The organism is Rurimicrobium arvi, assembly GCF_039540495.1.
Classification (GTDB): Bacteria; Bacteroidota; Bacteroidia; order Chitinophagales; family Chitinophagaceae; genus Rurimicrobium; species Rurimicrobium arvi.
Map to the genome: position 1 here is coordinate 230,687 of NZ_BAABEZ010000024.1, position 57,671 is coordinate 288,357.

The following is a 57,671-nucleotide window of genomic DNA, read 5'->3' on the forward strand; positions in this document are numbered from 1 at the left end:
GGTGCAGAAGTACTGGGTATGTGCGGCCTGTTCACTTACGGATTCCCTGCCGCGGATGAGGCGTTTGCAAAAGCAAACCTGCCGCTGCATACAATCAGCAATTACACCGCGCTGATGGAGCTCGCCGAAGACCTGAAAATCGTTAGCCCCGAGCAACGCGAAAAGCTGGCAGAATGGCGTACCAGCCCCTCCACCTGGTCTATTTAATCCTGCTTTATGGCTTGGCTGCGTCTGGTTCGCTGGAACAATTTATTTATCGTAATGCTCACCCAGTTGCTGGTGTGGTGTTGTGTGCTATTGCCGCTCCATGCATGGACCGATACTCCTTTTCTGCTGGGGCCGCTGCATTTTGCACTCGTCTGCACCTCCACCATACTGATTGCGGCAGCGGGGTATATTATCAATGATTACTTTGATATAAAGATCGATGCGATCAACCGTCCCCAGAAAGCCATCCTCGACAGGGTGATCGACAGAAGGCAGGCGATCATTGCGCATTCTGTGCTGAATGTGCTGGCGCTGGTGCTGGCGGGCGCCGTTGCACTGTCCGCCGGTAAATGGTACTGGCTTTTCGTGCAGTTGTTCAGCACTGTACTGCTGTTTTTTTATTCCTCTCATTTCAAACGTTTGTATGTGATCGGTAATGTGGTGGTAGCCCTGCTTACTGCGCTTACTATTTTCACGCTGTTTATATACGAGCCTGGTTTGTGGTATTTTGTAAAACAGCCGCCGATGCTGCGTAAAGGAGACGCGGAGCTGGCCAATCCGATATGGGTGCTGGGTATTTACACCGGTTTTGCATTTGTGCTTACCTGGATGCGCGAGATCGTAAAAGATATGGAAGACCACATCGGGGATGCAGCCGAAGGTTGTGTAACGATGCCCATAAAACTCGGCCTGAAGCGCACTGCACGGTTTATACAGCTGATTTCGCTGGGGGCAATTATTCCGTTGGTTATTGCATCTGTTAAGGTGCAGGGACTATTGGGTATTTATACCTTTTTTGTGCTTACTTTGCCCCTCACCGCCTGGGTCTTGTTGCTGAACAGACGTGCGTCCACACAACATTACCACCGTATGAGCCGTTATTTAAAGGTGATCATGGTATCAGGAATCGGTTCGTTGATCGTTTATTATTTTCAGGCTAATGCGTAATATCATTCTCGCTTCTCAATCTCCCCGCCGTAAGCAGCTTCTGGAGCAGGCAGGTATCAGCTTTACAATCGTGAATCCCGATGTGGACGAAACCGTCACTCCCGGTATGCTGGCCGAAGAGGTGCCGGCAGGTCTCGCACATAAAAAAGCTCAGGTAGTGGCAGCGCAGCATCCGGATGCCGTGATCATAGCGGCCGATACCGTTGTATTGCTGGGCAACGATCTGCTGGGCGATGAGATATTGGGCAAGCCTGTGGATTCCGAAGACGCGATTGCCATGCTGGAGCGTCTTTCCGGCCGTATGCACCGTGTGGTTACCGGCGTGTGTATCTGTATCGACGGTCATTCCCATGTATTCTCTTCCAGTACCGAAGTGTACTTCCGCCAGCTCACACTGCCGCAGATACAGAAGTATATTATGGATTACAAGCCTTTCGATAAAGCCGGCTCCTACGCAATCCAGGAATGGATCGGGCTGATCGGTATCGAAAAGATACACGGTGATTATTACAACGTAATGGGATTGCCTGTAGGTGAATTGTACCGCCACCTTACACGTCTCGGAATACTTTAATTCTTCCTTTACTGCCCGCTCTGTTTTTTGTACTTTTGCCCACAATTTTCGGCAAAGGCTATGGAGTACAATTTCAGACATATCGAAGCGGAGTCCAAAAAGAAATGGGCTGAGGGAAATGTTTACCGGACGGAGAACGATTTCTCGAAACCTAAATTCTACATTCTTGACATGTTCCCTTACCCCAGCGGGGCGGGACTACATGTAGGACATCCTCTCGGATATATCGCTTCCGATATCTACGCGCGTTACAAGCGCATGAAGGGATTCAATGTGCTCCATCCGATGGGCTTCGACGCATTCGGATTGCCTGCCGAACAATATGCGCTGGACACAGGACAGCATCCGGTAAATACAACTAAAAAAAATATTCAGCGTTACAAAGAGCAGCTCGATAACATCGGGTTCTGCTACGACTGGTCGCGGGAAGTAGTTACCGCAGATCCTAAATATTATCGCTGGACACAATGGATATTCCTCCAGTTGTTCAATGCTTATTTCGACAGGACTGCGCAAAAAGCAAAGCCGGTTAAAGAACTCGTCGCCACATTTGCGCAACAGGGAAATGCAGCACACCCGAGTCCGGAAGATGCGTCACTGCGTTTTTCCGCCGCCGAATGGCAGTCCTTCTCTGAAAAACAACAGCAGGATATCCTGATGGGCTATCGCCTTGCATTCTCCGGTTTCGGGGAAGTGAACTGGTGCGAAGCGCTGGGTACCGTACTCGCAAATGATGAGGTGGTAAACGGATTAAGCGAACGCGGGGGGCATCCCGTAGTGAAAAAGAAACTCAGACAATGGTACCTGCGCATTACCGAATATGCAGACCGTCTGCTGGCAGGATTGGATACGGTAGAGTTCAGCGAAGCAATGAAAGAAATGCAGCGCAACTGGATCGGCAAGAGTACCGGCGCGCAGATCCGCTTTGCAGTACAGAACAGCGATCTGACTGTGGAAGTATTTACCACACGGCCCGACACGGTATTTGGCGTGGACTTTATGGTACTGGCACCCGAGCATGAGCTGGTTGCGGCAATCACTACTCCTGAGCAGAAAGCTGAGGTGGATGCTTATGTGGCTTATGTGAAGAGCCGTTCCGAACGCGAGCGCATGGCGGAGAAGAAAATCTCGGGATGCTTTACGGGCGCATATTCGATTCATCCTTTCAGCGGCAAGTCCATCCCGGTATGGATTTCAGAGTATGTACTGGCCGGCTACGGAACCGGTGCTATTATGGCGGTTCCCTGCGGCGACGAGCGCGATCATAAGTTCGCACGCCATTTCGATATTCCGGTTACGAATATCATCGGTGATCAATACTCCGGTGAGGACGCCTATACAGAAAAGGATTTCACGCTTGTCAACAGTGAATTTATCAATGGACTGAATCCTGACGATGCGGCTGCACGCGTAATCGATCAGCTCGTACAGGAAGGTATCGGCGAACGCCGGATCAATTATAAAATGCGGGATGCTGCTTTTTCCCGTCAGCGCTACTGGGGCGAACCGTTCCCGATCCGCTGGATCGATGGGATTGCTTACCCGCTTGAAGAAGGGCAATTGCCGCTGGAACTGCCACATGTGGATCAGTATGGTCCGGGTCCGGACGGACAGGGTCCTCTGGCAAACATCGAAAGCTGGACAAACGAACATTACGAAACAAATACCATGCCGGGCTATGCCGGGTCTTCCTGGTATTTCCTGCGGTACATGGATCCCGGAAACCAGTATGCATTTGCCGACAGGGCTGCCACCGATTACTGGAATCAGGTAGACATTTATATCGGCGGTACCGAACATGCGGTAGGGCATCTGCTCTACAGCCGTATGTGGACAAAAGCTTTATACGACCTGGGTTATATCGGGTTTGACGAACCGTTCAAACGATTGGTGAATCAGGGGATGATACAGGGAAGCAGTCGTTTCGTATATCGTATTGATGAAAATATGTTTGTTTCACATGGTAAAAAGGATGCTTACAATACAACCGCGATTCGCATAGACGTTTCAATGGTGGACGGTGTTGTCCTGGATACTGATGCGTTTAAAAAGTGGAGATCCGAGTATGCAAATGCGCAATTCATTCTCGAGGATAACGGACAATATATCTGCGGTGTTGAAACCGAGAAAATGTCCAAGTCCAAGTACAACGTGGTGAATCCGGACGATATCATCGCGCAGTATGGTGCGGATACCTTCCGTATGTATGAGATGTTCCTCGGGCCATTGGATGTGAGCAAGCCCTGGGATACGAAAGGAATCGAAGGGGTACACCGTTTCCTGAAAAAGTTGTGGCGTTTGTATTTCGATGAGCAGAAAGGCAATATCATTACTGAGGAAACTCCTTCAGACGCGGAACTGAAAGCACTGCACAAATCGATCAGAAAGATCGAGCAGGACACCGTGCGCTTCTCGTTCAATACCGCCGTGAGTCAGTTCATGATTCTCGTGAACGAACTCAGCGATCTGAACTGCCATAAGAAAGCGATCCTGCTGCCATTGGCTCAACTACTGGCACCTTTTGCGCCGCATGCCGCCGAGGCTTTATGGGAACAGATGGGCGGATCCGGTTCTGTGGTTGCAGCTCCGTTCCCGGCCTGGGAAGAAAAGTACACGGTAGAAAATACCAAAGTGTATCCCGTGGCGATCAACGGTAAAACCCGCACCGAGCTGGAGTTTGCGCTGGACGCAGATCAGGCTGCCATAGAACAGGTAGTGCTGGCGGATGAGATCGTACAGAAATGGCTGGATAACGGACAATACAAAAAGATCATCTTCGTGAAAGGGAAGATGATCAATGTGGTTGTTTAAAAGACCGGCTGTCTAAATAGCTTCATCGAAAGCGATACCGACTCTGCGTTGCAGCAACTTTTCTTTTATTTCATTTAATATTTCCGGATCGTCGATGGTGGAGGGTATGGTATACGCTTTGCCATCGGCGATCTCGCTTATCGTCTTACGGAGTATTTTGCCGCTGCGTGTTTTGGGCAGGCGCTTCACCACTACCGCAGTTTTGAATACGGCTATCGGACCGATCGTTTCGCGTACGGTGTGCACCAGTTGATCCTGCAGGTCTGCTTCTGTCTGCGCAATACCGTCTTTCAATACGATGAGCGCCAGGGGACGTTGTCCGCGCAATGCACAGGCAATACCCACTACAGCGCATTCTGCTACGGCAGGGTGGGCGGAAACGATCTCTTCCATTTCTCCTGTGCTCAGCCGGTGACCGCTTACGTTGATCACATCGTCGATACGGCCCATCACAAACACATAACCTTCTTCATTTTTATAACCACCATCGCCGCTCAGGTAATAACCGGGGTACCGCTCCAGGTAACTTTTCCGGAAACGGATCTCATTGTTCCAGAGACCGGGCAGGCAACCGGGAGGCAGTGGTAAGCGGATCGCGATATTACCTTCCTGCTTTGCTTCGACCTCCGCTCCTTGTTCATCGAGGATACGTATATCATATCCGCACACCGGGAACCCGGCTGATCCGGGCAGGCCGGGGCGTTCGTCGATGCGGGTCATGAGCGACAGCATCGGCCATCCGCTTTCTGTCTGCCACCAATGATCGATCACGGGTTTTTGCAGCAGTTGCTGTATCCAGCCGAAAGTGTCGGGATCGCAGCGTTCTCCCGCGAGAAAAAGACTGTGCAGGCTGCCGATATTGTGCTCGCGCAGGAAACTGCCGTTATGGTCCTCCTTCTTGATCGCGCGGATTGAGGTCGGTGCGGTAAACAGTACATTGACTCGGTATTGCTCAATAACGCGCCAGAATGCGCCGGCATCCGGCGTACGCACAGGTTTTCCTTCATACAGTACCGTCGTGCAGCCGTGCAGCAAAGGTGCATACACAATATAGGAATGCCCTACCACCCAGCCGATGTCGCTCGCGGCCCAGAACACATCACCCTGCTGTACATTGTAAATGTACTCCATGCTGAAACGCAGTGCTGTCGCATATCCGCCGGTATCCCTCACAATACCTTTGGGTCTGCCGGTAGTACCTGAAGTATACAAAATGTACAGCGGGTGGGTGGACGCAACCGGTACGCAATCGGTGGTGCCGCAGGATAGTAATGCCTCATAATCCAGTTCTCCCGGACCTCCGAGGTTGTCAAATCCTTCTTCACGACGGTAATAGACCTGGTAGTCGGGCTTATGACGGGCTTCGGCAATCGCTTCATCCACCAATGTTTTGTAAGGGATTTTCTTCCCGAATTCCACACCGTACGATGCAGATATGATCACCCTGGGTTTGGCATCGTCTATGCGTACGGCCAACTCATGCGGCGCAAATCCTCCGAATACCACGGAATGGATAGCGCCTATACGCGCGCAGGCCAGCATAGCCACGAGTGCCTGGGGAATCATGGGCATATAGATGATCACCGTATCTCCTTTACGCACACCCAGGTTCAGTAAACCTTTGGCAAATGCAGCTACGGTGTTTTGTAATTCACGATAGGTGATTTGCTCGCTGGTGCCGAAAGCGGGAGCGTCGTATGCTATGGCCGTCTGTTCTCCGCGCCCTTCCGCTACATGGCGGTCGACACACAGATAGCACATATTGGTAATGCCGTCGGCGAACCATTCGTAAAATCCGTTTAAAGTATTGCTGATGATCTGTTGTGGTTGCCGGTACCAGGGAAGCAGTGCGGCCTGTTCTGCCCAGAATGCTTCCTTCTGGTCGATGCTTTGGCGGTACATGGATTCGTAATTCATCCTGAAATTCTTTCCTGAAAATTAGAACGAATTTTATTTGATACGTCCGTCGGCTATACCAAATAACCAAAACTTACGCCATAAGTTCGTTCACCTGCTTCATCAGGTCCCGTGTGGAGAAGGGCTTGGGAATATATAAGGACGCGCCGCACTCAAGTCCTTTTTTGATGTCGGACTCTTTTGTTTTCGCACTCAGGAATATGACATGTATGTGCTTCAGGTCCTTTTTGGACTTTACATGTTTGCAGATGGAATAGCCGTCCACATCGGGCATCATGATGTCCAGCAGGATCAGGTCGGGCTGATGGGTTTTGATACTGGCAAGCGCTTCCGTTCCGTTACGGGCAATCATCACATTGTAACCGGATTTCTTCATGAGAAATTCGAGTGACATCAGGATATACGGATCATCGTCTACTACCAGTATTTTTTTTGCTTGCATCAGTTGGATGGAAATGTGAACACAAACTTAGCACCTTGCGGGGAAAGACCGTCCACAAAGATCCTTCCGCCGTGCATTTCAACAATTCTTTTACAAATTGCCAGTCCGAGCCCGCTGCCCACCGGCTTTTGTATGGTCTGGTTTTTCGCCTGGAAAAACTTATCAAATACCAGCTCGCGCAATTCTGCAGGAATGCCCTTGCCGTTGTCTTCTACCCACACCTGCAGCTCATCTTCCACCATGCGGCAGGTGACGGTAATACAACCGGTGTCTTCCGGTACAAATTTAATAGCGTTTGAAACAAGATTATAGATCACCTGCCGTATCAGATCCCGGTCGCACTGTTGCAGTGTCATAAAGTTGGGATCGGTAAAAGCAAGCGATATACGTTTTTCCTGCGCCAGCGGTTGCAGGGAAGCGATCACCTCCGCTATGAGCCCGCCGAGTTCCACTGCAGCGTAATTCAGCTTCTGCCGGCCTGATTCGTAGCGCTCCAGGTTCAGTACCTGCGTAATGAGGTGACTCAGACGCTCAATCTCTTTCACAATAGCTTCCAGGTAAAATTGCCGCTGTTCTTCCTCCATGTCCGGGTTGTCGTACAGGATTTCGCTCAATGCGCGTATAGATGTAAGCGGCGTGCGCAATTCGTGCGTAACAGTGTACAGGAATTCGTCTTTTAATACGTCGCTTTTCATCAGCCGTTCGTTCACATCGGTCAGCTGCTGTTTGGCGCGGGATAACTCTGCCGATTTCTTCTTCAGCTCTTTGTTCAGCTCCAGTACCTGTTGCGATTCCTTCACGATATTCATCACCTCGCTGATGCTGATCTCCTCTTCCTGCGCAATATTTGAGATGAGGACGCGTGCAGATGCAGAGCCAATTACGCCGGTCAGTATCTTCTCCGAAAAATCGATAATACGCGGGTCTGCTTCTTCTTTATCGAGTAATATTTTATGTCTTTGTGCATAAGCGCCGAGCAGGTTGGCCGCACGCTCCCTCCCGATAAAATTGGCAAGCAGTCCGCTTACCGATTCCATCCTGGCAGAAAGCTTCCACATGCCGGGGCCGCCGGTTACGCCTATATACTGATCAATATGTACGAACAGTTCCGACTGGTATTCTTCCTGACGGGAGGGGTGGGTGAGCAGGGAGATCACAAACAGGCTGCCGATATTCGCGATCATGCTCCAGAATACACCATGCGCCAGCACACCCATGCGCTGCACACCGAACAGCCCTGTGGGCCGCAGCCAGCTGATGCCGAAGAATCCCTGGTCGAGTATGCTATGGTCCATATAGCCTGCGGTGATGATGGACGGTACGACAATGGTGATGAACCATACGAAAAATCCAAGCGTAATGGCAGTGATCGCCCCTTTACGGGTGAGCCACTTCAGGTAAAGTCCGCCTATTACGGCAGGTGCAAACTGAGCTACAGCGGCCATCGAGATGAGTCCGATGGATACAAGAGAAGACGAGGTTGCAATCCATTTGTCGTAAAGGCAGGCAAGCAGCAAAATAATAACGATACTCGCCCTGCGTGAAAAGATGATACTGCGGATTGTCGCTTTTTCATCGCCTCCGGCGGCCAGGTTCTTTAATATGCCCAAAGGCAGGATCAGGTTATTGCTGACCATTGTCGACAGCGCGATCGTTTCCACGATGATCATACCGCTGGCTGCGGAAAAGCCGCCGATATACACGAGAAGTCCGAGCAGGGGATGACCCGTCCTGAGCGGAAGTGCCAGCACATACGCATCCACACTTACCTGGTTGCCCAGCAGCAATTGTCCGCCCATAGCCACCGGCAGTACGAAGATGTTGATGAGCAGCAGGTACAGCGGAAACAGCCAGGTAGCTTTATGCAGGTGCCGTACGTCTGTATTTTCCACTACAGCCACCTGGAACTGCCTTGGCAGGAAAATAGTGGCAAGACCTGAAACAAAGATCATGGCCAGCCAATCGTTATTCTCAAGTCCGTCATGTAATGTGAAGAAGCGCGTAAAGCCTTTCAGCTGCGCTTCGCTGCTGATTGCCGCAAAGCCATTGAAAAGTACATAGCAGGTGGTGAAACCAAGTGCCAGGAATGCAATTAGCTTGATAATCGACTCAAAAGCAATAGTGGCTACGAGTCCTTCATGCCGTTCCGACGCATCGGCCGAACGCGTTCCGAAGATAATGATAAACACACTGAGGATACCGGCAATCACGAGCGTGTCGTTACTCCAGCTTGCCGGTGAAATTCCTTTGGGAACACCTGTTATGATGTGCAGTGAGGTGGCGATCGCTTTGAGCTGGATCGCTATATAGGGCAATACCCCCACGATACAGAAAAGCGTAACCAATATGCCCAATGTGTAATTCTTTCCGTACCGGTTAGAAATCAGGTCGGCTATCGTGTTGATGCGTTGTGTTTTGCAGATGATTATCAGTTTGCGCAATACCGGAATGAACAGGGCGCACATGACAGAAGGTCCCAGGTAAATTGTGAGAAATTCCGGACCATTGGTAACCGCTCTTCCCACACTGCCGTAAAAAGTCCATGCGGTGCAATACACCGCCAGCGACAGTGCATAGATCCAGCTCTTGTCCAGGAATTTGGATTTGCTTTTCCGCTGCTGCTCTACCAGGTAAGCGATGAGGAACAGCAGCGAAAGGTAGGCAACCGAGCAGATAATTATCAGCAGCTTGTTCATCTAATGCTTCCGTTTGGTTCTGATCAGTGAGTGAAACAATAGCAGCAGGATACAGGAAAGCCAGGCACAGAACAGGTATACAAACAATACCGGTATGCCGCCCAGGAAATCAGGCCGGTTCACCGAGTATAATATCGGCGCATTAAAGATCAGCAGCATAAAAAAGGCCAGCAATACATAGATAGCCTTTTTGCGTTCTTCGAGTTTCATCCCTGGAGTGCTTATGGTTTAAAGATAATAAAAAAGCACAGGCTGTTTAAGGCCTGCGCTTTTTCGGTGCTGATCAGGTGAAATCAGTCTTTGGTATCGTACTCCCCGGAAAGCGCATAGGTGCCGAAACGGAGCAGACCTCCCACGATAATGGGAGTAAGTACGAACAGGATGATAATACCGAATACGGTATCATCACTTCCTTTGGCATGCGCGATCTTAGGCCATCCGAAATCCATGATGCCAAAATAGCCGCAGGCAATGGCGAGGGCGATCCATACAATACCGAGCATTCTTTTTACAGCGTTCATAAAAAAGCGTTTTAAGTGTGAACAGATAATTAGTCTTCGATGTGTTTTATTTTACTGTTGATATACACCAGTCCGATCACAAAGCAGATAGCGCTGACGATGATCGGATACCAGAGACCTTCCAGGTAAGGTTGTGCATACGGCAAAGCCTCATTTGCTTTTTCCGCAACAGTATTCGCGTCTTTTGCTTTGGATGCGAGATAGGTCGCCACAGCAGGCAATAATCCTCCGAACACACCGTTACCGATATGGTAGGGCAGGGACATAGAGGTGTAGCGTATCTTGGTCGGGAACAGCTCCACCAGGAATGCGGCAATCGGACCATATACCATTGTTACGAGCAACACCTGTATAAATACAAGGAAGACCAATGTCCACTTGTCGCCGTCATTAATGGTAATTGTTTTTTTGGTATCCACTTTTGGTTTGCCGTCCACGATCTTCGCCACACCATTTTCAAGCGTGGTTGTTTTCACCTCATTCAGGTGCGTACCATCCGTGTAATATTTGTCAGTCGTCACAACCGAATCAAACCCGGAAGTCTTTGCATTTTCTTTCAGTACTCCGCTTACTGTCGTCTGGTCCACTACCTCCGTTTTGTTTTTCAGGTTTACGGTCTGGTACATTTTTTCGTAGATCGGACGGTAGGCAAAGACTGCGATCAGCATACCTGCGAGCATGATTTTCTTCCTGCCGATGCGATCAGACAGACCGCCAAAAACCAGGAAGAATGGTGTTCCCATCAGCAGCGCAATAGCCATCAGCGTGTCGGACTGCATCTTATCTACCGAACAGATCTTCTCGATGAAGCTCATGGCGTAAAATTGACCGGTATACCAGACAACACCCTGACCCATCGTTGCGCCGAACAGCGCCAGCAGCACAAATTTGAAATTGAGTTTGTTGCCGAAACTCTCTTTCAGCGGGTTGGCTGCAGTCTTACCTTCTGCTTTCACCTTAGCGAACAGGGGCGATTCGTGCATGTTTTTGCGGATGATATAAGATACCAGTACCATCAGGATAGAAACCCAGAACGGTACGCGCCATCCCCATTCGTTGAATGCTTCTTTAGAGATGGAAAGGCGTGTGATCATGATAACCAGCAGTGATACGAACAACCCTACCGTAGCGGTTGTCTGTATCCAGGAAGTCCAGTATCCGCGGCGGTTGGCGGGAGCATGTTCGGCAACATATGTTGCGGCTCCGCCGTATTCGCCACCGAGTGCGAGTCCCTGCAGTAAACGCAGCAGCAGTACCAGCAGCGGCGCGAAAAAGCCGATGGATTCATAAGAGGGGATACAGCCGATAGCAAAGGTCGCACCGCCCATCAGCAGCAGGGTTACCATGAAGGTGTATTTCCGGCCGATCAGGTCACCGAGGCGGCCGAAGAATAATGCCCCGAACGGACGCACCACAAAGCCTGCCGCGAATGTTGCGAGTGTTGCGAGGAACGCTGCGGTAGGGTTGTCGGAGGGGAAGAATTTGGTGGAGATAATAGTGGCCAGGCTTCCGAAAATGTAGAAGTCGTACCATTCGATCAGCGTACCTACCGAAGAGGCCCCGATGATTTTCCACAGTCCTTTTGTATTGCTCATAAAAGAAAATTTAAGTGTGAAAGGATATTACAGGAAAATGTGTGTTTGGATCACGAATTCACCTTTGCTGCCGTCGCGATCGATCGTTCCGTTGCTGCTGTTAAGCTTGTAAATCGGGCGGTTGGTGTATTGCAGAGTGATCTTCGCATTGTGTCCGCTCACGAAATAGTTCAGACCGAGGTCGTACTGAAACGAACTTGCGGCAAGCCGGTTGAAGTCTTTGTAAGTGGTGGTCACATACGGCATAAAGGAGGAACCGTTCTTCATATTCGGGAATTTATAGCCGACCTGTGTGTACCAGATGGAGCCTGTTCCTATTGTCGGTTGCAGGTTGCCGGCACCCGCAAAGCTTTCTGTCGGAGCTACGGTATTCGCGTGCAGGTTCAGTATGCCGATATTGCGCAGGTAGTTAGGTCCGAAATTGTAATTATAATATACACTGTAGATGCTCAACGCAGTTCCTTTCGCTTTGTTCAGCGGTTTATCCCAGAAGAAATCGACACCGATGCAGGTTTGCGTGTGTTTGTCGATCAGCGTGTCAGCACCGGAGACGCGCGCGCTTGCGGTTGCATTTGCCTGCGTATAGAATCCGGCTCCGATATTCAGCACTTCTTTTTTGCCGAGGTAAGTGCCGACAAAATAAGGCAGGATATTGTTCTCTTTGTCTTTAAATGCCCAGTCGAAGTAACCCGAAAATGCTGCTTTTTCGGTAAAGGCATTAACTGCGATACCATCTGGTTTGATATTTGCCTTTGTGGGCGATACGCCATAAACGTAGGGCTTGTTCACCGACACGCGGTAATCGAGTCTGCCGACCTGACCTTTGGCATAGATTCCGAATTGCCGTGCGAACTGATCGGTCGCTTCGATATTGTACCAGTTGAAGATCGGCGCATCCATGGTCATAAAGTTGAGGGTGGATGCCGAACTCAACCGGCTCACACCATTCCAGTAATGCAGCCCGGTTCCGATATGCAGTTTCCCTTTTACCACAGCATATTCCGACCATGCGTCGTGTATATAGAGCTGCGGGCGTTTACCTCCCTGACCCGTAGCGCTTGCCCCGGTGCCCAGTGTACCCGCGCCGCCGCCGTTAATGAAAGACACGTTGTTGATACCCCAATGCGTGAGGATCAGGAAGCGCGGCGAGATTTGCGAATAGGCGAGAAAGCGTGAACGACGGATACCGATATCCATGGTGCTGCTCTGCGGATCTCCGTTCACATCTTTAGTGCCGGGATTATTTTGCGTATACGTTGTCCAGAACTGATGCCACATAATGAACCGTACAAATTTTGTGCCGTCCTGGTTCAGGTCAAGCTTCAGGCCGGATCCATAATTGTCCGGACTTTGTGCGAGGGCAGAAGTACTGAGGCAGGCTGCGAGTAAGGCTGTTGTTAGGTGTTTACCTTTTTTCATCGCTTTGGTTTTTTAGAAGTGAATGAACAGATTTTACATTGCCAAATGTTGGCAGAAATTCATCATTCACACAATCGCATCTATATCGCCGCTAAGGGTATATGCATACATCAGACACGCTTGAAGCGCTCCCACTTGATCACCATAAATTTGTCGCCCAGTTCAGTCACCAAAACACCAGAATGCTTCAGGTCTGTTTTGTCGCCGAAAAATTCGATAAGTTCTTCGTGTGTCAGCACTTTATAGGTGGGGTGATAGTCGAGATTTTCCGGTGCTTTTACGTTGTAGCGCTTCACCCAGTTCATGACCGAAACATGGCTTACACCGAGTATGCGTTCTATCTCGCGTAAGGTCACTCCTTCAATGTACAGTTGCAGCGCTTTGATCACGTAGTACGGATCTATGCTTTTCCCTTGTTTCATTACCGTGAAATTGTAATTGCAGCTACGGCACTTATAACGCTGCTTTCCTTTAGCCATGCCGCTTTTCACGATATCGTGCGATTTGCATTTGGGGCAGTAAATGTCTTTCATGATTTAAAGTTAACCCCGTACCCTATACCTAATTAGCATAAATACACCAAATTAGCAAAGATGAATTAACGACTAATTAAATAAGATAAGCTGTTAATGTTGCCGGAATGCGCTACTGTAAAGGGTTTCGGAATGGTTATAAGTGGGGATAATTCCACATGTATGTGTTGTGGGTAAAAATGACTCCAAATTTGTGTATATTAATTTAGCGCAAATTTCTTTCCAGTGTTTGTGTGAAATGAGTAACTATGTACCTCAAAATGTAAGAAAACATGTCGTACCCGTTTAAGATTAAGAGCCTGGAGGCGTACCAGGCTGCCAGTGAAAAAGCTGTAAAAGATCCTGAAGGTTTCTGGTCAGATGTGGCCGGATCTTTTCTGTGGCGTAAGCGCTGGGATACCGTTCTGAACTGGAATTTTAAAGAGCCGAACATTGAATGGTTCAAAGGCGGGAAACTGAATGTTACCGAAAATTGTCTCGATCGTCATTTGGGCACCCTGGGCAATACACCTGCTATTATCTGGGAACCCAATGATCCGGAAGAACACCATCGCGTGCTTACTTACCGGGAATTATACAACAAGGTAGTGCAGTTCGCAAATGTGCTGAAGAACAATGGTGTAAAGAAAGGCGATCGCGTGTGTATCTATATGGGTATGGTGCCGGAACTGGCGATTGCAACATTGGCCTGCGCGCGTATCGGCGCCATACATTCTGTGATCTTTGGCGGATTCAGCGCCCAGAGCATTGCAGACCGTCTCGAAGACGCACATGCTGAATTTATTGTTACCTGCGACGGTGCATACCGCGGAAACAAAGAGATCCCGTTGAAAAGTGTGATCGACGATGCGCTCGTTCAATGCAGATTTGTAAAGCGTGTGATCGTGCTTACCCGCACCCGTACTCCGATCAGTATGCTGAAAGGAAGAGATGTATGGTGGGAAGATGAGATCAAAAAAGTGGAGACAATGGGCAACCCGGATTGCCCGGCAGAAGAAATGGATGCGGAGGACCCGCTGTTTATTCTGTACACATCCGGCTCAACCGGTAAGCCTAAAGGTGTGGTGCACACTACCGGCGGCTATATGGTGTACGCCACCTATTCTTTCGTGAATGTGTTCCAATACGAGCAGGGTCAGGTGCATTTCTGTACTGCCGATATCGGCTGGATCACCGGCCACAGTTACATCGTATACGGTCCGCTGTGTGCCGGCGCTACTTCTGTGATTTTTGAGGGAGTGCCTACGTGGCCGGATGCCGGACGTTTCTGGGATGTGGTGGATAAGTACAAAGTGAATATCTTGTACACCGCGCCTACTGCTATCCGCAGCCTGATGGGCTTTGGCACCGCACCATTGGTGGGTAAAGACCTTAGCTCTCTGAAAGTGCTGGGATCCGTCGGCGAGCCGATTAATGAAGAGGCCTGGCATTGGTTTGACGAGCACGTAGGCCGGAAGCGTTGCCCGATTGTCGATACCTGGTGGCAAACGGAAACGGGAGGTATCATGATCTCGAATATGGCGGGCGTAACCCCTTCCAAACCTTCTTATGCCACATTACCGCTGCCAGGTGTGCAGCCGGTGCTGGTAGATGAGAACGGCCGCGAGATCGAAGGAAATGATGTAAGCGGTAACCTGTGCATCAGGTTCCCGTGGCCGGGTATTCTGCGTACCACTTACGGTGATCATGAACGCTGCCGTCAGAACTATTTCGCGACCTACGAAAATCTTTATTTTACGGGCGATGGCTGTTACAGGGACGAAAAAGGCAATTATCGTATTACCGGCCGCGTGGATGATGTATTGAATGTCAGCGGACACCGTATCGGTACAGCCGAAGTGGAGAATGCGATCAACATGCATGCCGGGGTAGTGGAAAGCGCTGTGGTTGGCTACCCGCACGATATTAAAGGGCAGGGCATTTACGCCTACGTGATCTTCGATAATACTCATGAAGATGACAACCTAACCAAAATGGATATTATCCAGACGGTGTCCCGTATCATCGGTGCGATCGCAAAACCGGATAAAATACAGTTTGTAAGCGGGCTTCCTAAAACACGCAGCGGAAAGATCATGCGTCGTATTCTCCGGAAGATTGCAGAAGGGGAAACCGGCAGTCTCGGCGATACGAGCACGCTGCTGGACCCATCGGTTGTAGACGAGATCATTAAAGGAAGAGTATAGCTGACAGGGGGCTGTCAGTTCCGGGGATGGCGGTTGCCATCCCTTTTTTATTGCGCAATAAATACCGGGATATTCACTTTATGGCGCAACGTATTTACTGTTTCGCCCAACAGGATATCCATTACCGAATGGTGCCCGTGACTGCCTACAATCAGCAGGTCGGCCTGGTTCGTTTTAGTAAAGTTCTCAATAGCCTGCACGCGGTTTCCGTAGGCGATATTTCCACTTGCGGTGAGCGAACGGGCAGCAAAAGCGGCGAGGTATTCGTCCAGTATCTGCTGGTCTTCCAGAGACTCCATGTCTTTGCTGGCGGCTCCCAGGGTGTTTGCAGGCGCACTCTCCACCACATGCACCAGGAAAAATCGTGTATCCGCGGCCGCAAAGCTCATAGCGTAAGACAGTACATTCGCATCCTGCGCTCCGAAGTCGAGCGCCAGCGCGATATTCCGGAAAGGGCGTGCTGGTTTCAGACCCGTCAGATCGAAGGACCGGTTGTGCATCACGTGGTGCCGCTGTTGCCTGCGTAAGATAAGCGGGTAGCATATGGTGATCGCCAGCAGGGCAACAAAGCCCGCAAGGAACAGCCAGATCAGTATTTTCACCCAGGCATGGTCTGTATGTGTCAGCCATTCCCGGCCACTTTCTGTAAGCTGCCAGAGATTCAGTCCGATGATGATACCCGCGCAGATCCAACTGATAACTTTGGTGGTACGGCCGATCACAAATTCACCCATTCCTTTCCGGTCGCTTACAAAATGGATCAGCGGGATGATCGCAAATGCCAGTTGCATACTCAGGATCACCTGCGAGAAAATCAGCATCGCATTCACCTCCGTTTCACCCATCACCACAATAACGATAATAGCAGGGATCACCGCCAGCAGGCGTGTGATCAGTCTCCGGATAACAGGGTTGATACGCAGACTCAGGTACCCTTCCATTACAATCTGTCCGGCAAGTGTTCCGGTTACTGTAGAGCTCTGGCCGGCGGCAATAAGCGCGATGGCGAATAAATGCGAAGACCAGCGCGTGCCGAGCATAGGCGCCAGCAATTGATGCGCTTCCTCCATAGATGCGACTTCATGCAGTCCGGCTTTATAGAATACCGCAGCTGCGAGGATCAGGATAGCAGCGTTGACCAGGAAGGCCAGGTTCAGCGCAATGGCGCTGTCGGCAATGTTATAGCGTATTGCGCGTTTGATGGACTGCCGGTCGGAGCCGGTGACACGGGTTTGCACCAGTGCCGAATGCAGGTACAGGTTATGCGGCATCACGGTCGCCCCGATAATGCCGATCGCGATATATAATGCTGCTTTATTGGGGATACCCGGTACAAAGCCTTTGATTACCTCAAGGGGTTCCGGTTTCACATACCACATTTCTATCCAGAAGCATAAGCCGATGATCGCAACAAGCGTGATAATGAACGCTTCCAGCTTGCGTATGCCGAGCCGTTGCAGGAACAGCAGCAGGAACGTGTCGAGCACGGATATGGATACCCCCACCAGTAAGGGAATATGCAGCAACAGGTTCAGACCGATAGCCATACCCAGTACTTCTGCCAGATCACAGGCCGCAATCGCGAGTTCGGCCAGTATATACAGGATAAAATTGATAGATCGGGGATAATAGTAACGGTTGCACTGTGCAAGATCCTTTCCCTGTACGATCCCCAGCCGGGCGCTTAGCGATTGGAGCAGCAAGGCCATCAGGTTGCTCATGAGCAGTACCCAGATCAGCGAATAGCCGAAGGCACTCCCGCCTGCGATGTCAGTCGCCCAGTTTCCCGGATCCATATAACCCACACTGATCAGGTAGGCCGGACCCAGGAAGGCAAGTATTCTCCGCCATCCGGCTTTTCGTTTCATGGGGTCCACGGAACCATGTACATCGCTCAGTGACTTGTCGCTATGATGCTGCATACGTACTTTATTCTCCTGGGGAGCAAAGATAGATGAATCTAACAATTGGATTAGAATTCTTTTATCTTATAGTATTTATAAATAACCCGTTTATAAAAAAGTCTAGCAATCGATCTGTTTTGTTCCGATTTTTGCGTTTCATAAATTATCCCTGTTTGAAACTTTTACTCAATTATCTGTCCCGGTATAAAGGTCTGATCTTCGTAGCGCTGCTGATGGCCGCGATCAACCAGGTCTTTTCCCTGCTCAATCCATACATATTAGGTCATTACCTGATCGACCGGTATGCACGCAACCCGAACCAGCCCTGGAGGGAATATCTCTATGGTGTGCTCGGCGCTTTGGGGATGATCATAGCCGTTGCGATGGTGAGCCGTATTGCCAAGGCTTTCCAGGATTATGTGGTGAACGTGGTGATCCAGAAGTTCGGAGCTGCTTTATATACCGATGGTTTACGCCATGCATTGCGCCTGCCTTACCAGGATTTTGAAGACCAGCGCAGCGGCGAAACGCTTTCCATCCTGCAGAAAGTACGTACCGACTGCGAAAAATTCATTTCCAGCTTCGTGAATATTCTTTTCTTCACGCTGGTGGGTATCATTTTCGTAATGGTATATGCATTTTCCCTGCATCCGATGCTCCCAGTTATCTATTTCGCGGGGGCGCTGATATTGTCTGTGCTCACAAGTCTGCTGAGCCGTAAGATCAAAACCATTCAGAAGAGCATTGTGCGCGAAACCAATGCCCTGGCGGGTTCCACCACAGAGTCTCTGCGCAATATCGAACTGGTGAAAAGCCTCGGACTGACGCAGCAGGAGATACGTCGCCTTAACGCAACCACGTACAAGATCCTGCGCCTGGAGCTCAACAAAGTAAAAAGCATCCGTTCCATCAGTTTTGTGCAGGGAACATTCGTAAACTTCCTGCAGCAATGTATCATGTTTACACTGCTGTACTTTGTGTTCCATAAGACGCTGACTGTAGGGCAATTGCTGACGATGCAGTTTTACTCTTTCTTTATTTTCGGTCCGCTTCAGGAACTTGGGAATGTGATCATGTCTTACCGGGAGGCTGAGGCTTCGCTGAACAACATCCAGGAATTATTTGCGCGTCCTGCGGAAGTAAAGCCATCCTCACCCGTTCCGATCCGTTCAATCGAGTCGCTGCGCTTCGACCATGTGGGCTTTCAGCACCGCACGGCAGCACATCCGGCTCTGGAAGCAATCTCATTTGAAATCAAAAAGGGCGAGACGATCGCGTTTGTCGGCCCTTCCGGTTCCGGTAAAACGACGCTTGTGAAACTGCTCGTGGGCCTATACCCTCCGTTGAAAGGAACCATTTACTACAATGACATCAAAGGATCCGATATCGATTTCGATGAATTACGCCACCAGATCGGTTTTGTGACGCAGGATACCCAATTGTTCTCAGGAACCATTAAGGAAAACCTGCTGTTCGTGAATCCGCAGGCTACCGATGCCGAAATTGAAGATGTGCTGCAGCGTTCGGCCTGTAACACGTTATTGCAGCGCGCAGAAAACGGAATCAATACTGTCATCGGTGAAGGCGGACTCAAGCTGAGCGGGGGTGAACGTCAGCGCTTGTCTATCGCACGCGCGCTGTTGCGTCATCCGCGACTCATGATCTTCGACGAGGCAACTTCGGCGCTCGACTCCATTACCGAAGAAGAAATCTCGCAGACGGTCAGAGAGATCACAAGCCGCCGGGAGCATATCACCGTTATGATCGCGCACAGGCTTTCTACTATTATGTACGCCGACAGGATCATCGTGCTGGAAAAAGGAAATGTCGCGGAAATGGGCACGCATGCGCAGCTGCTCGAAGAGAAAGGACTGTATTACGCTATGTGGCGTCAGCAGATCGGGGAGCGTAAATAAGTCCGGTTTCCGTCAGGGTTGATAAATGACACGGTACAGGTATTCATCGTCCTGTACATAACTGAGTCTTCCGTCCGGCGTGGTCAGAATGAAGTCGGGATAATCTACAGATATATACCGGAAATAAACCGGTGACCAATAGCTGTGATCCGGCATGCCATACGATTTACTGCTGTACTCTATCAGTCTACTCCTGTCCCGGAGCACTCTTGTGCGTTTATTCAGCGCAGCAGCATTGCTTAGTTCGAGCGTTCCGCGGGGTATTTCGTTGTAGGTTTCCACAACGCAACCCATGTGCAGGGTCCGTGACGCCCCGATAGAGCCTGGCACGTACCAGCTTGTGTCTTCCTGTTCCGACGGAACATATACTTTATACCATCCGTGGAAATCTCCGATAGAGTCAGCAAACTCCTGTAAGAAAGACAGGTAGGGCGGCTGACCCGGTGGAGGGAGCGAACCGATTGTTTTTCCTTCCGCCGAACAGATAAGCCGTTGTGTTTCCGAACGAACGATCGGCGACGCCAGCACCTTTACGGAATCATAATCGTGTTGGGTCAACCACCGTGCATCTTCGGTCACCGTCATCTCATAGGCGCCGGGATAATGTTGCAGCCATCTTTGCGCCTGAACAGATCCGGTGATCCGTGGGTCATGAACACCGTCCGTGCTCTGGTACTGAAATTGTTGTACCGATTGCAGCAGGTGCAGGTTGGTAAGGGAGTCACGTATATTGATCACCCGCCCTGCATGATCGTATGTGTAGTCACGCTGACTGTCTTCCCGGAATGAGCCTTTTTCCCCATTTGCAAATACATCGTAGTCGTAGGTCTGGCGGATCAGATGCAGGTCACGGTCAAACAGGTAACTGTTCTCCGAGAATTCGAGTACCGTGAGTGGCTTATCCTTGAAAGAAGTTCTGAAGTACACACTGGAATAGAAATTATTTTTCGCTTCCTTCCTGCTGTGGTACGAAATGCGGATCAGCAATGAGTCGCCCGGCAGTGTGGTATAAGAGATGAAAGCAGTATCGCGGTCTTGGTAACCGTCTTTATTGTCCTTAAAGAAGCGCTCTGTACTCAGGAATGTGAGTCTTCCCTGTTCATCGTAATGCAGTTCTTTCAGGGCGTACAGTTCTGATGTGTCGAAAGATTCCCTGTTCAGTACGCGTATTAAAGTATCCCGCTCCTCTGCCCAATTGTTATAGTCGTAAAAGCGGCTTTTTTCTTTCTGAAGGACCTGAAGCTTCCGGAAAGGAGGCCGGACCAGCAGGCGACTGCGCAGCGCGTGGGGGAGTGGAGATTCATACCGCCTGGTGGCCGTGTTCCAGATCATCTGGTCAGCCTCAGAGATCGCACTGGCGAATTCCGAAATATGCAATCGTACATTGTTGCTGTCCAGGTATAAACGCCGCTTAAGGTCCGTAAGTTGCGCATGGCAGACAGTAATGCTACCGGCAAAAACATATAACAGTAAAGCGACTTTCTTTTTCATGATGCAGAGCAAACCCTGTCTCTAAAGTACGACAGTTTGCTGAAGGCGTTGTAATAACGCTTTGTGGATCGTATACACCTGATCGATGATAGAATGTTTTTCATCGTTCAGGATTACGAAATCGCAACGCTTCATTTTCTCTTCCTGGTCCATCTGTTTCGCAATACGATCCAGCACCGTTTGCCGGCTTAGTCCGTCGCGTTGTATTGTGCGACTGATGCGCAATTCCAGCGGAGCGGCCACCCCGATCATCACATCCATGCTGAGATGACTTCCGGACTCGAAGAATAAGGCCGCTTCTTTCAGGGCGTAATCACCTTGCTGACGCGCCATCCAATCCGCTCCGTACTGTATTACAATAGGGTGGGTAAGCGCATTCAGCTGCTGTAGCTTTTCTTTGTCGGCAAATACGACGCTGCCGATGTATTTGTTGTTCAGGCGGCCTCCGGTATAAGCTTGTTCTCCGAACAGATTGCGTACACCGGCAATAATGCGCGCATCGCTTTCCATCAGCTGCCGTGCAACGGTGTCGGCATACAAAACAGGAATGCCAAGTGTTTCAAACACTTGGCATACGATAGTCTTTCCGGAGCCTATTCCTCCTGTAATGCCTGCTTTAAGCATCGACAGATTATTTTCCGGTGGCAGGAACAACACCCGTTTTCTTACGGTATGCCATTGTCATGTCCATAGACACTGCAGAACGGTCGATCGTGATAAACGTATTATTGCTGATTTCCAGTTTCAGGGTTCCGTCTTCGTTGTCTTTCGCGATGCGGCCGTGAATTCCTGCGGTTGTGATGATCTGCTCACCTGCACCGATCGTATCGGCGAATTTCTTTTGCTCTTTAGCTCTTTTGGCCTGAGGACGGATCATGAAAAAGTACATCACCACTACCATCAGCAGCATCATCAGAGGGAAAGCAAAGCCTCCGCCGGGTTGTGCAGCTGCCTGCAACAGAATTGCGTTCATTGTCATTTTGGATTTTATTTTTGATTAAAAAAATTATCGCCTTCCAATACCTCAGCGGTAATGTTCAGTACGTGTTTGCCTTTATTGCTGTTGGTGAAAATATTCACCGATTTGTGCTGCGATCCTACTTTGCCCGCGGAATTGAACTTCACGGTGATCACACCGCTTTTACCGGGAGCAATAGGTTCGTGCGGATAATCAGGAATCGTGCAGCCGCAGGTACCTGCAGCATTCGCGATCAGCAGCGGTGCTGTTCCGTGGTTCGTAAAATGAAATGCGTGCGAAGAAGCCTCGCCTTCGTGCAGACGTCCGAAATCAAACGCCGTGTCCACAAAGTCCATGGTAGGCAAGCCTTCATTTTTTGTTCCGTTAGCGGAATGAGGGTTGTTTACAAGCGATGCATCCAGCCCTTTTCTTTCAGATTGCTTTTGCTGTGTTCCGGAACAGGAAGCAAGGATCATAATACCTGCGCCCAGCGTTACCATACCTGATAGCATTGTTCTGTACATAGGATTATTCAGCGTTTACTTGTTTGAATTAGCGTACGGGACGATCTTGTTTGCGTATTTTTTTCTCCTGCTCAAAATCTTTCAACAGGCGATCCAGAACAGCGTTCACAAAATGTCCGCTTTGTGGGGTACTGTATTGTTTTGCGATCTCGATATATTCATTGATCGTCACTTTTGTCGGAATTGTAGGGAAGTACAGCAGTTCGCAGATACCGAGGCGCAACAGGATCAGGTCTATCTGCGCTACGCGCTCTGCTTCCCAGTTGATCAGTTTCGGCCGGATCAGTTCCATGCAGTATTCTTCCTTCTCGATTGCAGTGCTCAGGAGATTTCTCGCAAATTCGAGTTTTTCACCGGAGATCAGCGCGAGATAGTTGATGTTGCTGCTGTTTTTGAAGAAATTGTCCATCAGGATAAAGATCATATCCTTATCGTCTTCCCATCCGGCAATCTCGTCCATCAGGAAACCCTGAAAATCTTCACTTTTCACCATCAGCTCGGTCCAGATAAAGCGGATGATCGCTTTTTCGGATTTGGCATCACGCTGGTTGTCCGCGCAATAAGCTTCATATTCGGGAGTCTGCACCAATGTCTGGTACACTTTCTTTACCTGGTCCTGATCTATCTTGTCTGCGATGTTTGCCTGATTCAGCTTTTCGCGGTAAGTGTCATTTTCCAGGGTGAGCCAGATCATTTCGTTTCCGGCGATCTTGGTATTTACATTTTTATCAGCCTCTGTAGGCAGATATTTCGATGCGCGCACGCGGGCATCGGTCTCGGCGTACTGTGCAACGGAAGTCAGATAAGTGACCACTGTAGCGAACAGGTCCAGGGACTGGTTTAATTTGTCATTCAGGATACGCTGACCGGCAGCCGCAGCTTTATCTCTTTCGTCGGAGTGGGTGGCAAGCAGTGTGTACAACGTCTGCATTACTTTTACCCGTATATTCCTTCTGCTGATCATATTTGTGATTGATACTCTTTTGAGGGCTGCAAATGTACTGCAAATTACCCGTTGAATGTCTATAAAAATGGTAAAACACGAAATGTGAGCCTATTTCATGATGTCCATGCGCACCTTTCTATTTTTGATCTTCTCGTGCTTGAAACGTTCCATCGCGGCTCCGAGCTTGCTTTTGCGTACGGCAGCAAATGCATGGAAGTCTTTAACCTCGATTAGTCCGATGTCTTCCGGCTTCAGTCCCCCCTGTTGCGACAGGAACCCTACTATGTCTATTTTGTTGATTTTGTTCTTTTTACCGGCTCCGATATACAGGGTGCTCCATTTCGGGCGCTCGGGCAATTCCAGTTGGGCGGGCAGCTGCACCGGCTTCGCTTTTTCGGCAGTGTACTCAGGCAGGTATTCCCCGGGCCCCACGATCAGTATCGCCGTTCCGCTGGCTTCCATGCGCGCCGTCCGGCCGTTGCGGTGGGTGAATATTTCTTCCGTGTGCGGAAGATGGTAATGGATGATATAGCGGATATTCGGAATATCCAGCCCACGGGCCGCAAGATCGGTGGTAACCAGTACGTTTACGGTGCCGTTGCGGAACTTGCAAAGGGCAGAGTCGCGGTCGCGCTGTTCCATTGCTCCGTGATAGAATTCGTTATAGATACCTTTCTTCTTGAGATAATGGCTGCAGTCCTCAACCGTTTCCCGGTGATTGCAGAATACGATAGCGGACCGCGATCCGGCCATACACAGCAAGTCAAATAACGTTTCCTGCTTATCTGTGTCCGGCGATTCGATCCACTCGATGCTCAGGCTTTCTTTTTCCGATTCGTTTCCGGTGAGGTAATTCAGGTAATGCGGGTTGCTGAGTCCGACGAAATCGGGAACGGGAACTGCTTCCGTGGCAGAAGTGAGTGTTCTGTAGCGGAGTGCGGGAAGAGAACCGATAATGAATTCCATCTCCTCATCGAAGCCCTGCTCCAGTGATTTATCGAATTCATCCAGAATCAGTGAATGGATCGTCTGCGTGCGGATATTTTCGCGGCGGATATGATCGGCGATACGTCCGGGCGTACCCACGATAAGGGCCGGTGTATCTTTCAGGTTGTTTTCTTCCGTTTCCCGCAGGTGCCCGCCATAGCAGCAGGTTACCTTCACACCGGTGCCCATGGTTTTGAACACTTTTTCGATCTGTAGCGCAAGCTCACGGGAGGGGACGATGATCAGCGCCTGCGTTGTGTTGCTGTCGCGGTCTATTCTTTCCAGCAGCGGGGCAAGAAAAGCCAGCGTTTTGCCGGAACCTGTTGCGGAAAGTAATATGATCTCCTCATGCGTGCGGTGCGCTTCCAGCGCATCTTCCTGCATCGCATTCAGCGACTCGATATTCAGGTTGTTGAGAATGTGGGTAAGGGAAAAAGTGTGCTCAGACATATTGCAAAACTACACTCTTTCCCGCTACCCTTATTGCAGATGTGCTTCAATCTCTTTCTTTTCCACATATCCCGTTGTGCTCCATACCTCTTTTCCCTGCTCATAAAGACGCAGTTCCGGTATGGCTTCAATGCCCATGGACTGGCATAATTCACGGTTTTCGTCTGAGTTGATGCGGATCACCTCAAGTGTTCCGGCACGCTCCGCAGCTATGGCATCCAGGTTGGGTTTCAGCTTTTTACACGGACCACACCAGTCGGCGTAAAAGTCTACCAGCACCTTTGGTTTGGAGGCGACCAATCGGAGGTATTGCTCTTTGGTCATGCCTGAAGCGGCCGTGTGCGTATTGCCGCCTTCTTCAGGCAGATGCGCATTGCGCCATTGCATCATACCGCCCTGCAACTCATATACTTTACTGAAGCCCATCTTCCGGAGTGCCGCCGCCGCCTCAGCGCTGCGTCCGCCGCTCAGACAATAAACATAGATCTCTTTCGATTTGTCCATGCCTTCCACTTTGCCCGCGAAATCTGCGCTGTTCCATTCGATATTCTGCGCGGCGTTCAGATGACCTCCTGCGAACTCTTCAGGGGTGCGCACGTCCAGTATGACTTTATTATCGGAGTGTTCGATTTTATCCGCGAATTCCTTAGCCGTTAACGAAGTTTTTCCGGATTCCCCGCAACTGTGCAGCGTAGCCGAGGAAATGAGCAGGATGCTCAGTAATATTTTTTTCATCAGAAATGGTTTCGGGGTTCAAGTTAAGCAACTTCTTCATACGACACTTCTGTGTCGTTTTCAGATTGTTTCCGGACAGATGGTGCACAGCAGTTGCCGCCCGCGCAACCAAAGCCCAGCAAGCCCATAGCTGTAAAATACCCTCCGGCCAGCACCCCCGGCCATGCGCCGCCTGCCGCTGCCTGAAAGGCAATGGCCAGTCCCATGATCAGGTAAATCGCCCTGCGTATGCTCCATCCCTTTAGTAGTCGCTGTTTCATATTATCTGTTTTTCAGGATTGCCATGCGCGGCTCAAGGCATTTACCTGCAGCCAGCTGCCTCCGTTCGTACAATCAATGCCGTTTGCTTTCAGAAATGCTGCAGCCTGTCCGCTTCTGCCGCCGCTGGCGCAACAGAGGATCAATGGCTGCGCCATATCGCGGATTGCCGTTAGTTCCCCGGCCAGTTCTCCCAGTGGTATATTGATGCTTCCGGCCACATGGCCGCCCGCGAATTCCTCGCGTGTACGCACATCGATTACCATTACCTGTTTATTCATGTGTTGCTGTTTTTAAGTTGCGTTGTAATAATGCCGGGAAAAAGTACAATACAGTTTTCCCTGCTCGTCGTTCTTGTTTACTGCTGTTTTTTGCGCGTGGAAATGCCGAACGGCAGGTACAGCGGACAAAACCCGATAAGGCCTGTCAGCAAAAAGACAATGGCGACAATAGCCAGTACGATTGCTACGGCACCGCTTATCCGACCGCTGAGATAAAGTGCGCCGATAACAATTGCCGCAAGGATGCGTATCAGCTTATCGGCGGGACCTACGTTCTGTTTCATAAAATGGCTGTTTTTTTTACAGTACAAAGGTGGCTTGTCCGTACAGCATATATTGTAACTTTAGTTACATAACAATCGTTTCGGGGTATACCTGACAAAAAAAGCAGCCCTCTAAGAGCTGCTTCTGATAAAATTGATTGTTTGCCGTTACAGCATCATGCCGCCGGACACCTCAATGCGTTGTCCGTTGATCCAGCGACCGTCCTCGCTGCACAGGAACGCCACCACGCCTCCGATATCTTCGGGAAGTCCCACGCGGCCCAGGGCCGTGAGTCCTGCAATCTGCGCATTCATTTCTTTATTGTCGCGAACGCGTCCGCCTCCGAAATCGGTTTCTATTGCACCGGGAGCGACCACATTTGCCGCAATGCCGCGTGCCCCCAGTTCTTTGGCCATATAGCGGGTGAGCACTTCCACTGCGCCTTTCATCGCGCCGTACGCAGAAGAACCCGGAAATGCAAAGCGTGCGAGGCCGGAGGAAATATTGATGATCCGGCCGCCATCATTCAGATATGCAAGCGCTTTCTGCGTAAGGAAGTAAACTCCTTTGAGATGGATGTTCATTATTGTGTCGAACGCCTCTTCCGTAGTTTCTGCAAAAGGAGTATATAACGCGGTTCCTGCATTGTTGATCAGGAAATCGAAGTGCGCAGTGCCGTATTGCGCTTCCAGCCAGGCGCCTGCCTGCTGCAGCATCGCATCGAAGGTGGCGGTATTTCCTGCATCAAGCTGGAATGCGGCGGCCCGGCGACCCATCGCCTGAATGGCTGATACCACTTTGCCTGCTTCGTCCTGCCGGCTGTTGTACGTGATCATCACGTCGATGCCTTTTTCCGCCAGGCGCATCGCCATATCCTTTCCGAGGCCACGGCTGCCGCCGGTTACGAGTGCTATTTTGTTTTGTTGCATTGTTGATTTGATTAGGATGTAAAATTCCGCATTGTGCGATTATTCTGCTTATTCCAATCAATCCAATTGTTGCAAAAATCAAACATCTGCGCTCAGGCGATACTGACTCGGACTTTTTCCGCTGTGTTTTTTAAAGAAGTTGGAGAAATGCGCCGTTTCCTCAAAGCCCAGCGCGTCGGAGATTTCGGCAATATTCCAGTCGGTGTGCCGCAGCAGGATACGTGCTTCCCGCTCCAGCCGCAGGCTGATCAGTTCGGTTGTGGTTTTGCCGGTGCTTTCCTTCAGCACTTTGTTCAGATGGTTTACATGAACCGCCAGCCGGTCTGCATAATCCTTTGCTGTCCGCAGTTCCGGTTGCTGCCGGGAAGAGGTGACGGGAAACTGCCGTTCCAGCAATTCCACAAAAAGGCCCGCAATGCGGTCTGCCGCACCATAAGACTGGTAGCTTGTGGATTTGGGTTCGAGCTTTTGTCCGAAATGGATCAGTTCCATCACATAGTTGCGGATCAGGTCGTATTTAAAGCTATAATCCGATTCCATTTCACGCGACATGCGTTGAAAAATGCCCTGCAATTCCGCGGCCTGCTCCGTACCGATCTCAAATACGGGAAATCCACCCGGCCGGAACAGAGGCAGCTCGTCCATACGCATACCCGTTTTTTCGCGGCTCAGGAAGTCGGTCGTGAAGACACAGAAAAAACCGGATTGGTCTTCATCCTGCGGCAGATAATGGTAAGGTATTTTCGGCGACGCGAACAGCAAGCCGTGCCGGATAATGTCGATGCTTTTATCAGCATATTCCACGCGGTTGCGTCCGTTCATCAGGCTTATTTTATAGTAAGTGCGGCGGTTATAAGGCATGCCCTGACCGGCTTTTGCATTTTTGATCACCGATCCGATCTGGAATACATTGAAATGCCCGATCTCCCTGCGGATGTCTTCGGTAAGCCGGTCGGCAGCAATAGCATTTTCCGTAAATCCGATCTCGCGGTAAAAATCCAGCAGTGAATGAGGATGTGTCATGATTTGCAAAATTCAAATAATAACCGCAAATTACTTAGATCCGCAACACGGTTCTTTTTTCTGCCGAATGAATCGGCAGATTTACTGATCAATATGGAATGACCGGATGATGGCATCAAATGTGGCGGCATACTGCGGGTAATTGTGTTCTTCGGCGGTTACGTTGATCATGAACAGCCTGTCTTTTCTTTTGACATACGTGGTGATCATGCGCAGTTGCATGCTTCCGGGATTGTAGACGAAGGAGATGAGCGCGGCAGGTTTTCCGTCAATGGTGGTAACGGCAGAGTCGATCAGTCTGAACCCATTGAACATACCGCTGTACTCCTGCACGGAAGGTGCCAGCATGCTTCCGAGATCCATTTCCTGTCCGTTTAAAGCTTGGGTGGCTATATGCAGGTTTTCAAAAACAGAATCTTCGGGAGCATCTTTCGGTGCAAACAGGAATAAGGGAATGTTCATCAGCGAGCCTGAGGTGTCGATACGCCAGGTCTCCGGATAACTGATACTGTAACCTTCTTTAGTGTAATGAAAGAACAGCATTTGTACTGCTTTCGCAGGAACGGCGCAAAGGCCGGACATGGAAAAAATAAAAAGTAGGAGTTGTTTCATGTCCGGCAGCTTTGTATAAAGATACTTATTACCCGGCAGTTTTGGCGATTCCGGTGTTTGAACGGTGGTTTTTGCCGTGGCAGAGCTCGGCCTGGCGTTGTTTGCCACAACATGTATTTCATTTGCCACAGAAACTCATTGGCCGGTTGTTTACTCTTGGTGGTAGCACTAACTTTAAAATCATGAACAGCGCAGCTACCTACAGTTCCCGTTTTTTCCGGGCAGAGAGCCGGCCGAAATTTTCACTTCCGGGATTTCAGGCTTATCATACCGAGTTTGAAGGCCAGGTGCTGGTTCAGGATATTTTTATTCCTCCGGGTGGTTCACTTACTGTAGACGTATCACGCTATCCTCATCATCTGATCATACCGGTAGCGGGCGGCATTGTATTGTCGCGCCGGGGCAATCCGGTACAGGAGCTGATAGCCGGGGATATATGTTACCTGCCCGGCAATGAAGAGGCGTTGTTGTCGCATCCGTTTAAAGAGCCTGTGAATTTTCTGCATATTGCTTTAGCCTCTTTTGACGCTGCACCCGCGGGCGTGTCCTGCACACAGCTGGACATTTTGGAAAAAAACTGTTTGCTGCGTGGTAATAGCTGGTCGGACAATATTTACCTGGGCGTTTATGATAGCCGGAGTACACAGGAATGGCGGCTCACACAACCGAACGGCTCGCTGTTCACTTTTGTGCTGAATGGTTCGTTCGACTTTGAAGGGCGTCTGATGGAGTACCGCGACGGACTGTTTCAATGGGATGTGTCGGAAATCGAGTTTGAAGCATTATCCGATGCCGCGATTATTTTAATGATAGAGTGTTCACCAATTAAATTATAGCAATATGGAAAGGAAAGATTTTTTGAAAAGAGGATTCGGCTTTTTAGGTATGGCAGTACTTGGCCCTTCGCTGCTGGGTGCAAACAAAGCCGCAGCCTGCACGGCCGCTGCCACCGAGACTGCAGGGCCGTTCCCGACACTTACACCCGGCTCGCTCGTCCGCAGCAATATCGTAAGTACGCGTACAGGCGTCCCTTTCACCATCAACATCAACGTTAAAAACATCAATAATTCCTGCGGACCGCTTGCCGGCGTCATTGTCGACATCTGGCATTGCGATAAGGACGGCAATTACTCACAGTACGGCGGCACCACAATGCAGCCTACAGACTACACCGCACAGGATTTTCTGAGGGGGCGCCAGACAACCGACAGTACCGGACTTGTAAGCTTTACCTCTATTTTTCCGGGATGGTATTCCAGTCGTGCCACACACATCCACGTGCATGTATATGATGCTGCAGGTAAATCCCTGCTGATCACGCAGATCGCATTTCCCGAAGGAACCGGAAGCGCTGTGGAGACGGTGAATGCCGCTACGGCTTACGGCTACACGAAGGGTATGAGCGGCTATACGTATAATGCAACGGACAACGTTTTTTCCGATGGGACCGCAACAGAAATGAGCACTGTTTCCGGCAGCCTTGCAGCAGGTTATGTATTGAGCTGGGACTGTTATGTTTCGGGAGCTACCACGGCCATTAATGAAGTAAGCGCCGATAGTCAGTTTCAGGTTCGTCAGAACTTCCCTAACCCCTGCAGCGATGTAACGCGTATTCCCGTGGTGCTTAGAACACCTTCTGATGTAAAAGTGACTGTTATGTCGGTTGAAGGAAAAGAGCTTGTAAAGCAGGTGATTGGCAATATGAGTTCGGGAGAACAGCTTGTTGACCTGGACGTATCGCAATTGTCTGCGGGGAACTATGTGTATTCTGTCAAAATAACGAACCTGTCCGGCACCTTCAGCCAGTCGCGTATGTTCGTAAAACAATAATAAAGACTGTTTCGGGTATCTTTTGAGCTAAAGGCCGGAGTCATCTGATTCCGGCTTTTTGTTTAAAATGCCCGGAAATATGGCCTGCTCACCAACGGCGAAAATTGCCAGGGAACGGAAGACAGGATGATCAGCAGGCCTGCGAGATACCAGATGGCCATGCGCTTGTATCTGAGGGTGTCTTCGGCTGTACGTTTCACTTTAACCGAACCGATCGTGATCACCGTAATCCCGACCAGCATCATCAGCGCATGCTCCATTCCGAAGAAGCGTATCGCCCTTTCATGCACGGCTTCTGAAAAATGCGCTCTGAAATACTCTGTTATCGGGCTGATCACGTACAGACAAATGCCCAGCACTAACTGAATATGTGCGATGGTGGCGGTGATGTGCCGTATACGGTTTGCATGACTGCCGAACGGTTGCTTTTTTTTCCAACCGTAGAAGCCCAGGAAAATACTTACGAGCAGACTTATGAGTACCAGCCATCGGGTAAGGGAATGAAGTGCGAGCAGAAATGCGTACATAGCGAGTTGAATACGACCGCTAAGATATCTGCTGTGGTATAAATCTGTACAGTCAATCGGTGTAACTGACGATAATGTCGGTGAGAGTCTGAAAAAAGGCGCCGCAACAATTTGTCACGACGCCTGGGTTATGGAAACGCACTTTTGTTATGAGCCGGATTGCTTTTTGTCCAGCAGCAGCAATCCGTGCAGCTCTATATCGGTGCTGTACCGTTTGATCCCTTCCTTGTCGGTGTATTCGCTATGCACCAGTTTGCCTTCGATCATCACTTCATCGCCTTTGCTGAGCTTCTGCTCCACCGCTTCTGCCTGCTTGCCCCAGGCAACGATATTATGCCATTGTGTGTCATTCACCCATTCGTCCTGGTTGTTTTTGTACCGTTCGTTCGTGGCTACGGAAAGCCGGGCCATTTTCCTGCCGTTCGCAATCGTGCGCACTTCCGGCGCCTGTCCTACATTGCCCACCAGGGTCACCCTGTTCTTCATTAAGTTCATGCTCATCTTGTTGTTTTTAGTGTGGTTTAAAAAAGTTTCTGAATAATGATCAAAGTATGTGCCATACATTATCTTTGTTATGCTTGCTAATGGTTTATGAGCTTTCATAAATGGTTATAAGCGCTTATTTCAGACGAATAAAAACTAACAGAAGAACGATGGAACATCAGAAACCTCTATGCCTCCGCTGTGCACGGCCTATGCGGGGAAGAACAGACAAACGCTTTTGCAGCAGCCGTTGCCGCAACCTTTTCAACAATAAGCGTAAGGCCGGAAACCGGCTGCTGATACGGCAGATCAACAATGCATTGCTCCGTAACCTGGAGATTTTATCGGCACTGCTTGCCGCAGAATACCATGGCATCCGGCTGGACAGGCAGCAACTCGCGGAAAAGGGTTTTGACTTTCGCTACAGCACCGCTTCCCGGTTTTCACAGCGGGGAAATTATTATTGCTTTATTTACGAGTATGCCTACCGTATATTGCCGGATGAAACCATAATATTACTCCGGTGCCTGAGAATTCCCGAATCCATATGAGCCGCAGATTTATATGAAAACATCTGAGCTTAAAGACCCGGGCGCGGGCTAAAATTGTTCCTTTTTTCCGCTCCCGATTTTGTATTTTTGAACATTCCAACAACATCGTAACAAATAAATATTCTATACAATGGCATCTGCTGCAGACGACAAATTGAAGGTACTCAAGCTCGCGCTTGACAAGATTGAAAAAGACTACGGAAAAGGTTCCGTAATGACACTGGGAGATAAACAAAATGATGCCGTTGACGTAATCAGTACCGGTTCCCTGGGACTGGACGTTGCACTGGGTGTGGGCGGTTTTCCGCGTGGCCGTATCATCGAGATCTACGGTCCTGAATCTTCCGGTAAGACAACCATCGCAATCCATACGATTGCCGAAGCTCAGAAGAAAGGCGGTATCTGCGCGATTATCGATGCGGAGCACGCATTCGACGCAAACTATGCCAAGAAACTCGGAGTGGATGTAGACAACCTGATCATTTCGCAACCGGATTACGGTGAGCAGGCACTGGAGATCGCAGATCGCCTGATCTCTTCCGGAGCGGTTGATGTAGTGGTGGTGGACTCCGTGGCGGCACTGGTTCCGAAATCAGAGCTGGAAGGAGAAATGGGTGACAGCAAAATGGGCCTGCATGCCCGGCTGATGAGTCAGGCTTTGCGTAAGCTCACTGCTACTATTTCGCGTACGGGCTGTTGCTGTATCTTCATCAACCAGCTGCGTGAAAAGATCGGTGTGATGTTCGGAAATCCCGAAACCACTACCGGTGGTAATGCGCTTAAATTCTACGCTTCCGTGCGCCTGGATATCCGCCGTGTAAGCCAGATCAAAGATGGTGATGTGGCAAGCGGTAACCGTACCCGCGTGAAAGTGGTGAAAAATAAAGTGGCACCTCCATTCCGTCAGGTAGAGTTCGACCTGGTATTCGGAGAAGGGGTGAGCAAAGTAGGGGAGATCATCGATATGGGTGTGGAACTCGGCGTGCTCAGCAAAAGCGGCTCCTGGTTCTCTTACGGCGATACGAAGATCGGTCAGGGACGCGATGCCGTGAAAACCTTCCTGAATGATAATCCTGAAGTAGCCACTGAAGTGGAAACAAAGATCCGCGAAATGCTGAAGCAGTCCTAAGCGGGAAAAACAGTATTCATAGTGCGACAATAGATACCTTTCCGGTATCTATTGTTGTATGCAGTCATTTTTAAGATGAGACGTTTTTTATTGATCGGGGTGACGGCTTTGCTGGCATCCTGCCACGGAAGCCGTAAGGTGCAGGGTGGCATGCGTAACCTGGATACCCTTACCGTAAGGGCTTTTAATGATCCGCGCAAACAATATCGCGGCAGCGCGCCGATCGAATGGCGTTTCCGTAAAACGGATGTAAGCCTTTCTTTTGATTATAAGGCCAGAACCGCACAGGGTAAAGCCATACTGGAAATGGCTCCTTTCTTTACCGTTCCGGATTCCATGGTGCTGGACGCAAAATCCATGAAGATCGATGCGGTAAGTATCAACGGACACCCTGCGGCATATCGTTATGATAGTCTGCAGCTGCATATTCATACGGCTTCTTTCCGTAACGACTCCCTGCTGCGCGTGGAAATCGCTTACACTGCGATGCCTTATGCGGGTTCTTCCAAAGGCAGCGAAGCGATCACCGACGACCGTGGCCTGTATTTTATCAACACCGATAACGCGAAACCAGGAATGCCGGTGCAGATATGGACGCAGGGCGAGACAGAGGCCAACAGCCACTGGATGCCTACTATCGACAAGCCCAATATGCGCACGCCGGTTCGCCTGTCGCTCACAGTGCCGGATCGTTACGTGACGCTTTCGAACGGACGTATGGTTTCTTCGCATAAAAGAGACTCGCTCCGTACAGACATCTGGGAAACACCGGAGCCTATACAGGTGTATGCGGTTATGTTTGCGATCGGTGACTTTGCCATCGTGAAAGATAAATGGGAGGACAAGGAAGTGAACTATTATGTGGAACCTGCCTATGAACCTTATGCCAGAATGATGTTCCGCAATACGCCGGAAATGATCGGTTTTTTTTCCGGGATTACCGGTGTGCGGTTTCCCTGGGAGAAATACCATCAGATCGTTGTGCGGGAATATGTTTCCGGTGCCATGGAAAACACCTCGGCCAGTCTTTTCGGGGAATTCATGAACCAGGACAAACGTCAGTATGAAGATGAAAACCATGAAGATGTGGTGTCGCACGAGCTTTTCCACCAATGGTTCGGAGACCTGGTAACAGCCGAATCCTGGAGCAATCTTACCGTAAACGAGTCGTTTGCCAATTATGGCGAGTATCTCTGGCGTGAATATAAATATGGCAGGGATTATGCCGACAGGCTCGCCAACTCCGATCTGCAACGCTACCTGAACGGAGCGAGTTATTCAGATCCTGCGCTTGTCCGTTTTTATTACGGTGATAAAGAAGAAATGTTTGATCATATTTCTTATCAGAAGGGTGGGGCAATCCTGCATTACCTGCATTACCTGCTGGGCAATGAGAAATTCAGCAAGGCCATGCAGTACTATCTTACCCGCAACCGTTTGCAATCTGCGGAAGCGGTGCACTGGCGGCTTGCCGTGGAAGAGGCCGACGGCCGCGACTGGAATTGGTTTTTCGATCAATGGTACCTGCGCGGAGGTCATCCGGAGCTGACGATACAATATACTTATAACGATGCTGCGCAGCGGATGCTGGTTACGGTGAATCAGAAAGCGCCGGCCTATCATTTACCCACGGATGTGAAATGGGTGTCCGGTACCGGAACGCGCATGCTGCATTGGGACCTGAAGCAACTGAAGGATACTTTTTCATATGCGTACGAAAACGGGCAGCCTCCGTTGCTGATCATAGATGCTCCCCACGTATTGCCTGCTGCCATCTCCGATCAGAAGACAAGCGCCATGTGGCTGCGCCAGATGCAGAGCGGCGGCGATTACCTCACGGAATACAATGCTTTGCGGTCCGGCGCGAAGCTCATCAACAGTGCCGATGCGCGGAAGATCATGAATCTCGGCCTTGAAAGCCGCTATGCGGGTATCCGCCAGTCGGCAGTGGAATTGCTTTCCCGCATTGAAGCGGAAGCGGCGCGCAAAGAATGGATAGAAGCGCTCCGCCATATAGCGGTACAGGATAATAATAACCTTGTGCGTGCGGCGGCGATCGAGTTATTGGGTAAATGGAAAGAGCGCAGTATAATTCCTTCGTTACGTGAAGCCGTGAACGACAGTTCCTATATGGTAGCCGGGAACGCCGTATATGCTTTGTATGAACTGAAAGATTCACTCGCTTACGGACTCGCAAAGCAACATATAAATGCCAAACCCAATACAAACCTGTACAGCAAAAGCTGGCTGGTGATCGCGGAAAGTGCCCATGCTGAAGATACTGCGCTGTTCCTCCGCAGCGAAAAGGACTTTTACGAAGCCAATAAAAGTTTAATTTATCTCGAATTGCTGTACGCCGAAAATATTTCCTCCGTTGCCGCGTTTACAGCCACTATGAACATGCTGGAGAAAGCGATCCCGGACCAGAGTGTCAAGAGCTTCCGCGAATATTATGCCGGAAAGCTGAAGGAGATAGCCGAATCCCTGTCTTCGCCGAAGGCCAGAAAAGAACCGCTCAACAATGTGAAGCTTGATGCGCTGAAACGCAGTGTGACGATAATGCGCGACTACGAGCAGGACAAGGAAGTACGCGATGTGTACAACAGTATTTTGCGGTAGAGCGACTAAATTTTAGCAAAAAGTCGTTTACTGTGTTTTCGTAATCTTATTTTTTTATTTTTGTTCCTCATATTTCATAAATAATATCGCTGAATGAATTATCGCAAAATCAACAACCTATGCGGTTGGTTGGCGGGAGGCATTGCCTTCATTGTCTACCTGATGACCCTTGAACCCACAGTAAGCTTTTGGGATTGTGGAGAGTTTCTTTCCTGTGCGTATAAACTGGAGGTGGGTCACTCCCCGGGGGCACCTTTGTTCATGATGCTGCAGCGTATGTTCGGTATCTTCGTTGATAAACAACACGTTGCATTCGCGATCAACTCCTTTTCTGCGTTGATGAGTGCGCTTACGATATTATTTTTATTCTGGACCATCACCTATTTTGCCAAAAAACTATTGGTAGGCAAGGATATTGAAAATCCGGAAACCAATACCACGGCACTCATCATGGGAGCCGGTTTTGTAGGGGCATTGGCCTACACATTCTCCGATACTTTCTGGTTTTCCGCAGTGGAGGCCGAGGTATATGCGACTTCTTCTTTCGTAACCGCGATCTCCTTCTGGGCTGCCCTTAAGTGGGAACTGGTGGCCGATCAGCGTCACTCCGACAAATGGCTGCTCCTGATCGCCTATATGGTGGGTCTTTCCGTAGGTATTCACTTACTGAACTTGCTGATTGTCCCTGCTGTGGGTATTATCTACTATTTCAGAAGATATAAGGTGACTGCCGTAGGAACCCTCGTGGCTTTCGTTGTAGGATGCGCGGTGTTGGGTTTTGTGCAGTTCGGCGTATTGCAGGGTATTCCCAAGCTGGCATTTGCATTTGACAAATTGTTCGTGAATTCGTTCGGTATGCCGTTCAATACAGGTGCAATCATACTCGTATTGCTGATCATTGCCGGACTCGTATGGTTGCTGTTTTATGCGAAAAAGAAAGGCAATTACCTGCTGCATACAAGCGTGCTTTGCCTGATGTTCATCCTGATCGGCTTTTCCAGCTACATCGTTCCGGTGATCCGCTCCAAAGCAGATCCCGCCATCGACATGACCAATCCTGACGATGCCAACCGTTTGCTGAGCTATGTAAACCGTGAGCAATTCGGATCCCAACCCCTGCTGTTCGGTCCTGACTATAACAGTCCGATGACACGCATGGAGAAAAAAGGAGATTCTTATGCAGAAGGCAAAAAGAATGGTAAAGATGCTTATATCATTGTTGGTAAAAAATCTGAACCGGTTTTTGACCGCACCCGTTTCTTCCCGCGTATCTGGGAATACAATCAGCCGGAGCATGGCAATTTCTATAAACAATACCTGGGTCTGACCGATAACGACGAACCTACTTCCGGTGATAACTTCCGTTTCTTCATGGGATATCAGATGAACTGGATGTGGTGGCGCTACTTCATGTGGAACTACTCCGGTCGTCAGAATGACTTTGAAGGTCAGGGCGAGGCACAAAACGGTAACTGGATTACAGGTATCAAGTTCCTCGATAAAGGTAAAGTGGGCGATATGGACGCTATGTCTGATAACTACCGCGACAATAAAGCCCGCAATGAGCTGTACCTGCTGCCGTTTATCCTGGGTGTACTGGGTCTGGTATATCAGTTCAACCGTGACAAACGCAATGGCTTTATCGTATTCCTGTTGTTCTTCTTTACCGGTATTGCTATCGGTATATATCTGAACATGCCTCCGTTGCAACCGCGTGAACGTGACTACGCGTTTGCCGGCTCCACTTATGCATTTGCGATCTGGATCGGTCTGGGTGTGCTGATGGTAGAGCAATGGCTGCGCAAGGCTGTAAAAGCTCCGTCTACATCGGCTATCGCGGCAACTGTTATCTGCCTCCTGGCAGTTCCTGTGCTGATGGCGGCAAAAGAGTGGGATGACCATGACCGCTCCGAAAAAACACTCGCCCGCGCAAGTGCTTATAACGTGCTGATGTCCTGTGACAGCAATGCGGTACTGTTCACTTACGGCGATAACGATACGTATCCTTTGTGGTACCTGCAGGAAGTGGAAGGCATCCGCACAGACGTGCGTACGATCAACACCAGCCTTTTGGGTATTGATTGGTACATCGAGCAACTGAGCTATAAAGTAAATGATGCCGACGCTGTACCGATGCTGTGGAGCCGCGACAAATACCTAGGAGACAGAAGTACCGTTGTATATTATGTAGAGAATCCGAGAATCCCTAAAGACCGCTTCTTCAACCTGGAAGAATCCTGCCGTTTCATGGCGGACGACGATCCTCAGAATAAACAGGCGCTTTCCGACGGTTCTCTGGTGAATTACATTCCTTCCAAAAATTTCTTCATCAACTCACTGCCTAAGGAAGAACTCGTGAAAATAGGTTTGCTGCCTGCAGGTGATACTGCAAAAGTGAGCACGGATGTACGTTTTACATTCGACCATTCCTACTACACCAAAGATCAGCTCGCGATCATGAACATCATCGCCGCAGTAGCGAAAGAAGGCTGGAAACGCCCTATCTGCTTTGGTGGCGGGCTTCCGGGCGACAACTACCTGAACCTCAGCGACTACCTGCGTACCGACGGACTCGTACTGCGTCTTGTGCCATTTAAGTATGTGGACAGCGCAACGATGAACATGCCGAACAGAGAGCCTGGTTTTGTGAATATCGAAAAATCACTGAATCTCTACAATAACATCTTCCAGTGGGGTAATGCCGATCGTAAAAATGTGTATTTCGACGAGAAGAACCGCCTGATGTTCTATGCTTATCGTTTGGGCGTCGCACGTCTTGCCGAAACTCTGGTGTCGCAGGGCAGAAATGCGGATGCGATCAAGGTGCTCGACAAGGTGATGAACAGCATTACAGAGGAAAGCATGCAATACGACCGCGTTTCGTTCATGATGGCCGTTGCCTACACCACCGCAGGAGCTAAGGACAAAGGCCGTAACCTGGCAATGAAAATTGCAGGGAATGCCGAAGCGGATGTAAACTGGGCGATCGGACTGAATGAAAGTGCGAGAAATTCTCAACTTGGGTCACTTCGTGACGATGTGTCGCTGATCTTCCAGATGGGCCGTAATATGGAAATTATCGGCGATCCTGCTACCGGAAAAGAGCTGCAGACAAAAGCAAATGCATTGGCTCAGAAAGTGCAGGGTACTGTCGGAAATATCTTCCAATAGAACCTTCAGACCCGGTGGTGCAATCCTGTTGCGCCACCGGGTATCTTATACAACAAAGCCGTCTCCAAAAGGGACGGCTTCGTTATGTAATGTGGGTTTTGTAAATAATCAGAACTGACTGTTGCAATCTTTCATCAGCGGTTGCATGATATCTTTTTCGGAGACGATCGCCTCGTTCAGGTTGATCTTCCAATCGATCTGCAGCGCAGGATCGTTGTACAATACGCCGCCTTCCTGTTCTTTACTGTAGAAATTGTCGCACTTGTAAAATACTTCCGCAGTTTCGGACAGAACGGAGTAGCCATGTGCGAAGCCGCGGGGAATAAGGAATTGACGTTTGTTCTCATCGGAGAGCTCCACACCATACCACTGACCGTAAGTGCTGCTGTCGCGGCGCAGGTCCACCACCACATCCCAGATACATCCCTGAAGACAGCGGATCAGTTTGGATTGTGCAACGGGTTCATTCTGGTAATGCAGTCCCCGCAATACATTGCGCGAAGACCGGGCCTGATTGTCCTGCACGAAACGGTGTGGGAAACCGGTAGCTGCAGTAAATACTTTTTCATTAAAGCTTTCGAAGAAATAACCGCGCTCATCGCCGAATACTTTCGGTTCAAGGATCAGTAATCCTTCAAAAGGAGTGGTAACTACATTCATGATTTACTGAGTTGGTCGACGATCTGGTTAGTGTGTGAACTGATGTAGGCAAGCTGCTCTTCCGTAAGCTCCGTATGGATGGGGAGCGAGACCACGCAGGTATTCAGAAAATCCGTTACCGGTAATGTATATGCTTCTCCGCCGAAATCGCGCAGCATTTCCTGTTTGTGGGAAGGAACAGGGTAATAGATCATGGATGGAATGCCTTTTTCCGCGAGCATATCCACCAGTTTGTCGCGATCTGCATTTTTAATCTTCAGCGTATACTGATGAAAAACATGTTTGTTGTATGGTGCACGGTAAGGAGTCTCAATATTGGGGTTGTCCGCAAACGCTTTATCATAGTAGTCAGCAGCTGCTATACGAGCATCGCAATATTCATCCAGATGTCTCAGTTTGATGCGTAATACCGCAGCCTGTATGCTGTCGAGACGACTGTTACAGCCCACCATTTCATGATAATAACGCACTTTCTGACCATGGTTCGCAATCATGCGCAGTTTCTCTGCAAGTGTATCGTCGTTCGTGAACATTGCTCCGCCGTCGCCGTAAGCACCCAGATTTTTTGAAGGGAAGAAAGAGGTACAGCCTACAATTCCCATAGTGCCTGTTTTTTTGACGCTTCCGTCCGGGAAAGTATAATAGCCGCCGATTGCCTGTGCATTGTCTTCGATCAACGGAATATTATGTGCAGCGGCAAGCTCCATGAGCGGCGCCATATCCGTACATTGACCATACAGGTGTACAGGGATAATTGCTTTTGTTTTGTCGGTGATCGCATTGCGTACACTGTCCAGGTTCATGGTAAAGGTGTCTGCATCCACATCCACGAATACCGGTTTCAGTCGCAGCAGCGCCACCACTTCCACCGTTGCGATATAAGTGAATGAAGGAGTGATCACCTCGTCGCCGGGTTGCAGCTCGAGCGCCATCAGCGCAATCTGCAGCGCGTCGGTACCATTGGCACAGGGAATAACGTGCTTTACACCCAGGTATTCCGCCAGTTCGGTCGCGAAATGTTTTACGTCAGGCCCGTTGATGAACGCGGCGCTTTCCATAACACTCAATACAGCCGCGTCTACTTCGGCTTTGATTTTCTGATACTGGCGTTTCAGATCCACCATTTGGAGTCCTTGCATAGGAAGTGCTTTTTTCAGGGTGCAAACTTACTTGTTCGCACGGACATATTAACGCGGCTCCATCAAGTTTATGCAGATGCAGCCCGATATTTTTGTACGTTTGGGAAATAATAACCAGTCGTAATATTTGGCCGCACATCACCTGAAAAAAGGAACGCTCTGGACAATTGCCTATTTCCTCGGCTCGTTCGCAAAAACTATTGTGCTCACCCCGATGATGTTATCGCATTGGGGTGCAAGGGTATTTTGTTTCTGGGCAGTGCTGCTTTCCGCACGCGCAGTTTTCCTGTTTCTTTCTGATGGCTTTGTACGGTATGTGGTGAATGCTTACAACATCGGATACCACACAGATGAGGCTGCCGCCGCCCGTATCCTGTCATCCGGACATTCGTTTTCCTCGCTGTTCACCGTCTTGCTGGGTTGTACGGTATTTGCTGCATTATCGCTGCAGCCTGGCTGGTGCGCTGCTTTGTTCAATGTTCCGGTACAGGATGTGACCGGTAACGGATTACCCATGTACGTGTCGTTATACCTGCTGGTGTGCGGGGTTCAGAACGGACAACGTATGTATGCTGCGGCCAAGGAAGCACGCGGACTGGTATGGCACAACCTGTTTCTTGAGGTGCTGCTGGTGGGGCTGGAGATTGCCTTACTGGCGGGATTGCTGGCCCTGGGTGGTTCCTTCGGTCAGGTGGTCGGTGCCGATATTATCCTGATTGCACTTGTCACGCTTGCCTACCAGGTCTACCTGTCGCGGTTATATCCGCTTCCGCAATGGCTCACTTTTCGCTCCATAAAGCAGGGTTGGAGATCATTCCGGGAAGCCGGTCGGCTGTATGCGGGCAATTTCTTCGAAAAGCTCAGTACGGATGGCATTGTAATCATGCTTTCCCTTTTTCACTTCTCGAAACAATCGGTAGCGCTGTTCAGTACCCTGCGTACGATGGTGAACGCTCCGCTGCTTGCGCAAAATCTTTTGCTCAATACCTACACTCCGAGACTGCAGCAGTTATTCGCGCTGAAAGATGCAGCGCTCCTGAGCGGGTTGCTGCAACTGGTACGCCGGTATCTCGGTACTTTGCTGCTGGCGTCGGTGATTGTCTGCGTGCCGCTGTACGAACCGGTGTTCCTGTACTGGACCCGTCATACACTGCCTTTTGAAGGCTTATTTGTTGCTGAAATGCTGGTGTGGTGCGTGTGGTGTATATACGGTAACGGCTATTTATTCGTGCTGAAAGGGCTCAATCATCTTTCCGTTTTCATGCAGCTGATGGCGTTGCGTTGTGCACTGCTCATAGCGGGTTTGTGGTGGTCCGGAGGCAACCTGTTGCGCTTCGGCGCGGTATTGGTATCCATAGAATTCCTCCTTTCCGGAATACTTACTCCCGTATTGCTGCAGCAATTCTGGAAAAAACGCGATTTCAATTTCAACCGCCGGAGCGATTGGTTATTGCTGTTTGTGCATATTTTCGCGTCCGGACTTTTGTTCTATTTCCTTGTCTGATCCTTAACCGGTATGAATCTGATCTCTTACAATGTGAATGGCATCCGCAGTGCGCTGAAAAAAGGCTTTGCGGAATGGCTGGCAATCGAAAACCCCGATATCATTGCTTTACAGGAAGTAAAGGCAACGGAAGATGTGGTGCCGCTCGATGCGATCCGGGCCTTGGGATATGAGATCTGCTGGTTTGCCGCTCAGAAAAAAGGATACAGTGGGGTAGCGGTATTCACGAAAATAAAGCCGCTCTCGGTACACCTTGGCAATCGCTTTGAGCAAAGCGATTTCGAGGGTAGGGTGATACGGCTGGATTTCGACAGTTTCACGCTGCTGAATGCTTATTTTCCAAGCGGTACCACGGGCGAAGTCCGCCAGACCTATAAATACCAATGGCTCGAAGAGTTTTTCGAATACGCGGCAATCGTAAAGGCAGAACAACCTGACCTGGTGATTTGCGGCGACTATAACATCTGTCACAAACCTATCGATATCCACGATCCGGTAAGCAATAAGAACAGCAGCGGATTCCTGCCCGAAGAGCGTGCCTGGATGGACCGCTGGTTTGATCAGGGAGGCTTTGTGGATACCTTCCGGGTGTATCATCAGGAACCCCACGAATACAGCTGGTGGAGTCAGCGCGCGGCGTCCCGCGAACGGAATAAGGGCTGGCGTATCGATTATATCAGCGTTTCAGAATCGATGCGTTCACGGCTTACCGGTGCCGCCATCCTGCAGCAGGTAAAGCATTCCGATCATTGTCCCGTGAAAGTGACATTCGATTGATTGCTGCACTGTAATAAACGGGAGGAATGCTACGCATCCAGTTGTTGCCGGTACGCATCCGCCATGCGGCCGATGGTTTCATGTATGGGTGTATAGCGAAACTCCGGAAATGCAGTTAAGAATTTTGCGTTGTTGTAAAAGCAGCGGGTGCGGGCTGTGCGCGCCGTTTCCCGGGTAATGGTTACCGTCTTGCCTGTGAGCCGGCTGCGGAGTTCGTTCCAGCCTGCGATGATCTTCGTCGCCAGTTCCGGCGCTTCTTTATGCGGAGGACGTTTACCTAAAGCATTTGCCATCAGCGTGAAGATCTCGCGGTAACTGTGATTGCCTTCCGAAAGAATGAAACGCTCGGCGCTCACTTTGGACTGCAGTAACAATATAATTGCTGCAACCACGTCCTGTACGTCCACCCAGCCATTGATGCCTTCGGTGTAATAGGGGAATTCGCTGTCAGCGATCTTAAGTAATCGCGCGCTTCCCTTATCCCAGTCGCCTGCCCCGAGGATAATGGACGGATTGACCATCACTGCATCCAGTCCTTCCTCAATGCCACGCCATACCTCCATTTCCGACAGGAATTTGCTGCGTGCATAGGCCGTGTTGTTTTTGCTTTCCTCCCATACATCCGTTTCGGAAAGCGGATGATCCAGGTTGCCTCTGCCGAGCGTGGCGATAGAACTTACGTGCAGCATGCGTATGCCTGGGAATTCGAGGGCAACATTCACAAGATTGGCTGTTGTGTCGGCATTATCGCGGATCATCCTTTGCTTGTCGCTATGTGCAAAAGATACTTTCGCCGCGCAATGACAGATATGGGTTATGCCTTCCAGGGCTTCACGGATCGCGAAAACATCCAGCAGGTCACATTGCATCCATTGGACACCGGGCAACTGCAGCAGCCCGCCTTCAGGCTTATTGTTGTGATACAATGCCCTTACGCTGTGACCGGCTTTGCTCAATGCGCGCACCAGGTGAGTTCCGAGGAATCCACTGGCTCCGGTAACAAGCATCACGGGGTTTTCTTTCAATCTGTAAAACTTACGGTAAGGAGATTATTCTATGGCCTGAAACTGGCGCAGGAAACGTACATCATTCTGGGAATACAGGCGCAGGTCATTTACCTGGTAACGGATCTGGGTAATGCGTTCCACGCCCATGCCGAATGCAAAACCGGAGTAGACCTCAGGATCTATCCCGAAATTGCGCAGCATGTTCGGATGTACCATACCGCAACCCAATATCTCCACCCAGCCCGTATGCTTGCACAGGCTGCAGCCTTTACCACCGCACACCGTGCAGGAAATATCCATTTCCGCACTCGGTTCTGTGAACGGAAAATAAGAAGGACGGAAACGTACTTTGGTATCCGGCCCGAACATTTCCGTTACAAAATGATATAAAGTCTGCTTCAGGTCCGCAAACGAAACGCCTTTGTCGATATAAAGCCCTTCGCACTGATGGAAGAAGCAATGCGCCCTTGCACTGATCGTTTCATTGCGGTATACACGTCCGGGACATACCACGCGCAGGGGCAGTTCGCTCTGCTCCAGCATGCGGGCCTGTACGGAAGAAGTATGCGTGCGTAATACCCAATCGGGGTTGGTAGCCACATAAAATGTATCCTGCATATCACGCGCAGTGTGGTTTTCCGGCATGTTCAGGGAAGTGAAGTTGTGCCAGTCATCTTCGATCTCCGGACCTGTCGCTACGCTGAATCCCAGCTTTTCGAAGATGGAGACGATTTTATTTTCCACCATCCGCAATGGATGGCGCGTGCCCAACGGAATGCTGGTTCCGGGCAGACTCAGATCTATATTGTTGTCGTTTTTCTTTCCGGATTGCTGCAGGTGGGCAAACGATTCAAAGCGTGCTTCCACCGACTGCTTGAACGCATTCAGCATCTGGCCGGCCTCTTTTTTTAATTCAGCCGGTACTTCTTTCATCGAGGCAAGCAGTTCTTTCACCAGTCCTTTCGTTCCCAGAAAACGGATACGGAACTGCTCGAGTTCAGCGGCGCTTTTTGCCTGAAAATCATTTACTTCTGCCTGTAATGCGGCAATTTTCTGCTGTAAATCCTGCATAGGCTGCAAATATAGTCGATTGACGGCAGAATCCCTTGCAGCAGAAGCCGTTTCACAGCCGTAAGCAGAGGGTTGCGGTTTTAACACTGATTTTCGAAACAGATTAGGATTTTGCCCTGTCATTTCGTATTTTTGCGCCTCTTATGAATGTACGCAAGTCTTTGCTTATCACCGTTTGCGGCTTCGGTTTACTTCTTGCTTCCTGTGGCGGCTTCGAAAAAGTCAGACGCAGTAAAGATGTAAACTACCGGTTGGCAATGGCGTATAAATATTTCGACAAGAAAGAATATTTGCACGCAAACGAGCTGTTCAAAGACCTGATGCCCGTAATGAAGGGGACGAAGAACTTCGAGGCGATGCTGTATAAGTTTGCTTATTCCTACTACAATCTCAGGGACTGGAACAATGCTTCGTACTATTTCAAGTTCTTTACCGAAGTGTTTCCGAACTCCGTTCACACTGAAGAGGCTTCTTTCCTGCACGCTTATTCGATCTACCGTATGTCGCCCAAAGTGACCGTCATGCAGACAAACACCGAAAAGGCGCTGGAGGTAATGCAGAAGTTTATCAATGATCACCCGGACAGCAAGAGCGTGGATCTGGCTAAAGGCTATATCGTTGAAATGCAGGATAAACTGGAGGAAAAGGCAGCGCTTGCCGCCAAACTGTATTACGATATCAGTCAGTACCGGGCCGCCACCGTGGTGTACCGCAACGTACAGAATGATTTCCCCGCTTCAAAGCGCATGGACGAATACCAGTTCATGATCGTGAAGGCGCATTACAAATTTGCCAAAGAGAGCATAAAAGACAAACAGGAAGAGCGTTACGTTAACGTGATCAATGCATATCAGGAGATGGTCGATAACTGGCCGAACTCAAAATATATCAAAGACGCGGAAAAATACTTTACCTTAGCAAGCATCAATTTAAAAAAAATCAAAAAATGAGTATCAATAAAAAAGCACTCGCAGCTGTAAACCCACTGATCGAAACACGCGATGTAACCGCGATCAAAGGAAAAACAGGCAATATTTACGAAAGTATTGTTGTAATGGCGCGCCGTGCAGGTCAGATCTCTGTTGTAGTGAAAGAAGAGTTACATAAAAAACTGGAAGAGTTCGGCAGCCATACTGATAACCTCGAGGAAATTCACGAAAACAAAGAACAGATCGAGATCTCCCGCATGTACGAGCGTCTCGCTAACCCTTCTCTGCAATCGCTGACAGAATTCAACGACGATAAAATCTACTATCGTAAAAAATAGTTTTTGAAGGCATAACAGAGCGCAGCAATCGGCTCCAATGCGATTGCTGCGCTTTTTGGTTGCATCTTTTTTCTTTCTTGCCCGGACAGGGCTTTTTTCGTTTTATCGTGTACAAGCATCTTTTTTTCGATCTGGATCATACGCTCTGGGATTTTGACACGAATTCCCGGGAAACCATGCTGCGTATATACCGCCTTTTCGACCTGGAGTCGCGCGGCATTACTGATTTCGATGCTTTCTACAACGTATACAACGGTCACAACGACCGCCTCTGGGGCCGTTTCCGCAAAGGATTTATCAAACGCGATGAGCTGCGCTGGAAGCGTATGTGGCATACACTCCTGGATTTCCAGGTGCCGCATACACAGACCGCTCACGAAATGAGCAGTGCTTACTTAGAGATACTGCCCACCCAGAAAGCACTTATCCCCAATGCAAAGGAGGTGCTTGAATATTGCAGCAGCAAATACAAGCTCCACATCATTACCAATGGTTTCGAAACCACCCAAACGCAAAAGCTGGTGCAGTGCGGACTGAAGCAGTATTTTTCCGAACTGATCACGTCCGAAAAAAGCAATGCTATTAAACCGCAGCGTGACATATTCCTGTATGCACAGCAGGCTGCCGGAGCAGGTGATGCAAACGAATGCCTGATGATCGGCGATGCGCTGGAAATAGATGTGCTCGGCGCCATGGGAGCCGGCTGGGATGCTGTGTACTTTAATCCCGGTAAAATTGTGCACAGCGCAAAGCCTACCTACGAAATAGACGCATTACAGGCACTTCTGTCAATTGTATAAATAGTATTTTTACGCTTAAAATCTCCTCTTTATGGCTTTACCACAGGTTTTCTCCAGAGAAGTTACCGATGAGCTCGTTGCGCGCATTGGAAAGTTAAGCCCCGAAAGTCGTGCCCTGTGGGGCAAGATGAATGTAAGCCAAATGCTGGCCCATTGCAACGTTACCTACGAAATGGTGTATGAGCCGGAAAGGCACCGCAAGCCCGGAGGCATTATGAAATGGATGTTGCGCAAAATGGTGAAACCGAAAGTAGTGGGCGAGCAGCCGTACAAACAGAACAATCCTACCGCACCGCAATTCATTATCAGCGATCAGCGCGAATTCAGCAACGAAAAGCAAAGACTCGAATCCTACCTGCATAAGACACAGGAGCTGGGCGCTTCCTGGTTCGACGGCCGCGAATCGCATTCCTTCGGCGCATTGAATGCAACGGAATGGAACAATATGTTTTATAAACATCTGGATCATCATCTGAAACAATTTGGCGTATAAGTCCTTACAGACTACTAATTTCTCCCTGCAGCGATGGCGATAGCGGCTAATTCCAGAGAACTCGTTCTGAAGATCATTTTTGTGATGGTGGCAATAGTCATATTGTCACGCCTTTTTTTCCTGCAGTTATTCGAGGATAAATACAAGGTGATGGCGAACGATATTGCTATCCTCCGTAAGGTTGTCTACCCGCCGCGTGGTGTGATTTACGACCGGAAGGGCAGGGTGATGCTGAACAACCAGGTTGTGTACGACCTGGTGGTAACTCCGGTGGAGACGCGCAAAAATTTCGATACTGCCCGTCTTTGCGAGGCACTCGATATCGATGTGCCTGCATTCGAGAAACTGATGAAGAGGGCCGTCAACAAAGGCGGATGGGTGCGCCAGACCGTATTTCTCGAAGAACTTTCACCCGCGCAGGCGGCACGTTTCCAGGAAAATATATTTTTGTTTAACGGCTTCCAGATGGTAGAGCGTAATATCCGTTCGTATCCCAATCCGAATGCTGCGGTAGTGCTTGGCTACATCGGTGAGGTATCTCCCGCCATGCTGCGCAAAGACCGTTTCAGAAGCTACAATCAGGGAGATTATGTGGGTATCGACGGACTCGAACAGCAATATGAAGAAGTGCTGCGGGGCCAGCGGGGAATCTACTTCGTGGAGAAAGATAATTTCAACCGCCCGCGGGATTCCTATAAAGGCGGTATGCTGGATACTCCGGCCCAGGGAGGACGCAGCATCGAACTATACCTTGATGCGGAGCTACAGGCTTACGGAGAAAAGCTGATGGGCAATAAGCTGGGCAGCATTGTGGCAATCGATCCGGAAACGGGCGGTATCCTCGCAATGGTGAGCAGCCCTTCCTACGATCCCAACCTGCTTACCGGTAAAGAACGCTCCAAGAATTTCGGCAAGCTGTTCATGGACGCAACCAAGCCTTTGTTCAACCGGGCAATGAAAGGGTCGTACAATCCCGGCTCCACGCAAAAGCCGTTGACGGCCCTTGTGGCGCTCGACGAACATGTGATCACTCCGGCCTATGGCTATCCGTGCAGCGGCGGTTATTATGCCTGCGGCAAACGTATCGGATGTACGCACAGCGGTGGTGGCCACGCGGCTAATCTGCGGCTCGCATTAGCCAACTCCTGCAACTCTTACTTTTGTCATATCTACCGCCTTTCCGTCGATAAACGGGAGTTTGGTAATGTAAAGAACGGACTCCACAAGTTTTACCAGCATATGTACGATTTCGGTCTGGGGCATCCGCTGGGCGTAGACCTGCCGCACGAAACCGGTGGTACTTTGTTTGATACGAAAGATTACGACAAGATGTACAATGGTTCCTGGAATTCCTGCACCAACGTATTTATCGGAATGGGACAGGGAGAGATCGCCAGTACACCTTTACAGATGGCCAATTCCATGTGCATCATCGCCAATCACGGTTACTATTACACACCGCACTTTGTAAAATCGGTTGCCAAAAATCCGAGAGACCCGATACTGGCACCGTATCTTAAAAAGCATGAAGTGACCCATATCGCAGATTCGGCTTTTGCGATCGTTGGACTGGGGATGATGGATGTGGTGAACAAAGGAACCGGAACCGTAGCGCGCCTTCCTGATGTGGAAGTCTGCGCGAAAACCGGGACTGTGGAAAATAAGGCGATTGTAAACGGTCAGGTGATGAAGCTGCAGAACCACTCCATGTTCGTAGCCTTTGCACCGCGTGTACATCCGAAAATTGCGATTGCGGTATGTGTCGAAAACTCGGGTTATGGTGCTACCTGGGCCGGTCCTATAGCGAGCCTGATGATCGAGAAATATCTGTTCGATACTGTTGCCAGCAACCGGAAGTCGCTCGAAGAAAGAATGTTCAATGCACAGCTTATACCGCGTTACACTTATGTGATCGATTCTGCACGCAGATTGCGCGATCGCCTTATCTGGGAACGTAAGGTACAGCAGAAGCGTTTTGCAGATAGTATCCGGCATTATCAGGATTCGCTGATGATCCACCAATGGATCAAAAAGAACCTGATGTAACACACAACTACTATGGCACATCATCAACCGGCAGCTCCGCGCAGGAATCGGCTTACATTGTATATTTTCATCGCACTCGCGGCGGGTATAGCGCTGGGCTTTCTGCTGAACCGGCAATACATTTCCGGCTACAAAGAAGCTATCGGTGCATTGGACCGGCTGCAGTCCGGCAACCCCGCAAATGCGGCATCTGTTGCAGCGGAAAAATCTGCGCTCCAGCTGCGCATGGATGAGGTTACCGATCCGTTTTCGCTTGTGGCCGATATTTTCCTGAAGCTCATCAAGATGATCGTGGCTCCGCTTGTATTCACCACTTTGGTGGTAGGTGTGGCAAAGCTCGGAGATATTAAGTCCGTGGGCCGTATTGGTGGTAAAAGCCTGCTGTGGTTCTTCTGCGCTTCTTTCCTGAGTCTTGCTCTAGGCATGTTCTGGGTCAATTTTTTCGAACCGGGAGCTCAGATGCATCTGCCCTTACCGGGTGAACACGCGGTGGTCGATCTGCAGAAAAGTGCTTTTTCGCTCAGGAATTTTTTAGGGCACGTATTTACCGCCAGTATTATCGACTCATTTGCGCGCAACGAGATATTGCAGATAGTGGTGTTCTCCCTCCTGTTCGGTACAGCAGCTGCCGCACTGGGGGAGCGGGCACAGGGAGTGATCCATTTCTTCGAAGTATTGTCGGAGATCATCCTGAAGATTACAGGCTATATCATGAATATCGCACCCCTTGCCGTGTTCTGTGCGATGACTGCCGTAATAGCGAAGCAGGGCGTCGGCATTCTTAAAACCTATTCTTTATTCATCGGGGAGTTTTACCTCGGACTCGGATCGCTCTGGCTGGTGCTGTTGCTGATCGCGTTTCTGTTTCTCGGGAAAAAGGTCTTTGCACTTATGAGGCGAATGAAAGATCCGGCCTTGCTGGCTTTCAGCACCAGCAGCTCGGAAGCGGCATTTCCCAAAATGATGATCGAGCTGGAGCGCTTCGGATGCGGGAAGAAAATTGTCAGTTTTGTGCTGCCGCTGGGATACTCCTTCAATCTCGACGGATCTATGATGTATATGACTTTCGCGGCGATGTTCATCGCGCAATCTTACGGTATGCACCTGCCGCTGGCTACACAGTTCAGTATGCTGATGGTATTGATGCTCACCAGTAAAGGAATTGCGGGTGTGCCGCGCGCATCGCTGGTAGTGATTGCCGGAGCGCTTGGTACTTTTCATATACCTGAAGCCGGTCTGGCATTATTGCTCGGCATAGATCCGATACTTGACATGGGCCGCAGCGCAACGAATGTAGTCGGCAATAGTATCGCCACTTCGGTGATCTCCAAATGGGAGGGAGATCTCGGGCATGAAGCGTAAGGTATAATCAACATAAAAATCAACGGGGCAACTGTAATACAGCTGCCCCGTTTGATTTGCGGCCACAGGCCGTTCGCTTATTTGGAGATTTTCTTCAGTTCCGGTTCGTTGATCTTTACCGGGTATTTGGAGCGCAGCAACGCATTCCAGTCCTTTTCCAGTTTATCCTGGTAAGCTGATATAACGTATCCTTTTGCCTCCGTAAAAGATTTATCGCTTGGCTGCGTGAATACTTCATCTGCCTTTACCACGATGTACGCATCGCCTTTTTTCACAGGTTCAGATAATTTACCTGCTGTGATTTTAGACTGCGGTACATCGCTGTATTTGGCGAACTCGAAGTGACCGGTCTGTATTGCTACCGCATCGTGCTGATTCGCGGTATTCAGTGTTTTAGACAATTCTTCGTTTGTGATGTCTTTCTTCTGCAGCAATTTCTGGCCTTCTTTCAGGGCTGCTTCATCTTTGAATGTGTACACTGTGCCTTTAAAACCGGGCTGCCATTTGTATTTGTCTTTCTGTGTTTCGTAGAAAGTCTTCAGTCCGGTACTGTCTTTTGCGGCTTTACCCCATACATTACGGTCCATGAGTTCAAACAGCATAATACCATCGCGGTATTCCTGCATCAGGCTTTTGAATTCCGGGTTGCTTTCCACCAGCTTATGTTCCTGGAAGTCGGTTACCACCTGGTTTTCATACATGCCGTACAATTCGCGGAACACGCCTTGTTTCTGGTCGCCCGCGGTGATATGCCCACGCGTCACACCCACTGCGTAAGTGATAAAGTCGTTTTGCGTGTAGTTTTTGCCTGCGAGCGTAAACAGCGTATTGTTGCCACCCGTCGGGAAGTTGGCCCCGGAGAATTTTCCGGCATCTTTACCCGTGTCGGCAATGGAGTTCAATTGCGCCATCATGCTTTCCAATGCTGCATTATTGGCTTTGAATCCGTTGCTTTCACGCACTTTTACGAAATACTGATCACGTGCCTGCTGTGCGCGACCATCGTTTTCCACCTTCGATTTCAGTTCTTTACGTACAGAATCGAAAGGTCTTACCGGGTATCGCTCTATCAGTTTGATGATGTGGTAGCCGTATTCTGTTTTCAGCGGCTGTGTGAAATCACCTGGTTTTTTCAGTGCAGCGATCGCTTCGTCCATAGAAGCAATGCTGTTGCCCGCGCCATACAGAGGCAATTCCCCGTTTTTGTCTTTAGAGAATTTGTCGTCTGAATATTTTTGTACCAGCTGCTCAAAAGGCACACCTTTTTTCAGTTCGCGCACAATTGTGTCGGCTTTCAGTTTCGCCGTAGCTTCCCCTGCCTCGCCTGCTGATTTAGGAGTAGCAATCAGGATCTGGGCTATTTTCGCCTGACCGCGTGCCGGACGGCGGTCGATCACTTTCAGGATATGATATCCGAACGGAGTACGGAACGGAGCCGATACTTTGCCAACCGGAGTGCTGTAAGCCACGTTCTCAAACGGATAAACCGTCTGCAAACCGGTAAAAAAGCCGATATCTCCGCCATTGGCTTTGGAGCCGCGATCGTCAGACATGGATTTTGCCACATCGGCAAAGGTCGCTTTCCCTGTGCTGATGGCAGTGTACACACTATCCATGCGCTTCCTGATAACGGTAGTGTCGGTGCCCGGTGAAGTCACGAAAAGAATATGGGCAACGTGTACCTCTTCTTTGGTACGGTCGTAAGCTTCCTGGATAAGGCGGTTTACCATCACTTCATCCGTAAGGTAATTGCGCGCCAGCTGTTTGCGATAGTTGGTGATCTCGCTGGAAACGGAAAGGCTTGTATCCAGGTTCTGTAATTCCGCTTCTTTTACCTTCATGCGGAACAGCGAATAGAGATCGATATATTCTCTCAGGGCCGTTTCCGAATAGTCTGCTTTGGCTGCGTTGTTTTTGCGATATACCCGCAGGAATTCTTCGCTGCTTACCGGTGTGTCGCCAAAGGTGAAAAGTGTCTGCGCAAAACTGTTTCCGTAAAATGCTGCCAGCAGCGTTCCGGTCAACAAGATTTTCTTCATAATCGCTTAAAAGGATCTTTTAATGGTAATAAAAAACGATGTGTCTTAAAAAGAATTTAAGACACATCTGCAAGTTTACGATTTTTATTTGGAACTCGTTTTCTTCTTTTCCGCCTCCTGCTTATCCAGCATTTCTATCAGCGTGGCAATATTTGAATGGTCGATCGTCTTACCGCGGATAATACCTTTATCATCCAGCAGGTAAATGGTCGGGTTCACGATTGCATTGTACATCGCTTTGTAATTGCTCTTGCGCTCCGGATCGTAGATATGTACCCAGTCTTTAAGGTCATGTTTTTTGATGAATTCTTTCCAGGCCGGTATCGCGTCTTCGGTACAGATGCCGATGATCTTCACGCCTTTTGCTTTCAGATGCTCCGCACGATAAACCGAGTCGATCAGCGGAATCTCTTTCTGACAGTGACCGCAGGTAGGGTCCCACATTACCAGGAGTTTGTATTTGGATTTGATGTCCGCTACTGAAACTTCGTTCTTGCCGGAAGAATCTTTCATTACGATATTGTAACCCACATTACCGATCAGGTTCGGAGCCAGTTCGCGGGCATGATTCAGGTGCTTCTGCAGCAGGTCCTGGCTCAGCCAGTCGGCATCACCTTTGGCGTAGTACGTGTTTACCAGGTGCACGTAGGCCTTATCCATACCCATTACCTTGCTCTCCTGCGTATAAGTGGCCAGCCAGGAAAGGGTGTAGTTAAACAGGTCGCCGGTACCGCGTGTCTGCGCAAGGATCCAATCCGATTCTTTGATCACGGAATCAGGAACGGGGATGATCAGTCGCTCGAAATATTCTTTGAGGCGTGAATCGTAAAGCGGCGTATTGATCATACGCGGGTCTCTCAGATCGAAATTATCCCAGTAATGCGTTTTATAATACCTGTAGGCATAATCCTTGTCTTCCTCGCCATTCGCCAGGAAGTGTTTTTCTTCAGGTACTTTCGGCAGTTCCAGTCCTTTAAATACTTTCGACAGGAAACTGTTGGGGTTTTTAGTGTTGTAGTCGTTGCGCCAGCTCATGAGCGACTTCATTTTCTCACTCATTTTATCCTTAATGGCAGCGCTGTCCACGCTGTTTTTAGCCTTGGCCAGCTGTGCGTTGAGCGCCTGATGTTCTTCGCCCACATTACGCACAAAGTCTTCATATTTGAAGAATGCCTCGTTTTCGGGAGAGTTTTTGACAGACACACCGCGTGCAGGCAGGAGGTTGATATCGTCTACATTGATCACGAGATCGTCACCATTGTTCAGCAGGAACTCGAAGTAAGTGGATCTGTCGGAAAGCATGATCATATACATGCCGCCGGTGATTTTTTTGGTGCTGCTGAGTATCCCGGAGCCTGTCTTATCGAGGTTGCCGGAATCGTTCTTGTAGATAGTGGGGAGCGGTTTGGCAAAGTAATGGGCGAGGTAAAATCCGGAATCTCTCAGATTCTTAAATTTCAGTTGGATGCGATAGCCATCCTTTGCCATTGCAGTGCCGAAAGATGCTGCCAGCAGGGCAGAAGCGCAGAGCAATTTTTTCATCATTGTTTTCATTGTTTAGCAATAATTGGGTGAAAATAGAGGTTTTACAGGAATGTTGTTCATGATTTCTGTTTCCTTCCGGAAATCAGCATGTTACCAAAAATACCTGAATCACACGCTTTCAACCAATTTTATGTTCTTAATTTGCAACTTATTAACCACAGTAAAAATTTCTTTTTTTGGGACGGAACAAGAGGGTAGAAGTCAGCGGATTGCCGATCGTGAGTTATGCCGCCGAAGGGCGCTGTATCGGGCACTTGCCGGACGGTAAAGTTGTTTTTGTAGAAAATGCAGTACCCGGCGACGTGGTAGACGTTCGCATCACCAAGAGTAAAAAATCATTTGCCGAGGGCCGCATGCTCCGGCTCGTTACCCCTTCTCCCGACAGGATCGTGCCTTTTTGCGAACACTTCGGCGTATGCGGCGGCTGCAAATGGCAGATGCTGCCCTATGAAAAGCAGCTCGAATATAAGCAACAGCAGGTGGCCGATCAGATGAAACGCATCGGTCATGTAGCACTCCCCGAAATGGAACCGATCTCCGGGAGCACGTTGCAGCGTCTGTACCGCAATAAACTGGAATTTACATTCTCCAGCAAACGGTTCCGCACCAATGAGGAACTGACAGCGGCTGGAGATGCCGAATTTGCTCCGGAATCTGCACTGGGTTTTCATGCGCCCGGATTGTTTGATAAAGTGGTACCGATCAATACCTGCCACCTTCAGCCGGAACCTACCAATAAGATCCGCAATTTCCTGCGCGACTATACCAGGGAGCATCAGCTCAGTTATTATGATTTCCGTGCGCACACAGGCTTTATGCGCAACCTCATGATCCGTGTCACCACTACCGGCGAAGTGCTGGTGAATGTCGTGTTTGGCGAAGACGATGCACAGGTGCGCGGGGACATGTTTGCGAAGCTGCTTGCTATCGCGCCGGAAATATCCACGCTGTGCTACACCATCAACACCAAGTGGAACGACAGTATCTACGATCTGGAAATACACACGTATCACGGCAAAGGCTTCATCACGGAAAAGCTGGAAGACTTTACCTTTAATATATCCCCGAAATCTTTCTTTCAGACCAATAGCACACAGGCAGAAACCCTCTACCGCATTACAAGGGACTTTGCCGGACTCAACGGTTCTGAAGTACTGTACGATCTGTATTGCGGTACGGGCAGCATCGGCATTTTCTGTTCCAAAGGTGCGCGCAAGGTGATCGGTATAGAAGTGATCGAACAGGCTATTGAAGATGCAAAAGTAAACGCCGCACAAAACGGAATCGGTCATGCCCTGTTCTACGCCGGGGATGTTGCCGCGATCTGTACCGATGCATTCTTTGAAGAGCATGGCAAGCCGGATGTGATCATCACCGATCCGCCCCGCGCAGGTATGAGCGAAAAGCTCGTGCAGCAATTGCTGAAGATGCGTGCGCCGAAGATTGTGTATGTCAGCTGTAACCCTGCCACGCAGGCACGCGACCTGGCATTGCTGGATGAAGCTTACCGGATAGACCGTATGCGGCCCGTGGATATGTTCCCGCATACGCACCACATAGAAAATGTGGTATTACTCACATTGCGCTAGGCGCTCTATATTTACCCGAAATTCTAATAATACAACTATAAATGAAAAAAGTTCTTACGCTGGCCATGGGGCTAAGCCTCAGCATCCCCGCTTCGGTGTGGGCACAGGCAAAACTCGTGGAAAAGGTAACCCGCTCGGGCAACGAAGTGGTGATCCCTTACGAAAAATACAAGCTGCCCAACGGCCTTACGGTCATCATCCATGAAGACCATTCCGACCCGATTGTGCATGTGGACGTTACCTACCATGTGGGTTCTGCGCGTGAGCAGATCGGCAAATCCGGCTTTGCACACTTCTTTGAGCATATGATGTTTCAGGGATCGGACAATGTGGCCGACGAGCAGCATTTTAAACTGATCACCGAAGCGGGTGGTACGCTCAACGGTACCACCAACCGCGATCGTACCAACTATTTCGAAACAGTACCGAGCAACCAGCTCGAGAAAATGCTGTGGCTGGAGGCCGACCGTATGGGCTTCCTGCTGAATGCCGTTACGCAGCAGAAGTTTGAAGTGCAGCGCGCTACCGTGAAAAACGAGCGTGGCCAGAACTACGACAACCGTCCCTACGGACTGGTAAGCGAGGTGAGCGCCAAGAACGTATATCCTTACGGGCACCCTTACTCATGGCTTACCATCGGCTATATCGAAGACCTGAACCGTGTGAATGTAGACGATCTGAAAAACTTCTTCCTGCGCTGGTATGGTCCCAATAATGCGGTACTCACCGTAGGCGGCGATGTGAAAACTGCCGATGTGCTGAAAATGGTCGAAAAATATTTCGGTTCCATTCCGGCAGGTCCGGCGGTAAGCCCGGTAAAGCTGGCCTTGCCCAAGATCAGCAAAGACCGTTACGTGTCTATGACCGATAATTACGCTAAAGTACCGATGCTGCGCATGGTGTTTCCCACGCCGCCTCAGTTCAGCAAAGACGAA

At 49.7% G+C, this 57,671-nt stretch carries 52 protein-coding genes (2 of these 52 running past the window's edge); 22 read left to right on the plus strand and 30 right to left on the minus strand.

Annotated features, from left to right (window positions below):
- The 4 genes in view from pyrE to leuS are tightly spaced (at most 60 nt apart) and all read left to right on the plus strand, a layout consistent with a single transcriptional unit that may run on beyond the window.
- Window positions 1–207 carry the end of an orotate phosphoribosyltransferase gene (pyrE, locus tag ABD846_RS13535; RefSeq protein WP_344828102.1) on the plus strand. It extends 423 nt beyond the left edge of the window, so the window shows 207 of its 630 coding nt (coding positions 424–630); the start codon falls outside the window, past its left edge; it ends in the stop codon at window positions 205–207.
- 9 nt (window positions 208–216) lie between these two features.
- On the plus strand, window positions 217–1,155 hold the full coding sequence (locus ABD846_RS13540; RefSeq protein ID WP_344828104.1) for a geranylgeranylglycerol-phosphate geranylgeranyltransferase: 939 nt from the start codon (window positions 217–219) through the stop codon (window positions 1,153–1,155).
- The gene (locus ABD846_RS13545) at window positions 1,148–1,729 is read left to right on the plus strand and encodes a Maf family protein (protein WP_344828107.1); all 582 of its coding nucleotides are present in this window, start codon (window positions 1,148–1,150) and stop codon (window positions 1,727–1,729) included. The genes ABD846_RS13540 and ABD846_RS13545 overlap by 8 nt, the downstream gene beginning before the upstream one ends.
- A gap of 60 nt (window positions 1,730–1,789) precedes the next feature.
- Entirely contained in the window at window positions 1,790–4,540 is a 2,751-nt protein-coding gene (leuS, locus tag ABD846_RS13550; protein ID WP_344828110.1) for a leucine--tRNA ligase, read from the plus strand.
- 12 nt (window positions 4,541–4,552) lie between these two features.
- Here the strand turns inward: leuS and ABD846_RS13555 are convergent, their stop codons facing one another.
- The 8 genes from ABD846_RS13555 to ABD846_RS13590 form a co-directional block, all read right to left on the minus strand.
- Window positions 4,553–6,457, minus strand: coding sequence for an AMP-binding protein (locus tag ABD846_RS13555; protein WP_344828113.1), 1,905 nt, complete (start codon window positions 6,455–6,457; stop codon window positions 4,553–4,555).
- 73 nt (window positions 6,458–6,530) lie between these two features.
- Window positions 6,531–6,899 carry a response regulator transcription factor gene (locus tag ABD846_RS13560; RefSeq protein ID WP_344828116.1) on the minus strand — a complete coding sequence of 123 codons (369 nt, stop codon included), beginning with the start codon at window positions 6,897–6,899 and terminating at the stop codon, window positions 6,531–6,533.
- On the minus strand, window positions 6,899–9,595 hold the full coding sequence (locus tag ABD846_RS13565) for an ATP-binding protein (RefSeq protein ID WP_344828119.1): 2,697 nt from the start codon (window positions 9,593–9,595) through the stop codon (window positions 6,899–6,901). Before ABD846_RS13565 ends, ABD846_RS13560 begins: the two co-directional genes overlap by 1 nt.
- Window positions 9,596–9,805 (minus strand): hypothetical protein, encoded by a 210-nt coding sequence (locus ABD846_RS13570; RefSeq protein WP_344828121.1) that lies wholly within the window; start codon window positions 9,803–9,805, stop codon window positions 9,596–9,598. It abuts the gene before it with no gap.
- Window positions 9,806–9,888: 83 nt separating this feature from the next.
- The gene (locus tag ABD846_RS13575; protein WP_344828123.1) at window positions 9,889–10,116 is read right to left on the minus strand and encodes a DUF6814 family protein; all 228 of its coding nucleotides are present in this window, start codon (window positions 10,114–10,116) and stop codon (window positions 9,889–9,891) included.
- 29 nt (window positions 10,117–10,145) lie between these two features.
- Window positions 10,146–11,711: an MFS transporter gene (locus ABD846_RS13580; protein ID WP_344828125.1), complete on the minus strand. Its 1,566-nt coding sequence runs from the start codon at window positions 11,709–11,711 to the stop codon at window positions 10,146–10,148.
- Window positions 11,712–11,738: 27 nt separating this feature from the next.
- On the minus strand, window positions 11,739–13,130 hold the full coding sequence (locus ABD846_RS13585; RefSeq protein ID WP_344828128.1) for a hypothetical protein: 1,392 nt from the start codon (window positions 13,128–13,130) through the stop codon (window positions 11,739–11,741).
- 110 nt (window positions 13,131–13,240) lie between these two features.
- Window positions 13,241–13,663, minus strand: a complete 423-nt coding sequence (locus ABD846_RS13590; protein ID WP_344828131.1) for an IS1/IS1595 family N-terminal zinc-binding domain-containing protein — start codon at window positions 13,661–13,663, stop codon at window positions 13,241–13,243.
- 272 nt (window positions 13,664–13,935) lie between these two features.
- Between ABD846_RS13590 and acs the strand changes: the two genes are divergently transcribed.
- Window positions 13,936–15,849 (plus strand): acetate--CoA ligase, encoded by a 1,914-nt coding sequence (gene acs / locus ABD846_RS13595; protein ID WP_344828133.1) that lies wholly within the window; start codon window positions 13,936–13,938, stop codon window positions 15,847–15,849.
- Window positions 15,850–15,896: 47 nt separating this feature from the next.
- Here acs and ABD846_RS13600 read toward each other — a convergent pair whose 3' ends face one another.
- Window positions 15,897–17,771 (minus strand): Nramp family divalent metal transporter, encoded by a 1,875-nt coding sequence (locus ABD846_RS13600; RefSeq protein ID WP_344828135.1) that lies wholly within the window; start codon window positions 17,769–17,771, stop codon window positions 15,897–15,899.
- Window positions 17,772–17,926: 155 nt separating this feature from the next.
- Between ABD846_RS13600 and ABD846_RS13605 the strand changes: the two genes are divergently transcribed.
- Window positions 17,927–19,669: an ABC transporter ATP-binding protein gene (locus ABD846_RS13605; RefSeq protein ID WP_344828138.1), complete on the plus strand. Its 1,743-nt coding sequence runs from the start codon at window positions 17,927–17,929 to the stop codon at window positions 19,667–19,669.
- Between the two features lie 12 nt (window positions 19,670–19,681).
- Here ABD846_RS13605 and ABD846_RS13610 read toward each other — a convergent pair whose 3' ends face one another.
- The 13 genes from ABD846_RS13610 to ABD846_RS13670 form a co-directional block, all read right to left on the minus strand.
- Window positions 19,682–21,160, minus strand: coding sequence for a hypothetical protein (locus ABD846_RS13610; protein WP_344828140.1), 1,479 nt, complete (start codon window positions 21,158–21,160; stop codon window positions 19,682–19,684).
- A 21-nt stretch (window positions 21,161–21,181) separates the two neighbouring features.
- Window positions 21,182–21,784 (minus strand): dephospho-CoA kinase, encoded by a 603-nt coding sequence (gene coaE, locus ABD846_RS13615; protein WP_344828142.1) that lies wholly within the window; start codon window positions 21,782–21,784, stop codon window positions 21,182–21,184.
- Window positions 21,785–21,791: 7 nt separating this feature from the next.
- The gene (gene yajC / locus ABD846_RS13620; RefSeq protein WP_344828145.1) at window positions 21,792–22,133 is read right to left on the minus strand and encodes a preprotein translocase subunit YajC; all 342 of its coding nucleotides are present in this window, start codon (window positions 22,131–22,133) and stop codon (window positions 21,792–21,794) included.
- Between the two features lie 14 nt (window positions 22,134–22,147).
- Window positions 22,148–22,642: a DUF1573 domain-containing protein gene (locus ABD846_RS13625; protein ID WP_344828147.1), complete on the minus strand. Its 495-nt coding sequence runs from the start codon at window positions 22,640–22,642 to the stop codon at window positions 22,148–22,150.
- A gap of 28 nt (window positions 22,643–22,670) precedes the next feature.
- Window positions 22,671–23,606 (minus strand): transcription antitermination factor NusB, encoded by a 936-nt coding sequence (gene nusB, locus ABD846_RS13630; protein WP_344828150.1) that lies wholly within the window; start codon window positions 23,604–23,606, stop codon window positions 22,671–22,673.
- A 90-nt stretch (window positions 23,607–23,696) separates the two neighbouring features.
- Complete coding sequence (locus ABD846_RS13635; protein WP_344828152.1) at window positions 23,697–25,025, minus strand: DEAD/DEAH box helicase; 1,329 nt, start codon at window positions 25,023–25,025, stop codon at window positions 23,697–23,699.
- A gap of 30 nt (window positions 25,026–25,055) precedes the next feature.
- On the minus strand, window positions 25,056–25,760 hold the full coding sequence (locus ABD846_RS13640; protein WP_344828154.1) for a thioredoxin domain-containing protein: 705 nt from the start codon (window positions 25,758–25,760) through the stop codon (window positions 25,056–25,058).
- A 23-nt stretch (window positions 25,761–25,783) separates the two neighbouring features.
- Complete coding sequence (locus ABD846_RS13645; protein WP_344828157.1) at window positions 25,784–26,020, minus strand: hypothetical protein; 237 nt, start codon at window positions 26,018–26,020, stop codon at window positions 25,784–25,786.
- A gap of 12 nt (window positions 26,021–26,032) precedes the next feature.
- Entirely contained in the window at window positions 26,033–26,299 is a 267-nt protein-coding gene (locus ABD846_RS13650; protein WP_344828159.1) for a rhodanese-like domain-containing protein, read from the minus strand.
- Window positions 26,300–26,376: 77 nt separating this feature from the next.
- Window positions 26,377–26,583: a YgaP family membrane protein gene (locus ABD846_RS13655; protein WP_344828162.1), complete on the minus strand. Its 207-nt coding sequence runs from the start codon at window positions 26,581–26,583 to the stop codon at window positions 26,377–26,379.
- A gap of 147 nt (window positions 26,584–26,730) precedes the next feature.
- The gene (locus tag ABD846_RS13660) at window positions 26,731–27,492 is read right to left on the minus strand and encodes an SDR family NAD(P)-dependent oxidoreductase (RefSeq protein WP_344828164.1); all 762 of its coding nucleotides are present in this window, start codon (window positions 27,490–27,492) and stop codon (window positions 26,731–26,733) included.
- A gap of 78 nt (window positions 27,493–27,570) precedes the next feature.
- Entirely contained in the window at window positions 27,571–28,515 is a 945-nt protein-coding gene (locus tag ABD846_RS13665; RefSeq protein ID WP_344828166.1) for a helix-turn-helix domain-containing protein, read from the minus strand.
- A gap of 81 nt (window positions 28,516–28,596) precedes the next feature.
- Window positions 28,597–29,127 carry a PsbP-related protein gene (locus ABD846_RS13670; RefSeq protein ID WP_344828169.1) on the minus strand — a complete coding sequence of 177 codons (531 nt, stop codon included), beginning with the start codon at window positions 29,125–29,127 and terminating at the stop codon, window positions 28,597–28,599.
- Window positions 29,128–29,309: 182 nt separating this feature from the next.
- Between ABD846_RS13670 and ABD846_RS13675 the strand changes: the two genes are divergently transcribed.
- Both ABD846_RS13675 and ABD846_RS13680 read left to right on the plus strand, forming a co-directional pair.
- Window positions 29,310–29,963 (plus strand): pirin family protein, encoded by a 654-nt coding sequence (locus ABD846_RS13675; protein WP_344828171.1) that lies wholly within the window; start codon window positions 29,310–29,312, stop codon window positions 29,961–29,963.
- A gap of 4 nt (window positions 29,964–29,967) precedes the next feature.
- Complete coding sequence (locus ABD846_RS13680; RefSeq protein WP_344828174.1) at window positions 29,968–30,957, plus strand: dioxygenase family protein; 990 nt, start codon at window positions 29,968–29,970, stop codon at window positions 30,955–30,957.
- 62 nt (window positions 30,958–31,019) lie between these two features.
- Here the strand turns inward: ABD846_RS13680 and ABD846_RS13685 are convergent, their stop codons facing one another.
- Complete coding sequence (locus ABD846_RS13685; RefSeq protein WP_344828177.1) at window positions 31,020–31,484, minus strand: hypothetical protein; 465 nt, start codon at window positions 31,482–31,484, stop codon at window positions 31,020–31,022.
- A 147-nt stretch (window positions 31,485–31,631) separates the two neighbouring features.
- Window positions 31,632–31,985, minus strand: a complete 354-nt coding sequence (locus ABD846_RS13690) for a single-stranded DNA-binding protein (RefSeq protein ID WP_344828179.1) — start codon at window positions 31,983–31,985, stop codon at window positions 31,632–31,634.
- Between the two features lie 152 nt (window positions 31,986–32,137).
- Between ABD846_RS13690 and ABD846_RS13695 the strand changes: the two genes are divergently transcribed.
- The 4 genes from ABD846_RS13695 to ABD846_RS13710 all read left to right on the plus strand — a co-directional run bounded on the left by ABD846_RS13695 (window position 32,138) and on the right by ABD846_RS13710 (window position 39,437).
- Window positions 32,138–32,518, plus strand: a complete 381-nt coding sequence (locus ABD846_RS13695; RefSeq protein WP_344828182.1) for a hypothetical protein — start codon at window positions 32,138–32,140, stop codon at window positions 32,516–32,518.
- A 130-nt stretch (window positions 32,519–32,648) separates the two neighbouring features.
- Window positions 32,649–33,647, plus strand: a complete 999-nt coding sequence (recA, locus tag ABD846_RS13700; RefSeq protein WP_344828184.1) for a recombinase RecA — start codon at window positions 32,649–32,651, stop codon at window positions 33,645–33,647.
- A gap of 75 nt (window positions 33,648–33,722) precedes the next feature.
- The gene (locus tag ABD846_RS13705) at window positions 33,723–36,266 is read left to right on the plus strand and encodes a M1 family aminopeptidase (RefSeq protein WP_344828187.1); all 2,544 of its coding nucleotides are present in this window, start codon (window positions 33,723–33,725) and stop codon (window positions 36,264–36,266) included.
- A 93-nt stretch (window positions 36,267–36,359) separates the two neighbouring features.
- On the plus strand, window positions 36,360–39,437 hold the full coding sequence (locus ABD846_RS13710; protein ID WP_344828189.1) for a glycosyltransferase family 117 protein: 3,078 nt from the start codon (window positions 36,360–36,362) through the stop codon (window positions 39,435–39,437).
- 108 nt (window positions 39,438–39,545) lie between these two features.
- Here ABD846_RS13710 and rfbC read toward each other — a convergent pair whose 3' ends face one another.
- Window positions 39,546–40,097, minus strand: a complete 552-nt coding sequence (gene rfbC / locus ABD846_RS13715; RefSeq protein WP_344828192.1) for a dTDP-4-dehydrorhamnose 3,5-epimerase — start codon at window positions 40,095–40,097, stop codon at window positions 39,546–39,548.
- A complete protein-coding gene (locus tag ABD846_RS13720) occupies window positions 40,094–41,236 on the minus strand; it encodes a DegT/DnrJ/EryC1/StrS family aminotransferase (protein WP_344828193.1) in 1,143 nt (380 codons plus the stop codon). Before ABD846_RS13720 ends, rfbC begins: the two co-directional genes overlap by 4 nt.
- Before the next feature lie 127 nt (window positions 41,237–41,363).
- Between ABD846_RS13720 and ABD846_RS13725 the strand changes: the two genes are divergently transcribed.
- Together ABD846_RS13725 and ABD846_RS13730 are read left to right on the plus strand one after the other, a co-directional pair.
- Complete coding sequence (locus tag ABD846_RS13725; protein WP_344828196.1) at window positions 41,364–42,740, plus strand: hypothetical protein; 1,377 nt, start codon at window positions 41,364–41,366, stop codon at window positions 42,738–42,740.
- A gap of 12 nt (window positions 42,741–42,752) precedes the next feature.
- Window positions 42,753–43,517 carry an exodeoxyribonuclease III gene (locus ABD846_RS13730; protein WP_344828199.1) on the plus strand — a complete coding sequence of 255 codons (765 nt, stop codon included), beginning with the start codon at window positions 42,753–42,755 and terminating at the stop codon, window positions 43,515–43,517.
- A gap of 29 nt (window positions 43,518–43,546) precedes the next feature.
- Here ABD846_RS13730 and ABD846_RS13735 read toward each other — a convergent pair whose 3' ends face one another.
- The gene (locus tag ABD846_RS13735; protein WP_344828202.1) at window positions 43,547–44,542 is read right to left on the minus strand and encodes an NAD-dependent epimerase/dehydratase family protein; all 996 of its coding nucleotides are present in this window, start codon (window positions 44,540–44,542) and stop codon (window positions 43,547–43,549) included.
- Between the two features lie 24 nt (window positions 44,543–44,566).
- On the minus strand, window positions 44,567–45,595 hold the full coding sequence (pheS, locus tag ABD846_RS13740; protein WP_344828205.1) for a phenylalanine--tRNA ligase subunit alpha: 1,029 nt from the start codon (window positions 45,593–45,595) through the stop codon (window positions 44,567–44,569).
- A gap of 143 nt (window positions 45,596–45,738) precedes the next feature.
- Between pheS and ABD846_RS13745 the strand changes: the two genes are divergently transcribed.
- The 6 genes from ABD846_RS13745 to ABD846_RS13770 all read left to right on the plus strand — a co-directional run bounded on the left by ABD846_RS13745 (window position 45,739) and on the right by ABD846_RS13770 (window position 51,563).
- Complete coding sequence (locus ABD846_RS13745; RefSeq protein WP_344828208.1) at window positions 45,739–46,545, plus strand: outer membrane protein assembly factor BamD; 807 nt, start codon at window positions 45,739–45,741, stop codon at window positions 46,543–46,545.
- Window positions 46,542–46,862, plus strand: coding sequence for a DNA-directed RNA polymerase subunit omega (locus ABD846_RS13750; RefSeq protein WP_344828211.1), 321 nt, complete (start codon window positions 46,542–46,544; stop codon window positions 46,860–46,862). The genes ABD846_RS13745 and ABD846_RS13750 overlap by 4 nt, the downstream gene beginning before the upstream one ends.
- A gap of 107 nt (window positions 46,863–46,969) precedes the next feature.
- Complete coding sequence (locus ABD846_RS13755; RefSeq protein WP_344828214.1) at window positions 46,970–47,662, plus strand: YjjG family noncanonical pyrimidine nucleotidase; 693 nt, start codon at window positions 46,970–46,972, stop codon at window positions 47,660–47,662.
- A gap of 31 nt (window positions 47,663–47,693) precedes the next feature.
- The gene (locus ABD846_RS13760) at window positions 47,694–48,155 is read left to right on the plus strand and encodes a DUF1569 domain-containing protein (protein WP_344828217.1); all 462 of its coding nucleotides are present in this window, start codon (window positions 47,694–47,696) and stop codon (window positions 48,153–48,155) included.
- Window positions 48,156–48,188: 33 nt separating this feature from the next.
- Window positions 48,189–50,201, plus strand: a complete 2,013-nt coding sequence (mrdA, locus tag ABD846_RS13765; RefSeq protein ID WP_344828220.1) for a penicillin-binding protein 2 — start codon at window positions 48,189–48,191, stop codon at window positions 50,199–50,201.
- A gap of 12 nt (window positions 50,202–50,213) precedes the next feature.
- Window positions 50,214–51,563: a dicarboxylate/amino acid:cation symporter gene (locus ABD846_RS13770; protein ID WP_344828225.1), complete on the plus strand. Its 1,350-nt coding sequence runs from the start codon at window positions 50,214–50,216 to the stop codon at window positions 51,561–51,563.
- Between the two features lie 77 nt (window positions 51,564–51,640).
- Here ABD846_RS13770 and ABD846_RS13775 read toward each other — a convergent pair whose 3' ends face one another.
- Both ABD846_RS13775 and ABD846_RS13780 read right to left on the minus strand, forming a co-directional pair.
- Window positions 51,641–53,602, minus strand: a complete 1,962-nt coding sequence (locus tag ABD846_RS13775) for a peptidylprolyl isomerase (protein ID WP_344828228.1) — start codon at window positions 53,600–53,602, stop codon at window positions 51,641–51,643.
- A gap of 84 nt (window positions 53,603–53,686) precedes the next feature.
- Window positions 53,687–55,147 (minus strand): redoxin domain-containing protein, encoded by a 1,461-nt coding sequence (locus tag ABD846_RS13780; protein WP_344828231.1) that lies wholly within the window; start codon window positions 55,145–55,147, stop codon window positions 53,687–53,689.
- A gap of 176 nt (window positions 55,148–55,323) precedes the next feature.
- Here ABD846_RS13780 and rlmD point away from each other — a divergent pair, with 176 nt between their 5' ends.
- Together rlmD and ABD846_RS13790 are read left to right on the plus strand one after the other, a co-directional pair.
- Window positions 55,324–56,736, plus strand: coding sequence for a 23S rRNA (uracil(1939)-C(5))-methyltransferase RlmD (rlmD, locus tag ABD846_RS13785; protein WP_344828234.1), 1,413 nt, complete (start codon window positions 55,324–55,326; stop codon window positions 56,734–56,736).
- Between the two features lie 41 nt (window positions 56,737–56,777).
- Window positions 56,778–57,671, plus strand: partial view of a M16 family metallopeptidase gene (locus ABD846_RS13790; protein WP_344828237.1) — the start only. Its footprint extends 1,938 nt past the window's final position; only the first 894 of its 2,832 coding nucleotides appear in the window; it begins with the start codon at window positions 56,778–56,780; the stop codon falls past the right edge of the window.

Coding starts and splice junctions, on each gene's coding strand:
- ABD846_RS13540 (WP_344828104.1), top strand. CDS start 217: ATGGCTTGGCTGCGTCTGGTTCGCTGGAACAATTTATTTATCGTAATG.
- ABD846_RS13545 (WP_344828107.1), top strand. CDS start 1,148: ATGCGTAATATCATTCTCGCTTCTCAATCTCCCCGCCGTAAGCAGCTT.
- leuS (WP_344828110.1), top strand. CDS start 1,790: ATGGAGTACAATTTCAGACATATCGAAGCGGAGTCCAAAAAGAAATGG.
- ABD846_RS13555 (WP_344828113.1), bottom strand. CDS start 6,457: ATGAATTACGAATCCATGTACCGCCAAAGCATCGACCAGAAGGAAGCA.
- ABD846_RS13560 (WP_344828116.1), bottom strand. CDS start 6,899: ATGCAAGCAAAAAAAATACTGGTAGTAGACGATGATCCGTATATCCTG.
- ABD846_RS13565 (WP_344828119.1), bottom strand. CDS start 9,595: ATGAACAAGCTGCTGATAATTATCTGCTCGGTTGCCTACCTTTCGCTG.
- ABD846_RS13570 (WP_344828121.1), bottom strand. CDS start 9,805: ATGAAACTCGAAGAACGCAAAAAGGCTATCTATGTATTGCTGGCCTTT.
- ABD846_RS13575 (WP_344828123.1), bottom strand. CDS start 10,116: ATGAACGCTGTAAAAAGAATGCTCGGTATTGTATGGATCGCCCTCGCC.
- ABD846_RS13580 (WP_344828125.1), bottom strand. CDS start 11,711: ATGAGCAATACAAAAGGACTGTGGAAAATCATCGGGGCCTCTTCGGTA.
- ABD846_RS13585 (WP_344828128.1), bottom strand. CDS start 13,130: ATGAAAAAAGGTAAACACCTAACAACAGCCTTACTCGCAGCCTGCCTC.
- ABD846_RS13590 (WP_344828131.1), bottom strand. CDS start 13,663: ATGAAAGACATTTACTGCCCCAAATGCAAATCGCACGATATCGTGAAA.
- acs (WP_344828133.1), top strand. CDS start 13,936: ATGTCGTACCCGTTTAAGATTAAGAGCCTGGAGGCGTACCAGGCTGCC.
- ABD846_RS13600 (WP_344828135.1), bottom strand. CDS start 17,771: ATGCAGCATCATAGCGACAAGTCACTGAGCGATGTACATGGTTCCGTG.
- ABD846_RS13610 (WP_344828140.1), bottom strand. CDS start 21,160: ATGAAAAAGAAAGTCGCTTTACTGTTATATGTTTTTGCCGGTAGCATT.
- coaE (WP_344828142.1), bottom strand. CDS start 21,784: ATGCTTAAAGCAGGCATTACAGGAGGAATAGGCTCCGGAAAGACTATC.
- yajC (WP_344828145.1), bottom strand. CDS start 22,133: ATGAACGCAATTCTGTTGCAGGCAGCTGCACAACCCGGCGGAGGCTTT.
- ABD846_RS13625 (WP_344828147.1), bottom strand. CDS start 22,642: ATGTACAGAACAATGCTATCAGGTATGGTAACGCTGGGCGCAGGTATT.
- nusB (WP_344828150.1), bottom strand. CDS start 23,606: ATGATCAGCAGAAGGAATATACGGGTAAAAGTAATGCAGACGTTGTAC.
- ABD846_RS13635 (WP_344828152.1), bottom strand. CDS start 25,025: ATGTCTGAGCACACTTTTTCCCTTACCCACATTCTCAACAACCTGAAT.
- ABD846_RS13640 (WP_344828154.1), bottom strand. CDS start 25,760: ATGAAAAAAATATTACTGAGCATCCTGCTCATTTCCTCGGCTACGCTG.
- ABD846_RS13645 (WP_344828157.1), bottom strand. CDS start 26,020: ATGAAACAGCGACTACTAAAGGGATGGAGCATACGCAGGGCGATTTAC.
- ABD846_RS13650 (WP_344828159.1), bottom strand. CDS start 26,299: ATGAATAAACAGGTAATGGTAATCGATGTGCGTACACGCGAGGAATTC.
- ABD846_RS13655 (WP_344828162.1), bottom strand. CDS start 26,583: ATGAAACAGAACGTAGGTCCCGCCGATAAGCTGATACGCATCCTTGCG.
- ABD846_RS13660 (WP_344828164.1), bottom strand. CDS start 27,492: ATGCAACAAAACAAAATAGCACTCGTAACCGGCGGCAGCCGTGGCCTC.
- ABD846_RS13665 (WP_344828166.1), bottom strand. CDS start 28,515: ATGACACATCCTCATTCACTGCTGGATTTTTACCGCGAGATCGGATTT.
- ABD846_RS13670 (WP_344828169.1), bottom strand. CDS start 29,127: ATGAAACAACTCCTACTTTTTATTTTTTCCATGTCCGGCCTTTGCGCC.
- ABD846_RS13675 (WP_344828171.1), top strand. CDS start 29,310: ATGAACAGCGCAGCTACCTACAGTTCCCGTTTTTTCCGGGCAGAGAGC.
- ABD846_RS13680 (WP_344828174.1), top strand. CDS start 29,968: ATGGAAAGGAAAGATTTTTTGAAAAGAGGATTCGGCTTTTTAGGTATG.
- ABD846_RS13685 (WP_344828177.1), bottom strand. CDS start 31,484: ATGTACGCATTTCTGCTCGCACTTCATTCCCTTACCCGATGGCTGGTA.
- ABD846_RS13690 (WP_344828179.1), bottom strand. CDS start 31,985: ATGAGCATGAACTTAATGAAGAACAGGGTGACCCTGGTGGGCAATGTA.
- ABD846_RS13695 (WP_344828182.1), top strand. CDS start 32,138: ATGGAACATCAGAAACCTCTATGCCTCCGCTGTGCACGGCCTATGCGG.
- recA (WP_344828184.1), top strand. CDS start 32,649: ATGGCATCTGCTGCAGACGACAAATTGAAGGTACTCAAGCTCGCGCTT.
- ABD846_RS13705 (WP_344828187.1), top strand. CDS start 33,723: ATGAGACGTTTTTTATTGATCGGGGTGACGGCTTTGCTGGCATCCTGC.
- ABD846_RS13710 (WP_344828189.1), top strand. CDS start 36,360: ATGAATTATCGCAAAATCAACAACCTATGCGGTTGGTTGGCGGGAGGC.
- rfbC (WP_344828192.1), bottom strand. CDS start 40,097: ATGAATGTAGTTACCACTCCTTTTGAAGGATTACTGATCCTTGAACCG.
- ABD846_RS13720 (WP_344828193.1), bottom strand. CDS start 41,236: ATGCAAGGACTCCAAATGGTGGATCTGAAACGCCAGTATCAGAAAATC.
- ABD846_RS13730 (WP_344828199.1), top strand. CDS start 42,753: ATGAATCTGATCTCTTACAATGTGAATGGCATCCGCAGTGCGCTGAAA.
- pheS (WP_344828205.1), bottom strand. CDS start 45,595: ATGCAGGATTTACAGCAGAAAATTGCCGCATTACAGGCAGAAGTAAAT.
- ABD846_RS13745 (WP_344828208.1), top strand. CDS start 45,739: ATGAATGTACGCAAGTCTTTGCTTATCACCGTTTGCGGCTTCGGTTTA.
- ABD846_RS13750 (WP_344828211.1), top strand. CDS start 46,542: ATGAGTATCAATAAAAAAGCACTCGCAGCTGTAAACCCACTGATCGAA.
- ABD846_RS13760 (WP_344828217.1), top strand. CDS start 47,694: ATGGCTTTACCACAGGTTTTCTCCAGAGAAGTTACCGATGAGCTCGTT.
- mrdA (WP_344828220.1), top strand. CDS start 48,189: ATGGCGATAGCGGCTAATTCCAGAGAACTCGTTCTGAAGATCATTTTT.
- ABD846_RS13770 (WP_344828225.1), top strand. CDS start 50,214: ATGGCACATCATCAACCGGCAGCTCCGCGCAGGAATCGGCTTACATTG.
- ABD846_RS13775 (WP_344828228.1), bottom strand. CDS start 53,602: ATGAAGAAAATCTTGTTGACCGGAACGCTGCTGGCAGCATTTTACGGA.
- ABD846_RS13780 (WP_344828231.1), bottom strand. CDS start 55,147: ATGATGAAAAAATTGCTCTGCGCTTCTGCCCTGCTGGCAGCATCTTTC.